This is a genomic window from Mesorhizobium sp. L2C066B000, assembly GCF_000502335.1.
GTDB lineage: Bacteria > Pseudomonadota > Alphaproteobacteria > Rhizobiales > Rhizobiaceae > Mesorhizobium.
Window position 1 is genome coordinate 567,086 of record NZ_AYWZ01000001.1, and the last position, 55,502, is coordinate 622,587.

Genomic DNA, 55,502 nt, shown 5'->3' on the forward strand with positions numbered 1-55,502 from the left:
ACATGCGCCATGGCGCGTGCGCCCAGCATGCCGAACAGCATCGGGTCGAACGGCGACAGATGGCGCGAATGATCCGACGATCCGATCGCCGCGTGCGGGTCGCCCGACTGCGAATGCACGAAGGACAGCGCATAGTGGCCAAGCGCGAAGTTCGGGCTGAGGTCGACGGCTCTTTGCAGTTCGAGCACGGACGCGTCACCCTCGCCGCGCAGCCACAGCGCCCGGCCCATCGCCCAGTGCGCGGCGGGATTATGATCGTCGACCAAAACGCTCTGGCCGGCCGCCTCAAAGGCAAGCGCGCTGTCCTGGTCGCGGTCGCCCCAGCGCTGGAAGGCGCTCTGCCAATGGGTGAAGGACAGGCCGGCATAGGCGCGGGTAAAGGTCGGATCCTGCTGCAGTGCGATGCCGAAGAAATGCCTGGCCTGCTCGTTTTCGCTGCGGGTGAAGCGATACATATGCCAGAGTCCTCGATGGTAGGCCTCCCAGGCATTGAGCGAATTGGGCGCCTTCAGCATGGCGCGGTTGCGCTCGACCATCTCTATCTCGGATGAGATAGAGGCCACGATGCTGTTGCCGATATCGTCGAGGACAATGAAGATGTCCTCGGCCTTGCGCTCGAAGGTCTCGGCCCAGACGATCCTGGCCGTGCGAACCTCGACAAGCTCGACAGTGACGATCAGGCGACCCGTTGCGCTGCGCACCGTGCCGGTGGCGACATAGTCGACATTCAGCCTTCGGCCGGCATCTTCCGGCGCGATGTTCCTTTCCGCCAGGGCAAAGACCGAGCCCCGGGCGATGACAAAGAAGTCCCTGAGCTTGGCGAGGCGGGTAATGATGTCGTGGGTCAAGCCATCGGCCAGCCCGCCACGAACGCCGCTACCGGCGTCTTCGGCAAATGGCATCACGGCCAGCGAAGCCTTGTGCGGCGTCGCGGCTTCTGAACCGGCAAGCATGACTGACGCCTGGTTCGGCCCGGGCGGAGCTGCCGGTTGTGCCGGCAAAATCGCGCAGGGCCGTTCGCTACGGATGGACAGCCACGCCTCGCGCACCGGGCCGAAATCCAGATCTTCCGACTGGAACAACTGCGCCGCAGCGGCAAGATGGTCTTCGCAGGCGCCGAACTGGCCGCGCCGCGCCAGCCTCACCAGGAGTGCGACATGGGCGCTGCTGTCGAACGGGGTCAGTTCCAGCCATTTTTCGAGATGGGCGGAGACGGCTTCGAAATCGGCCGGCAGCGTCTTGACCAAATGTTCCAGTATAGCAGCTTGGCAGGAACCGAAACGGCGGCGCTGCGCGGTCAGCCAGCTGTTGAAGAGAGGGCTGCGGTCGATCTCCAGCCCTTCGAGGAAGTCGCCGACGAACAGGTCGGAGAGCAACTGCAGTCGCGTCGGCTCGAGCGTTTCGATGCCTGCGGCAGCCGCCGCCGCGACATCCAGAACGTCGACTGAGATGCCGTCGAGGTCGAGCGCGATCGTATCGCCCGATGTTTCGATCCTGCGGCGGCCCGGTTCGTCGAGCGCGGCCCGCAGCTTGCTCAGGCACCAGCGAAGCTCACCCCTGGGATCATTTGGAACATCCCACAGCAACTCGCAGAGCTTGCCACGTCTGACCGGATGGGGCGCCAGCGCCAGATAGGCCAGCAGCGCGCGCAGCTTGCGCGATGCCTGCAAGACCACCGGGACGCCGTCGCGCGCAATCGTCGGCGGCCCAAACAGGCGCACGACAACACCTTGATGGCTGCTCGCCAGGCTCGATTCCACGCCAGATACCACGCCTGCTCCCACGCTGACCTGCCGGCCCCTGCTTTACCACCGAGCACGACAAAGTGCACCCGGCTCGCAAAATTTGTGCGCCGAATGTGGTGTTTGCCACACTGCCGCACGTCAAGGACCTGTAGTGCGGCAAGGTGTCGAAATCTCGCCGCCCAAACCGCCGGTGTGTAACCGGCCCGTGAGCAAGAACCAGGAGTCTACCATGTTGCATCAGCAGAAAATCAGAACCACGGCCGGCCGCGGCCGCCTGTTCGACAGCATCCTCGACACCATCGGCGACACGCCGGTCATCCGCGTCAATAATCTCGGACCGGCGCACGCCACCATCTACGTCAAGGCCGAGTTCTTCAATCCGGCGGCGTCGGTGAAGGACCGGCTGGCGCTCAACATCATCGAGGAAGGTGAACGCACCGGCGCGCTCAAGCCGGGACAGACCATCGTCGAGGCGACCAGCGGCAACACGGGCATCGGTCTTGCCATGGTCTGTGCGCAGAAGGGCTACAAGCTGGTGGTGACGATGGCCGACAGTTTCTCGGTCGAGCGCCGCAAGCTGATGCGGATGCTGGGCGCCAAGGTGGTGCTGACGCCGCGCGCCGAGAAAGGCTTCGGCATGTACAAGAAGGCGGTGGAACTGGCCGAAGCCAATGGCTGGTTCCTGGCCCGCCAGTTCGAGACCAAGGCCAACGCCGACATCCATGAAGCAACCACGGGACGCGAGATCGTCAACGATTTCGCCGGCTCGCGGCTCGACTATTTCGTCACCGGCTACGGCACCGGCGGCACCGTCGCCGGCGTGGCGCGGGTGCTGCGCCGCGAGCGGCCTGAGACTCGGATCGTGCTCACCGAACCGGTTAATGCGCAGCTTGTCGGCAGCGGCAAGCCGCAGATGCGTGGCGCCGGCGGAGCGCCGGCCGCCAGCCATCCGGCCTTCGAACCGCACCCGATCCAGGGCTGGACGCCGGATTTCATTCCCAGCGTCCTGCAGGAGGCCATCGATGGCAACTTCTATGACGAGGTGATGCCGATCGCCGGGCCGGAGGGCATGAAATGGGCCAAGGCGCTGGCGCAGCAGGAAGGCATCTTCACCGGCATCTCCGGCGGTTCGGCTTTTGCCGTGGCGCGCCAGATCGCCGGCACGGCGCCGGCCGGATCGGTGATCCTGTGCATGCTTCCCGATACCGGTGAACGCTACATGACCACGCCTTTGTTCGACGCCATCGAGGCCGAGATGAATGCGGAAGAGCTCGCTCTGTCGCGCTCCACGCCCGGCTGCCAGTTCCCGGCATGATGACGCGGGAGCAATCTGCATGGACGCGATGCCTGGACACTCGGCTGCCAGTACCGAGGAAACGCTTGACCCCTCGGACTGGGCCGGTGTGCAAAGCCTGTCGCATCGGATCGTTGACGATGCCGTCGCTTACCTGCGCGATGTCAGGCAACGGCCTGTGTGGCAGGAGATGCCTGGCGATGTGAGGGACTTCTTCACCGCGTCTCTGCCGCAATCGCCAACGCCGCTTGTCGAGATCTATGGCGATGTCGTGGACAAGGTGATGCCCTATCCGATGGGCAACATCCATCCGCGCTTCTGGTCCTGGTATATGGGGTCGAGCAATTTTACCGGCGCGATCGGCGATTTCCTGGCGGCAATCCAGGGCTCCAATCTCGGAGGCGGCAATCATGCCGCCGCCCTGATGGACGGCCAGGTGGTCGACTGGTGCAAGCAGATGACCGGCATGCCGGCTTCGGCCAGCGGCACGCTGGTCAGCGGCGGTTCGATGGCCAACATCATCGGGCTGACCGTGGCGCGCAACACCAAGGGCGGCATCGACGTGCGCGAGCACGGCGTTGCCGCCATCGAAAAGCCGTTGCGTTTCTATGGCTCGGACCAGGTCCATTCCTGTCACCGCAAGGGGATGGAAGCGCTCGGCCTCGGCAACAAGGCGCTGCGGCGCATTGCCAGCGACGCCGGACTTCGCATCGACATCGAAGCTTTGCGGGCGGCGATATCGGAAGATCGCGCGGCCGGGTTCAAGCCGGCCTGCATCATCGGCAATGCCGGCACTGTCAACACCGGCGCCATCGACGATCTGCAGGCGCTGGCCAAGCTGGCGCATGAGGAGGACCTCTGGTTCCATGTCGACGGCTGCATCGGCGCGCTGATCGCGATCGCGCCCGAGAATGCGTATCGCGTCGCCGGCATCGAATGGGCCGATTCCATCGCGCTCGATCCGCACAAATGGCTGCATGCGCCGTTCGAGGCAGGCTGCGCGTTGGTCAGGGATGCCTCGGCGCATCGCAAGACCTTCGCGGTGACGCCGGAATATCTGGAATCGACACCGCGCGGGTTGGCCTCCGGCCAATGGCTGCACGACTATGGCCTGCAGACGACACGTGGCTTCAAGGCACTCAAAGTGTGGATGGCGTTGCGAGAACACGGCGTCGAAAAATTCGGCCGCCTGATCGACCAGAACATTGCGCAGGGGCAGTATCTCTCAGGGCTGATCGCGGCCGAACTAGCGCTCGAACTGACGGCGCCGACCAGCATCAACATCGTCTGCTTCCGCTATCGCGCGGATGGTCTCGATGGCGAGCGCGCGAAAGCGCTCAACACCGAGATCATGCTGAGGCTGCAGGAAGACGGAACCGCCGCCATTTCCGATACCACGGTGCAAGGCCGGCATTGCCTCAGGGTGGCGATCAACAACCACCGGACCCGGCGCGAGGATCTCGACCTTCTCGTCGCCGAAACGGTCCGCCTGGGCAACGAGATCGCTTCTGCCTGACCGGCCATGGGGTAGTTCTCAGCCGCTGGCGGCCTCCTTTAAATCGCCCTCCGTAGCGGGAAACGTCAGGCCGGGAAGGTAAAATGTGATCGGCCGGATTTCGTAGACTGCCGAGGGATTCACGCGGCGCAAGTCGCGCGCAGCCGCAATCGCCGCCTCCTGCGTGGCGCAGTCGAGGACATAAAGACCCAGCAATTGTTCCTTGGTCTCGGCAAACGGCCCGTCGATGACGATGCCTTCGCCCGGACCGCGCAGCGTGACGGCGTCGGCGGTCGCGCCCAGTCTTGCCGCCGGCCCAAGCTTGCCTTCGCGGGTCAGCCTGGCGTTGACTTCGAGCAGGTCGTGCATCAGCGCCGCATCCTGCTGCGGCGTCAGGGACTGGATGGTCTGTTCGACGTGATAGGCCAGGATGGCGTAAAACATGCGGCGATCTCCTCCTGCTCGAGCGGCCGCACTATTGCAAGGTTGGGTTGGCTGATCCAGCCCGGAAGCCCATCGAGACGCTAGTCTGCTGCCTTATGCCGCCAGCGGCAGGCTGAGCTCCGTCAGCAGGCCGCCGCGGGGATGGTTGGACAGGTTGACATCGCCGCCGGCGGCACGCGCAATGTTGCGGGCAATGGTCAGGCCGAGGCCGAGGCCGCCGGTCTGGCGGTTGCGCGATTGCTCCAGCCGCACGAAGGAACCGAACACCTGGTCGAGCTGCGCCTGCGGTATGCCCGGCCCCTCGTCGCGGATAACCAGCGTGACCGTGCCGTCCGACTGCCGCAGGCTGACATGGGCTTTCTTGCCGTAGGTCACGGCATTCTGGACCAGATTGTTGACGCAGCGCTTGAGCGCCACCGGCCGCGCCATGCAGATCATGCCACGCGGCCTGGCGCCGTCATGGTCGAACGTGACGTCCTCGAAACTGTCGGCGATCGATTCCACTAGCGACCAGAAATCGATCCGCTCGCGCTTCTCCTCGGTGACTTCGAAGGTGGCGAAGTCGATGACGGAGCTGGCGATGCTCTCGATGTCGGCGAGGTCGTGGGCGAGCGCCTCGCGCGCCGTCGATCTGCGCAACAGTTCGAGGCGCAGCCGCATGCGGGTCAGCGGCGTGCGCAGATCGTGGGCGAGCGCGGCGGCCAGATGTTCGCGGTCCTCGACATAGTCGCGCAGCCGGACCTGCATGGCGTTCACGGCTTTGGCCGCGGCGCGGATTTCGCGGCTGCCGGTCTCGGCGATCGGCGGGCTCTTCAGATCCGTGCCGATCCGGTTGACCGCCGTTTCCATCATCCGATAGGGCGCCGTCAGCCGGCGTAGCGACCAGATCGACATGATCACCACCAGGGCCGCGATCAGCGAATAGAGCGGCAGGCTGTCGAAACTCAATATCGGTCCGACCGGCGTGTTGGGCTCGGTGAAATTCAGCCATTGGCCGTCGGCGAAGCGGACAGATGCCGTCAGCTTGTCGCTCTGGGCGAAGCTGGCCGCCAGCGATAACAGGTCACGCTCCACCGCGCCGACATCCTTGGTCACGGCCACACCGCCAGGCGCGTTGGCTGCCTGGGTTGCCGGATCGCGCCGGACGCGGGCGTCGGTGATGCCGAATTTCGACAGCCGCCCGACCAGGATGTCCTCGAGTTCGGCCAGTTCGTCGTCGCCGGCGATCGACGAGGTGACCGCGGGCGTGTCCGACACGGTCAGCGCATAGGTGGCGTTGAACAGACCGGAGGCCGTCAGCTTGCGCTGCTCCGGCGTGTCGTCATGCATCAGCTGCACCAGCGAATAGGCGCGATCGTTCAGCCGGTAGAGATCGACCTCGTCATTGGCGACGGCACGGTCGCGCGAGACGATATAGAGCGTGGCGACCTGGCTGATCAGCAGGCCGGCAATGACAATGAGCAAGACCCAGACCGGCAGGGTTTGCGGCAGGAAACGTCTCATTCGGAGGTGGTCTCGGGCAGGAACTGGTAGCCGCCGCTGCGCACGGTCAGGATCAGTTTCGGCGTCTTGGGGTCGTCTTCCATCTTGCGCCTGAGACGGCTGACCAGGATGTCGATGCTGCGATCGAAGGAATAGTCGCTGTCCCCGCCGGAAAGCTCGATGAGCTGGTCGCGGGTGAGCACTCGCTGCGCGCTTTTGACGAAGGTCTGCAACAGGTTGAACTCCGCCATCGTCAGCTCGACCCTGACATCGCCCGGCGCCATCAGCCGGCGGCGCGAGCAGTCCATCGTCCAGCCGGCGAAATGATAGATCTGCTTGGTGGTGGCGCGCTTCGGCTCGGCAGCACCATTGCGCCTCAAAACGGCGCGGATACGGGCCAGCAGCTCGCGCGGATCGAAGGGTTTGGGCACATAGTCGTCGGCGCCCATCTCCAGGCCGACGACGCGGTCGGTGGTCTCGGTCACCGCCGTCAGCATGATGATCGGCGTCGAGTAGCTGGCGCGCAGGTCGCGGCAGAGCTCCAGCCCGCTCTTTCCCGGCAGCATCACATCGAGCACGATCAGGTCTACCTGCGTGCGGCGCAGTATGTCTTCCATCTCGACGCCGTCGGCGGCAACCGTGGTGCGCAGGCCGCGCTTCTGGAAGAATTCCTGAAGCAGGTCGCGAATGCCCTTGTCGTCGTCGACGATCAGTATGTGCGCATCGGATTTCACGGCGATCCTGTCATTGCTGGCGGCCGGTCGGCGGCTGCCTTCTGAGTCTGCTTCTGTGACGTCACCCACACGATAGAATTCTGGCCACATGTTGGCCAGCGGCGATGATCGCCCGCAAAGCCGATTTGCCAGAAACAATCCAGAAACAAAATTCTATAGTCCGGAAAAACTCCCGAAAAAAATCAAGGGCATAAAGGGTGCCGTGGCGGTCAGGACATCGGCTGCGACGCGAAGACTCCGGAGTAACGGACATTACCGATGCACAGGTTCACGACCAGCTTGATGGGTGCGCTGCTCAGCATTTCGCTCGTCACAGCCGCGGTCGGAGCCACAACCGCAAAGGTGACGCCGATCACAAGGAGCGAGCGCTGCATCGATCTCAATCGCCAGGTAGACGAAGCCCTCGAAACCCATGCCGCGGCAACGCAGGTCACCGCGGCGAAAGCACTGCAAAGAAAGGGAAACCGGTTCTGCGCCAACAAGAAACAGGCACAGGGTATCCGGATGCTCGCGAACGCTTTGAAGCTGCTTGGAGTGACACCGATCGACCCGGTTCAGTGACACTCGAAACTCGACCCGCACAAAGAAGGAAATGAAGCCATGAAAAAGTCCATCCTCTCCGCCACCGGTCTCGCCGTCGCTCTCGCTTTCGCGATGCCGGCTCTGGGCAATGCCGCTGCCACCACGACCGCTGCTCCGGCTGCTTCCACCACCACCGCTCCGGCGACCACGACCGCCAAGCCCCCGGTGAAGAAGGTCGTCGCCAAGAAGCCGGTCAAGAAGCACAAGAAGGCAAAGAAGGTCGTCAAGACGGACGCCCCGAAGGCCTGATCCAGACAGCCAACAGGTTTGTCTGTAACAAGGCCGCTCCAGCACCCCCCGGCTGGAGCGGCCTTGTCGTGTGAGAGCATGATTACCCGTTAATGGGTGCCGGCCACCCAGGACTTTAACCCGTTTGCAATGCCGGTCCGGTAGGATAGCCCGCATGAAGAAGCGGCTTTCATCCATTCTGCGCTCGATGGCCATCGGCGGCCTTGTGGCCTCGGCCATGGTCAGGGTGCTGATCCAGTTCACCGCCAGCCCGGTGCCCGATCCGGTGAGCGGGCGCACGGAGCCGTCGCTGTTTGCACCGGCAATCTCCAGCAGCTGGCAATACATCACACCATGGCAAAGCCTGCTGCTGACCGTGATCACCGGCGCGGCGCTGGCCTGCTTCTTCGGCTGGCTCGCGGTCGCCTGGGTCGAATACAAGGCGGCCGGATCAAGGCCCGATGCGGCATCCAGCGCACGGCAATTCCAGGCTCGTCGCGTCGCCGACCGCCAGGGCCGTTGAACCGCAGCGTACAGTTCCTAAATTTGTGAACGGCAGCACTTCCGGGAAGCCGGTTTGGCGCGCCGATCAAAATGGACGACGGCTTTCCCCCATGACAAAGTGAGAGCGACCCCTCGCGCGATACCGGTTCCCGATGCCTGAAATCAGTTCCAAACCCCGCACCAAGACCAAGCCGCGGACCGAGCGGCCGAAGCTCTACAAGGTCATCCTCATCAATGACGATTTTACGCCGCGCGAATTCGTGGTGACGGTGCTGAAGGGCGAGTTCAAGCTCAGCGAAGACCAGGCTAACCGGGTGATGATCACCGCGCACCGGCTCGGCGTTTGCGTCGTTGCCGTCTTCACCAGGGATGTCGCCGAGACCAAGGCGACACGGGCCGTCGACGCGGCCAAGGCCAAGGGGTACCCGCTGCTGTTTACGACGGAGCCGGAGGAGTAGGTTGAGCGTCTTTCTCCCCGTATAGTGACGGAGAAGGGATCCTTACCTTCCCTCTCTGTACCACATCGCGCCCATGGCCAGCAGCAGCAGGCAAAGGCCCAGGAAGCCGCCGAACAGGGGTACGCGCGAGACGGCTTTGAGCACGCTGTCGTCGGTGCTGCGCAGGCCGATCCAGTCTGCGCCCGAGGCCGCACCGGAGGCGCGGACCGGGACGATGGAGGGCAGGGCGACGCTGCCGGTGAGCTGGCCAAGGGTGGAGGAGGCCGCCAGCCGGCGCACGCTGCCGCCGGTGGCCTCAGTCGGAGCCTTCAAGCGGTCCTCGGTAGAGACGACGTCGGAGAATTCCGGCGCGTTGACCGGGCCGACATGGGCGAGTGCGGTCAGGTCACCATTGCCGATCTGGTAGAGGCCGATCTCCTTGGTCTCGATGCTGCCCAGGAAAACGCCGGGTTCGGACTTCTCCAGCTTGACGATCAGCGCCTTGCCCGAAGGGGTGATCACCTGCGCCGGGCCGGGATCGTCGCTCATCGTCTGGCGGCGGATTTCCAGCATCATGCCGCGGCCGTCGGCGGTCAGCCGCTCTTCCTCGAGTTCAGGTTCCTTCATCAGCCAGTGGGCGATGCGGCGGTAAAGCTGGACATGCGGCCCGCCACCCTCGAAGCCGCGCGCCCATAGCCAGCCCTGATCGGACAGAAGCATGCCGACGCGGCCTTCGCCCTTATGATCGAGCAGAAGCAGCGGGCGGTTGTCGGCGCCCTTCATCACCACTTCGCCTTCGGGGTTCTGCACGCCGATGGTGCGGAACCAGCGGCTCCAGCGCGGCGGCTCGGTCGCCGAGCCGTCGAGGCCGCGCGTCACCGGATGGCGCTGGCCGAGATCGGTGAGGCGCGGATAGAAGGCCTTGTCGATGACTTCGCCGGTCGGCATTGCCGGCAGCGACGACATTAGCGGGGTGCGGGCAATCGAGGAGTCGCCGGCATATTCCGGCCCGGCGGCGATCAGCAGCGCGCCGCCCTTTTCGACGTATTCGGAGATGTAGTCGTAATAGAGGATCGGCAGCACGTCGCGGTGCTGGTAGCGGTCGAAGATGATGAGATCGAAATCCTTGATCTTCTCGACGAACAACTCGCGGGTCGGGAAGGCGATCAGCGACAGTTCGTTGATCGGCGTGCCGTCCTGCTTTTCCGGCGGCCGCAAAATAGTGAAATGGACGAGATCGACCGAGGCGTCGGATTTCAGCAGATTGCGCCACGTGCGCTCGCCGGCATGCGGTTCGCCGGAAACCAAAAGCACGCGCAAGTTCTCGCGGATGCCGTCGATCAGCGCGATGGCGCGGTTGTTGGCGTCGGTCAGTTCACCCGGCTCGCGGTCGATGGAGAGTTCGACGATGTTGCGGCCGGCGCCGGGGATGGTCACCTGCAGCGGCATCGCCTGGCCGATGGTCGCCTCTTCGACCGCGACCTGCTCACCATTGACCGAGACGCGGACATCGACCGGGCCGGCTTCGCCGTCGGTGGCGATGACGCGGTAGGTCATGTCGAGCGGCTTGCCGACGAGGCCGAAGCGCGGCGCGTTCTCGAAGCGGATGCGGCGGTCCTTCTCGTGCTCGTTGCCGGTGATCAGCGCGTGCAGCGGCGCATTGAAGTCGGGGGCGGCCGGTGCGTCATGCACCTCGCCATCGGTGATCATGATGGCGCCACCGATGCGCGAGGGCGGCACGTCGCGGAAGGCGCCTTCAAGCGCTGCAAAAAGCTTGGTCTCGNATGATGGCGCCACCGATGCGCGAGGGCGGCACGTCGCGGAAGGCGCCTTCAAGCGCTGCAAAAAGCTTGGTCTCGGTGCGCTCGTCGGCGGCTTCCGACTTGCCGGCCTCGACGACGCGGACGTCGAACTGCTTGAAGCGGCCAAGGCGCTGCTGCAAACCGGCAAGCGCTTCGTTGGTCTGTTTGGTCCGGTCGCCGATATCCTGGCTCTGGCTGCGGTCGACGATGACGGCAACGACGCTCTTCAGCGCCTCGCGCTCCTCATCGAGGAAGACCGGATTGAGGAGTGCTGCGCCCAGCGCAATCAGCGCCGCGAAGCGGAAGATCGCGCCGCGCTGGCGAAACCACAAGCCGACAGCCGCCAGCACCAGCAGCGGTGCGAGCACCAAAGCCAGCAAGGGCCAGGACAGCAGCGGTTCGAAGGAAATCGACCAGTTCATAGGCTCACTGCCCCAGCCGTTCGAGCAGGATCGGCACGTGCACCTGGTCGGATTTGTAGTTGCCGGTCAGCATGTACATCATGATGTTGACGCCGGCGCGCAGCGCATAGATGCGCTGCATCGGATCCGATGGCACGGTCGGCAAAAGCGGGTCACCATTCTCGTCGACGGCCCAGGCGCCGGCAAAATCATTGGCGGTGATCAGGATCGGCGAGACGCCGTCGCCGACGCGTACCGGCCGATTCTCGGCATTGCTGGCCTCGAGCGAGGCTTCCACCCAGAGCGGGCTGCCGGAGAAGCGGCCGGGAAATTCGGGCAGGATGAAGAAGGATTTGGTCAGCACATGGTCGGCGGGCACCGGCTCCAGCGGCGGCACGTTGAGATTGCCGAGAATGTCGCGCAACCGTTCCGTCGCCGGGCTCGCCGAATCCGCACCGATGCCGTTGGCGAACTGGTCGCGCGTGTCGAACAGCACCGTGCCGCCCTGCTGCATATAGGCGTCGATGCGGGCGATCGCGGCTTGGCTCGGCATCGGCGCGGAAGGATCGATCGGCCAGTAGATCAGCGGATAGAAGGAAAGCTCGTCCTTCGAGATATCGACGCCCGCCGGCGCGCCCGGCTCGAGCGCGGTCTTCTCGATCAGGAAGCGGGTCAGGCCTTCGAGCCCGGCGCGGCTGATCGAATCGTCACCGGGCACACCGGTCAGCACATAGGCGATGCGGGTCTTGGCAATATCCTCGATTGCCGCGGCATCGCCGGGCTTGGCGTCGTCGGCGTGGGCGAGGTCGGCATGGCCAAACAGCATGCCGAGGCCAAGCAGCAGCGCAGCCGTCGTTGCCGCGGCCGATCGGCCGCGGCGCGGTCGGCGCGACATCAGCCCGCCCATCCAGAACACCGCCAGCGTGTCGAGCAGCATAAGCGCAAGTGCCGCTGTGACCAGCGATCCCTTGAGGTCGCGCGATTCATCGAAAGCGTACTGGATATTGGTCACCGGCACTGTGAATTGCGGGCGCACCAGCGGCGCGAAGGCGGTGGCCGGTTCGAGCAGATTGTGGGCGAAAACGCCGGTTTCCGAGCCGTAGAGGCCGGGCGGGTTCTCGAACGTCACCGGCAGCGTGCCGGCGCCGGGGACCAGCGGTCGCGCGTCCGGCGTCGGCGGCACCAAAGTGCCGTCGGCGGCTATCATGCGATAAGGTGCCAGCGACGTAGCAGCGGCTTCGGCGTTGGCAACCGCCGCACCCTGGTTGCGCGACAGCTGCACGATGCGCCGCAGCATCTCGACGAAGCTGCCGGAGATCGGCAGCGTCGACCATGTCGCTTCCGGGGTGATGTGGAACAGAACCAGCGTGCCCTTGCCCTTCTTCAACCCGGTCACCAGCGGGGTGCCATCGGCAAGGGTTGCCCAGGTGCGTTCGACGATGTCCGGCGTCGGTTCGGCCAGCACCTGCCGGCTCACCGTGACCTCGGCCGGCGGTGCGAGGTCGGCGAACGGGCCGTTCTTCGGGAATTCGGTCACCGCCTGCGGCGTCGTCCATGACAGCGCGCCGCCAAGCGAGCGCTCGCCGGTGCGCAGCCTGACCGGCAACAGATCATCGTCATTGCCGGCGGCGGCCAGCCGCGAACCGGCAAAGCGCACCAGCGTGCCGCCATTGTCGACCCAGTCGACCAGCCGCTGATGGACCTGCGGCGGAATGGTACCGATATCGGCCATGACGATCATCGCCGGCTTCTGGTCGAGAAGCTGCGGGATGGCGTCGGCGAGATCGACGCTCGACGGTTCGACCAGATCGGCGAAAGGCTGCAGCGCGCGCCTGATGTAATAGAGCGGCGACAGAAGCGGCTGCGCCTGGTCGGCCTCGGCCTGCGATAAAAGTCCGACGCGGCGGCGCTTGGAGCTTTCGTCGAGCACGCGCACCGCACCTGCCTGGCGTTCGCCGTCGAGCGCGATCGAGGCGAAGTCGTTGCGCAGTTCGAACGGCACCGCCATCGTGCCGCTGGCGGTAGTCTCACCCGGCGCGAAGGTCAGCGTCGCGTCGGCGATGCGGCGGCCCTTGTCGTCGAAGGCGCCGGCGGTGACTTGTGCCGGCGCCGGGTCGCCGGGCGCGCGGATGGCGGTCAGGGCGAAGCCGTCGACCTGATTTTCGGCGCCAGTGAGCCCAGTCAGCGCCAGCCGGTCGGAATTGGCCCAGACGACACGGGCGGCATTTTTCGACAGCAGTGTGTTGAAGGCGGCCTCGTCGCCCTTTGCCGCAAGGCCCTCGGCGAGAACGGCAACGCTGGCGCCGGGCAAGGTTTCCAGCACGCCGGCGACGCGGGCATAGACGGCGGGTCGGTCGGTTGGGATCGGCCTCGGCTTGGCGGCGCGCAGCCGGTCGAGGGCAGCCGCGGCATCGAAGGGGCCGATCTCGGCGTTCGGCTTTTCGGCGGTGAAGGCGATGACGACCGGTACGCCGTTCGAACCGGCATCGGCGATCAGCCGCTGGGCGGTGGCGACGCGCTTGCCCCAGTCGGCGGCACTCGCCCAGTCATTGTCGATGACGAGCGCCAGGGCGGCGCCCTCGGCCGGCAATTTTTCGCGCGGATTGAAAACGGGTTCGGCTAATGCCGCGACGACAAGGGCTGCCATCAACAGCCGCAGCAGCGTCAGCCACCACGGGCTCTGCTGCGGCGTTTCCTCGCGCTTCAGCACGCGAGCGAGGATCTTCAGCGGCGGAAACATTTCGGACTGCGGCTTGGGCGGTGTGAGCCTGAGCAGCCACCAGATCACCGGCAGCGCGAGCAGGCCCCACAACACCATGGGAGCGCCAAAGGAGAGCGGCAGCCAGCTCATGCGCCGGCCCTTCCCACGAATGCGCCATCGGCGGTCATCGCCATGTGGATGCGCACCAGCGCCTCGGAAGCGAGGCGATCGGTGTGGTTGACGGTGTAGCTCCAGCCGAGGCGCTTGCACCAGCTGGCCATCTCCTGGCGGCGGGCGGTGTAGAGCAGGCGGTATTCGTCGCCGAGCATTTCGGCGCGGCCGGCGGTCAACTTGTCGCCGGTCTCGGGATCGGTGAATTCGGTGCGGCCGGCATAAGGAAAGGTCTCCTCCGCCGGATCGGCAACCTCGATCAGATGCGCACGCACGCCATGCCGCGCCAGCACATCGAGCCATTCCATGGTCTCCTCGACCGGGTCGAGGAAATCGCTCACGACGACGATGTCGCAGAAGCGGCGGATGGCGGACAGGTCAGGCTTTGCTGGCAGGTCCGCGGCGTGCATCAATTGCGCTGCGATGCGCTCGGCGCCGTTGCGGGCGGTGAACGGATCTGTCAGGCCGGGCCATGCGATGCGCTCGCCGCTGCGAGATAGCAATTCGGCCATGGCCAGTGCCAGCACCAGCGCGCGCGATTCCTTGGAAACGCTGGCGCCAGTCGATTTGTAGAGCATGGAGGGCGATGGGTCGGCCCAAAGCCACACCGTGTGGGCTGCTTCCCATTCGCGGTCGCGCACATAGGTGTGGTCGTCCCGGGCCGAACGGCGCCAGTCGATGCGCGAGGAATCGCCTTCGACATAGGGGCGGAACTGCCAGAAATTCTCGCCGATGCCGCGCTTGCGGCGGCCATGCCAGCCGGCAATTACCGTATTGACGATACGGCGTGCCTCGACCAGCAGGTCCGGCACCAGCGAAGCCCGCAACCGGCCCCTGGCGAGCGCGTCGCGCGTCGCTGCCGGTGCCTGGACTTCGCCGATACGTGCCATCAGATTCCTTTGGCCAGTTTCGCCACCACGTCGCGCACAGTCGTGCCCTCGGCGCGGGCGGCAAAGGTCAGCGCCATGCGGTGCTGCAGCACCGGTTCGGCCAGCGCGCGGATGTCGTCCACCGACGGCGCCAGCCGCCCGTCATAAAGCGCGCGCGCACGGGCGCACAGCGTCAGCGCCTGGCTGGCGCGCGGGCCGGGACCCCAGGCGACATGCTTGTCGGTCTCGGCATTGCCCTGGCCGGGACGCGCCGAACGCACCAGTTTGAGGATGGCGTCGACGACGCTTTCGGGCACCGGCATACGGCGGATCAGCGTCTGGATTTCCCTCAGCCGCGCCGGCTGCAGCACGTTTTGCGCCTTGGCGTCCTCGATGCCGGTGGTTTCGAGCAGGATGCGCCGCTCGGCCTCGATTTCGGGATAAAGGATGTCGACCTGCATCAGGAAGCGGTCGAGCTGCGCTTCGGGCAGGGGATAGGTGCCTTCCTGCTCCAGCGGGTTTTGCGTCGCCAGTACATGGAAGGGCGCGGGCAGGTCGTGGCGAATGCCGGCGATGGTGACGTGATATTCCTGCATCGCCTGCAGCAGCGCCGACTGGGTGCGCGGCGAGGCGCGGTTGATCTCGTCGGCCATCAGCAATTGCGCGAAGATCGGGCCGGAGATGAAGCGGAAGGAGCGCTTGCCGGCCTCGTCCTGTTCCATCACCTCTGAGCCGAGAATGTCCGACGGCATCAGGTCGGGTGTGAACTGGATGCGGCGCGAATCGAGGCCGAGCACGACACCGAGCGTTTCGACCAGCTTGGTCTTAGCAAGGCCGGGCACGCCGACCAGCAGCGCATGGCCGCCGGCAAGCAGCGCCACCAGCGTGCGCTCGACCACCACTTCCTGGCCGAAAATGACGCGGCCGACGCCGTCGCGCACCCTGGAAATATCGGCCAGCGCCGTCTCGGCCTGGGCGATCATGTCCTTTTCGCTGATTGGGCTTTCCTTGACCATTACGCTCATGCCGCATCGATCCTTGTGCTGGAAGTACCGGCTTGCACTGTAGAGCCTTAGAATGCCGCGATTCGGCTTCGCCTGGCGCCTACGAATGAATTTAAATCACAGACTTAGGCTGACAAGCGGAACAACAGTGACTATTTCGTGACCATGACGGAACGCTCCGAACATCGCGAACACAGCCTTGCTGCCGCAACCGAGGCGCGCGGTCTCGAAGCGTTGATCTCGCGTGCGGCTCGCGCCGGCAAGGGCGCGGCGCCGGTGGAGCGCTGGAATCCCGACTTTTGCGGCGATCTCGACATGGAGATCAAACAAGACGGAACGTGGTTCTATCTCGGCACGCCGATCGGCCGCATGCCGCTGGTGCAGCTGTTTTCCAGCGTGCTGCGCAAGGACGAGGATGGCAGGACCTATCTGGTGACGCCGGTCGAACGGGTCGGCATCCGCGTCGTGGACGCGCCTTTCATCGCGGTTGAAATGGATGTTTCCGGCGCCGGCGCCGAGCAGACCATCACTTTCCGCACCAATGTCGGCGATGTCGTCGAGGCCGGACCTGGCCATCCGCTGCGCTTCGTCGACGAGAACGAGACCGGCGGCCTGAAGCCCTATGTGCTGGTGCGCGGGAGGCTGGAAGCGCTGGTGGCGCGGCCGGTGATGTACGAACTGGTCGAGCATGGCGAGGAGATCGATATCGGCGGCAAGACGATGTTTGCCGTGCGCTCGAAAGGCGAAATCTATCCGATCATGCCGGCGGAAAAACTGAAGCGGCTGAGCGCATGATGGATCAGGTGAGGCCGCCGCCGTTTTCCACAGCGGATTTTCGCGCGCGGGTCGCCGCGCAAGCTGAAGCCCATGCCGGCGACGATTATGGCGATCATCGCTTCAACCCCGGCCATCCACGGTTGACGCAGCTCAAAGCGCTGCGCGACGCCGCGGTGCTGATCCCGGTCGTCGATCATGGACGCGATGCGACCGTGCTTTTGACCAAGCGGGCGGAAAAACTGCGCAGCCATTCCGGGCAGGTGGCTTTTCCTGGCGGCACCATTGATCCCACCGATGCGACCCCGGAAGCAGCGGCCTTGCGCGAGACCTTCGAGGAGATCGGCCTCGGCCATGACCGCATCGAGATCATCGGCCGCATGCCCGATTATGTCGCCGGCAGCGGCTATCGCATCGCGCCGGTGCTGGCGATCGTCGAGCCCGGTTTTACGCTGTCGCTCAATTCCGACGAGGTCGACGCCGCCTTCGAAGTGCCGCTTTCGTTCCTGATGGATCCGGCCAACCACACCAGGGACAGCCGCATGTGGAACGACCTGGAATGGTTCTTCTACGATATGCCCTATGGCGGCCAGCGCATCTGGGGCGTCACCGCCGGCATCATCCGCACGCTCTATGAAAGGCTCTATGCTTGAGTGATCCGATATCGCTGGCGGGCAGAGCCGACTGGCTGGGTGAAAAGCATCTGCAGCGGCTGCTTGCCGTGCTGGCGCAGGGCGGCGAGGAAGCCCGCATCGCGGGCGGCGCGGTGCGCAATGCGCTGATTGGGCAGCTGGTCGCCGATATCGACGTTGCTACCACTTGCCTGCCCGAGGAAACCGTTCGCCGCGCCGAGGCGGCGGGCTTCAAGGCGGTGCCGACCGGCATCGAGCACGGCACGATCACGGTGATTGCCGGCGGCGCGCCCTATGAGGTCACCACGCTGCGCGCCGACATCGAGACCGATGGCCGCCGCGCCAAAGTGTCGTTCGGCCGCGACTGGAAGGCCGACGCCGAACGGCGCGATTTCACCATCAACGCGCTCTATGCGGAGGCTGACGGGACGGTCGTGGACCTGGTCGGCGGCGTCGGCGATATCGAGGCACGAAGGCTGCGCTTCATTGGCGATGCCGAGCAGCGGATCCGCGAAGACTATCTGCGCATCCTGCGTTTCTTCCGCTTTTTCGCCTGGTATGGCGAGGGTCGGCCCGATGCCGAGGGATTGAAGGCCTGCGCCCGGCTCAAGGACGGTCTCGCCCATCTCTCGGCCGAACGCATCTGGTCCGAGCTGAAGAAGTTGTTATCGGCCCCAGATCCGTCGCGCGCCTTGCTGTGGATGCGCCAGGCCGGCGTGCTCACCAGCGCCCTGCCGGAAAGCGAGAAATGGGGCATCGATGCCATTCATGAGCTGACCAAGACAGAAAAGGATCTGGGCTGGGCGCCGGACCCGCTGCTCAGGCTGGAGGCGATCGTGCCGCCCGATGCGGAGAGGATGAAGACACTGGCCAAGCGGCTGAAACTTTCGACCACTGAGGCGGAGCGCCTGCGCCACTGGGCGCTGACGGCTGCCGTCGAGCCCAAGACAAGCGAAGCGGAACTGGCCAAGAAACTCTATTCCGGGGAGCGCCAGGGTTTTCTCGATCGCCTGCGGCTGTCGCTGGCGTCGGCGCGAGCGCGGGCTCTCGAGGACAATGACGCGCTGGTTCAGGCCGGCGGGTTTTCGCGCCTGCTCGCTTTTGCGCTGAAATGGGAAAAACCGGTGTTCCCAGTCAAGGGCGGCGATCTGACGGCGCTTGGCGCATCGCCGGGGCCAATACTCGGTGCGATCCTGAAAAACCTGGAAAAGGAATGGATCTGGTCCGGCTTTGCGCTCGATCGCGACGCGCTGCTGGAGCGCGCCGCAGAAGCCTTGAAGGCCAGATAGGACTGCTCAGGCCGCGTCGCGAACTTTCTCGATGCGCGAGCGGATCGCCTCGATCATCGTCTCGCGAATGACCGTTTCGCCATGTGTCTCGCGCATATGGTCGACGGCGCGGCGCATGACCTCGGCTTCCTCACCGGCACGCGTGTGCCACTCACAGCCGGGAACCAGCGAGCCGCAATGGAATTCCTTCATGGGATTTTCTCCTTTTCCTCCTTGGAGCCTGTGCCTCTCATGGGCACACGAAGCTCCGCCATCTCTGTTCCGCGCCCTGTCACAGCAGTCGGTTTCGGGGGCGCGCACCGGGGAGTTAGCATAACACGGTTCCACGAGTTTGGTTGCCGTGGGGGCGAAAAAGGCGGAGCAGCGCTGCTCCGCCCCCTCTTGCCAGGCTAAGCCAAGGCGAGAACGTTCGGTCTTGTCCCGGTCACTTCTCGATCTTGACGGACTCGGCAACCTTGTTCTTGCCGCTCATGTCCCAGGAAACGCGGACCTTTTCGCCGGCCTTCAAGCCTGGATCCTTGAAGGTCTGGGGCAGCGTGAAGGTGGATCCATCGTCCAGAACAAGGCTCATGGCCGTGCCATCATAGGTCTTGACCGTGCCCGTGGTGTGCTTGACCGCGGCAAAGGCAATCGAGCCGGAAGCGAGAAGGGCAGCGGCGGCTGCCGAAACAATGAGCTTTCGCATGTAATACTCCTGGAAATGCGGGCATCCGTTTGGAAAATGCTCCGCCTTGTTCAGGGCCGTCCGGTAGCGTCGTGTCGCGGTTCGGGACTGAACCGCCGGCGCTTCCCGGCCCGAAACGACAAATAGCCGTTTTCTTTCAATCGCCTATTAGACGAAAAAGATAATGGCGATGCCACATTGGCTGCCCAGATTCGGCGAATGGGACGTCAATGCGGCTCACGTTTCGCTCACCGATTTTTTACGGCCACCTGACCTCCGGCGGCAGGCTGGACAGGATCGAAGCGACATTGCCGCCGGTCTTCAGGCCGAAGATGGTGCCGCGATCGTGAAGAAGGTTGAATTCGACGTAGCGGCCGCGGCGAATGAGCTGCTCGTCGCGGTCGTCGTCGGTCCAGTTCTCGTTGAAATGGGCGCGAACCAGGTGTCCGTAGACGACAAGGAAAGAACGCCCGACATCCTGGACGAAGTTCAAATCGGCATTCCAGCCGCCTTTCTCCTCCCCCGAATGCAGCCAGTCGAAAAAGATGCCGCCGACGCCGCGCGGCTCGTGGCGGTGCGGCAGATAGAAATACTCGTCGCACCAGGCCTTGAATTTGGGGTGGTCGGCGATCGCAGCGTTCTTCTCGCAGGCGAACTGCATGGCTCGATGGAAGGCGACCGTGTCGGGGTGATCTTCCGTGCGGTTGCGGTCGAGCACCGGCGTCAGATCGGCGCCGCCGCCAAACCAGTGGCGCGACGTCACGACCATGCGGGTGTTCATGTGCACGGCCGGCACGTTGGGGTTCCAGGGATGCGCGATCAACGAAATGCCTGATGCCCAGAAGCTCGGGTCTTCCTCGGCGCCGGGCATCTGCTTCCTGAATTCGGGCGAGAATTCGCCATAGACGGTCGAAGTATGGACGCCGACCTTCTCGAAGACGCGGCCGCGCATCATCGCCATGGCGCCGCCGCCGCCCTTTCCATTGTCGCGTTCCCACGGCGTCTTCTCGAAGCTGCCGGGCGACCATTCGGCCAGTGGTCCCTGCAGTTCCTGTTCGATCTGCTCGAAGGTTGTGCAAATGCGCTCGCGCAGCGTCTCGAACCAGAGCCTAGCCTTCATTTTCTTCTGTTCGATGTCGGGTGGCAGGCCTGCCGGTATTTCTGGTCGTTCCAAAATGCTGTCTCCGGTCGCGGCCGACAAAGGACCTAGTGGAGTGAATTTGACATTTGCACACAGCGTGGCGCAGGGCACGATGCAAATGTCAAATTCGAAAACTCCACCAGAAACATAAACTTGCTAGTGGTCCTTGTGATTCCAACATTCGCAACGGCGCCTGGGGATTAGGGAGGCGAATGTTGGAATCGGACCACTAGCCTTTTCCGGGCGCGATCCCTAATCTCTTAGGGGCAAGGGTCAAGTGTCATCTGGTTCGGCCCAGGAGTTCTTTCATGCGCACGCCGGCAAGACCGCCGCTGCATGGCCTGAAGAAAAGGCTCGATCGTTCACGCGCCGAGCGCGAGCGCATGCCGCGTGACGGGTTTTTGCGCGAGACCTTCGTCCTGCCGCGCCCGGATGCGCGGCTCAAGGCCAAGGAATGGTTCGAGCGTTTTCCCAAGCAGGCCTACTGGACCGAGATCGAAAGCTGGTTCGAGCGGCCGGGCGACGTAATCGAATTCACCATACGGCGGCTGCCCGCGGCGGATTAGGATTCCACAAGCAGTCGCCTTGCGCCCGGCCCTTGCGCACTCAAGCGATCTTCCCTGTTTCGCAGCGGGCATTTGTCGATCGACATGCAGCCGCAGCCGATGCAGTCGGTAAGGCCGTCGCGCAGCTTCTTTAGCTGAGTGATCTTGCGATCGAGGTCGTCGCGCCAGCCGGTCGACAACAGGTTCCAGTCCTCGCGCGTCGGGGTACGGCCTTCTGGCAGCGATTCAAGTGCGGCGCCGATCTCGGCCAGCGAGATGCCGACCTCCTGGGCGATCCGGATGATCGCCACCCGCCGCAGCACGTCGCGGCCATAGCGCCGCTGGTTGCCCGACGTGCGGTGGCTGCGGATCAGCCCGCGCGCCTCGTAGAAATGCAGCGCCGACACCGCCACGCCGCTGCGCATGGCCAACTGGCCGACCGTCAATTCCTTTACCGGAGCCATCTCGATTTTCCGCTTGACCTCAACTTAAGTTGAGCTTGTAGCCAGGAAATGTCGATAGGGCAATTGAGGAGAAGGCGATGTGCGCCTGGGTGAGAATGATGCAAGACGCAAGGGCCGTTGGCGATGACGACAACGCGTTGAAGGTTCTAGCCGAGTTGCCGGATGGCTTCACCGGCGACCATGGCGACGGACAGCGCGACGTTGATGCTGCGCGTGCCCGGCTGCATCGGGATCGTCAGCCGCGCATCCGCCGCCTGATGGACAGGATCCGGCACGCCGGCGGATTCGCGGCCGAACAGCAGGATGTCGCCTTGGGCGAAGCTGAAGCCCGTATAGGGGGTCGCGGCTTTGGTGGTGAGCAGCACCAGCCGGCAGGCTTGGCCCTTGCGCCAATCCTCGAAGGCGTTCCAGTCGACATGCCGGGTCAGGGCAGCCATTTCGAGGTAGTCCATCCCGGCGCGCTTGAGCGCTTTGTCGGAGAGCGGAAAGCCGGCTGGTTCGATAATGTCGACGCCAAGGCCGAGGCAGGCGGCGAAGCGCAGGATTGTTCCGGTGTTGCCGGCGATGTCAGGCTGGTAGAGGGCGATGCGGAGACGGTGGTTCATTTCCGCGTCTTTCTAATAAGTGGCAGATCGGCCACAGCGGGTGGCTGGTTTTGGAAATTGCTGGACCTGCGGGTGGCCATTTTCTGCGAAGTCGATTATACCGCACGCATTGTCAACCCGAACCGATGGAGGGGTATTTCATGATGACCATGCACATCCAGCGCCCCTCCCGTGGGCTTACCTGCCTGCTGGCGGTTTCGGTACGACGATTTACCTGATCTCTTAGATCTGATCGCACCGATTCCCGCCGAACCCAATTTTCGGCTCTCGAAGGAATCCTGCGATGTTTTTCAAACGGTCAAAGGGGCCAAGCGCCCCAGCTGAGCATGTCGCGACCGAGGCCTATCCTCGTGTCCCGACGGATGCAATCCGTGCCTCCGGCCGAAGGCCGGCGCACGACATTGCTTCGCCTTTTTATGTCTATTTTCACACGGAGGACGGACCGATGTTCGATCCCTATAAGATACCTGGTTCAAGAAGCCTGCACGAACGCAAGACGGCGACCTGGGCGTTGCTAGTCGGCGAGACCTATTCGTCGGCGGTTCATGCCGAGACGCGCCGGCGTCCGCATCGCGGCATGTTGCCGGATGTCGATTTCTCGCGTGCGGTTCCCGACCACAGCCGGCCGTCGCTGGTGCGCCGGATCATCCGGCTGATCCGGCCGGGCGCGAAAAACCGGACTGGCGGCGGCGTGCCGTCAGCTCAGTCGAAGGCTTCTGTCGGTGAAAAGCCCGCAAGTCCCTATATTGCGCGAAGCAGGACCGATGGCCCGGGTGATTCCGGGCCGTCAGTCCCCGCCGACGTACGGTCTGGGGACGCGGAGCGCCCCGGGGATTTTTCCCGCGCCGCATGAGCGGACAACAGTTTTGTGAGCATCACTATGTTTAGCTGGTTTGAAAGAAGGCTCGATCCGTTCCCCGCAGCGGAACCGGTCGAGCCGCCGAAGACGCTGGTTGCCTTCTGCGTGCATTATACGCGCGGCGCCTGGCCATACATCATCGTCGACGCGGTGCTGGTGACGGCGATTGCCATCGCGGAAGTGTGGATGTTCGGCTTCATGGGCCACATCGTCGACTGGCTGTCCGGGCAGAACCGCGAAACCTTCCTGCAGACCGAGAGCTGGAAGCTTGCCGGCATGGCCTTCGTCGTGCTGTTCGCGCTGCCGGGTACGGTATGGCTGCATTCTTTGCTCAACCAGCAGACGCTGATGGGCAACTACCCCATGCGCATCCGATGGCAGGTGCATCGTTATCTCTTGAAGCAGTCGATGAGCTTCTACCAGGACGAATTTGCCGGCCGCATCGCCACCAAGCTGATGCAGACGGCACTCGCCGTGCGCGAATGCGTCATCAAGGTGATCGAGGTGCTCAATTACGTCATCGTCTATTTCCTCGGCATGCTGTTCATCGTCGGCTCGGCCGACTTGCGGCTGGCGGCACCTCTCGGCGTCTGGCTGCTCGGCTATATCGGGTTGTTGCGCTATATCATCCCGAAGCTGGGCAAGGTCGGCGAGGCGCAGGCCAATGCGCGCTCGACGATGACCGGCCGCGTCGTCGACAGCTACACCAACATCCAGACGGTCAAGTTGTTTTCCCATGCACGGCGCGAAGCAACGTTCGCCAAAGAAGGCATGGCAGGCTTCCTCGACACGGTCTACCGGTCGATGCGGCTGGTGACGGTGCTTTACGGGCTGCTCTATATCCTCAACGCGCTGCTCCTGTTTTCGGTGACGGCGCTGGCGCTGTGGCTGTGGCTCGGCCAGGCGGTGACGATCGGCGCCGTCGCCGTGGTCATCGGCCTCGTGCTCCGTATGTGGGGCATGTCGCAGTGGATCATGTGGGAAATGTCGAGCCTGTTCGAGAACATCGGCACGGTGCAAGACGGCATCGCCTCGATCTCGCTGCCGCGCCTGGTCGAAGACCGGCCGGGGGGGAAGGACATTGCCGTCACCAAGGGCGAGATCCGCTTCGACGACATTCGTTTCCACTATGGCAAGCAGAAGGGCGTCATCGAGAACCTGTCGCTGACGGTGAAGCCCGGCGAGAAAGTCGGCATTGTCGGGCGCTCGGGTGCGGGCAAGTCGACGCTGGTCAATCTCCTGTTGCGGTTCTACGACCTCGAGAACGGCCGGATCCTGATCGACGGCCAGGAGATCGCTTCGGTGACGCAGGATTCGCTGCGCGCGCAGATCGGCATGGTGACGCAGGACACTTCGCTGCTGCATCGTTCGGTGCGCGACAACATCCTTTACGGGCGGCCCGATGCGACGGAGGAAATGCTTGTCGAGGCAGCCGGGCGGGCCGAGGCGCTGGAGTTTATCGGCAGGCTTTCGGATCACACCGGACGTAAAGGGCTCGATGCTCATGTCGGCGACCGCGGCGTCAAATTGTCCGGCGGCCAGCGGCAACGCATCGCCATTGCTCGCGTTATGTTGAAGGACGCACCGATACTTATCCTTGACGAAGCGACGTCGGCGCTGGATTCCGAAGCCGAGGCCGCCATCCAGGAGAATCTCTACAAGCTCATGCAAGGCAAGACCGTCATCGCCATTGCGCACCGGCTGTCGACCATCGCGGCGATGGACAGGCTCGTCGTCCTCGACAAGGGCCGTGTCATCGAGGAAGGGTCGCACGAGGAACTCGTTGCCAGCGGCGGGCTCTACGCGCAGCTCTGGCAGCGCCAGTCGGGCGGGTTCCTGCTCGACGACGGTCCGGTCGATGCCGCCAATGACGCCGTTGCCAACGACATCGGCGTGAAGGGTGAAGCCGCAGAGTGATGACGTCAGCATGATGACAGCCGTCTATCGCTGGTTCGAGGACTGGGTCTATCCGTTCAGGGAGCCGGCGGACCTTCGGCCACCGCCAAGCGTCGGCGGCTTCCTCTGGCACTATGTCGGCCAGGCGAAGTTCGCCTTCTTCGCCATGCTGGTCATCGGCGGCATCGCGCCGCTGATCGAGGCCGGGCTTTTCTACTTCGTCGGGCGGCTGGTCGATATTCTCGACCAGCTTCCCGGTGAACGCAGCTGGGACGCGCTGTGGACCGCCGCCGGGCCTGAGCTTGTTTTCATGATCGCAGTGGTGCTGGTCATCCGCACCGTCGTCGTCGGCCTGTCGGCGCTGGTCAACGAACAGACGATCACGCCGGGCTTCTACAATCTGGTGCGCTGGCAGGCACACCGGCATGTGTCGCGGCAGTCCTACACTTTCTTCCAGAACGATTTCGCCGGCCGTATCGCGACAAAAGTCTGGCAGGCGGGGCAGGCGACCGGCGACCTGATGGAGAGCTTCATCGAGGTCATCTGGTTCATGCTCATCTATACGGTGACGACCTTGGCGCTGGTCGCCGGGCTGGATCTGCGCCTGGCCGTGCTGGTGGTGATCTGGATCCTCGCTTTCGCCTGGCTGGCCAAGCTCTATCTGCCCTCGATCCGCAGGCATGCCGAGGCGACGGCTGAAGCGGGCTCGATGATCAATGGGCGCATCATCGATTCCTATTCCAACGTGCAGACGCTGAAGCTGTTCTCGGCCGACGGCGACGACCGCTACATCAAGAACGGCTTCGACATCTATCTCGATGCACTACGGCCCTTCACCCGCCGGCTGACCGGCGTGCGAATGGCGCTGACGACGCTGTCGGGCATCATGATCACCGCGATTGGCTGCTTTGCCGTCTATCTCTGGGTCGAAGGGTCGATCACTGTCGGCGCCGTCGCCTTCACGCTGTCCCTGGTGCTGCGGCTCAACATGCTGCTCGGGCGCGTGATGATGCAGCTCAACGGCATTTTGCGAAACCTCGGCGTGCTGGAAAACTCCAAGGCGCTGATCTCGCAGCCGCTTGGCCTTGTCGATGCGCCGGATGCGAAAGAGCTTGTCGTCGCCGGAGGCCGCATCGAGGTGAAGAATGTCGAGTTCCACTACGGCAAGGGTTTTGGCGTGCTGAATGGCATCGACCTTGTGGTCAAGCCTGGCGAGAAGGTCGGGCTGGTCGGGCCGTCGGGCGCGGGCAAGACGACGCTCGCCAACCTCATCTTGCGCCTCTACGACCTCGAGAGCGGCAAAGTCCTGATCGACGGGCAAGGCGTCGCCGAGGTGACGCAGAACTCGCTGCGCGCCAATATCGGTGTGGTCAGCCAGGACACGGCGCTGTTCCACCGCTCGCTGCGCGACAACATCAAGCTCGGCATGCCGGACGCGACCGAGGCCGAGGTGATCGCGGCGGCAAAGAAGGCCGAGGCGCACGAGTTCATATTGGGCCTGCGCGACAACCGGGACCGTACCGGCTACGACGCTTTTGTCGGCGAGCGCGGCGTGAAACTGTCGGGCGGCCAGCGCCAGCGCGTCGCGATCGCCCGCGTCTTCCTCAAGGATGCGCCGATCCTGATCCTCGACGAGGCGACCTCGGCGCTCGATTCCGACATCGAGGCGGCGATCCAGGAGAATCTGGCCAGGCTGATGGAGAACAAGACGGTCATCGCCATAGCGCACCGGCTGTCGACCATCGCCGCGCTCGACCGTCTTGTGGTGCTGGACGGAGGCCGCATCGTCGAACAGGGCACGCATGACGAGCTGGTGGCGCTCGAGGGGCTCTATGCGCGGCTGTGGAAGCGGCAGTCCGGCGGTTTCCTCTACCACGAGGAAAGCGTGCTGGAAGAGACACGGCCGGCGGAGTAGGGCATGGCAGGGTCGCCTGATGTCGGTTACGTCCTCAAGCGGCTGCGGCCAACCGCGCCGGCCTTCGACGCGCTGAAGGAGGAGAGCCGGCTGGAGGGCTACTGGATGCTGGTGCGTCTGGCGGATGGCTGGGCAGGCGGCCGCAACAAGTTCCTGAAACGAGGCGAGGCGCTGTTTGGCGCATGGCATGGCCGAGAACTCGCTGGTGTGTGCGGGTTGAACATCGATCCTTATTTCGAAGGCCGGGACCACGGCCGGGTCAGGCACCTGTTCGTCAGCGCGCGTCACCGCCGCAGCGGCCTTGGGCGCATGCTGGTCGAGACCGTCATTGACAGGGCACGTCACCATTTTGCCGTGCTGAACACCCGCGCGCCACAAGAAGCCTTTGGTTTCTATGAACGGCTTGGCTTCCAGCCGGTGGTGGGCGAAGAATTCGTCACGCACCGCATGATGCTCTCTCAAGACAGAAAAGGAGGCTGAGATGCCACTGCGTCCGCCATCCCTAGGCGCCTCGGCTGCCGAAGCCGCGTTCGACGCGCTTGGCCATGAGATACTGGCTGAAAAGGCCGCAGCGCTCGGCCGTGCCGGCCAACGGGTCGAGGAAACGCTGGCCAAGCTCCGTCAGAACAACGGCGACGAGGAGCAGCGACCGCGGCTGCTCAAGGAGGCTGCCGCAGCGGTGCACGCCTATTTCATCCAGCGTGAACTCTGCGGCCTGCGCCGGCATGAGTCGGTCATCCGCGAATACGATATCCCAAGGGCCGTGCTGGTCAGGCTCGGTGCAAGCTAGAGGTCATCAGCCGGCAACATTCATTCCAGCCATTCGGTGATGAAGCTGCCGTTTTCGTGGATGTCGGTCGTTTCGAGCGGGCCTGGGCCAAGATTGGTGAATTTGTGCGGCGTATCGGGCGGCACGATCAGGATCTGGCCGGCCGTGGCCTCGATCTGCTGGTCGCCGATCGTGAACAGGCCGGTGCCTTGCCGGATGATGAAGATTTCACAATAGGGATGCGTGTGCAGGCGCGGGCCGCCGCCAATCTCTTCCTGATAGTTGAAAATCAGGCAGGAGTTGGAGCCGTAGGCGCCGCATTGCAGTTCGCCCTGCCAGCGGCCGGGCGTCCTGGTCCAGGTCTCGCGGTCGATGATGTGTGCCATAGCCTCTAACCCTTCGTCGGTATCCAGGGGTTGAAAAGCTTCACGCCGGTGCCTTCAAAATCCTTGGTGTTGCGGGTCACGACTGTCAAGTTTTTGACGAGCGCGGTAGCGGCTATGAGGGCGTCGCGCTCCGGCTTTGGATCGGGAACGTGGAGGTTTGCGCAACGCACGACAACAGCCGTGTCTATGCTCAAAATCCGGTCGTCAAACTGTGGAATGAGTGTCTGATCCAACCACTCACGGTACATGGTGGCCTGGCGAGTATCCTTCCTCGACAAGAGCAATGTTCCGATTTCGAGTTCCAGGATCGAAATGACCGACATGAAAAAGCTGGCGATGTCGTGGGTCTCTGACCAGGCCAAAACGTTGCGATCGGCCTTGTCCCGACGACGCAGATTCGAAACGACATTGGTGTCAAGAATGAACATCAGTCGAGTTCGGGAATCTTGAAAAACGGTCCTTCCAGGCGAGGTGGTTCCCAGTCGAAATCTGCTTCGGGGCGATCATCGGCAATCGCGTCCGCGAGGCTTCTCGGCTTCTTCTCTAAACGCTGATATTCCTCCATCGACATCAGCACATGGGAGGGCTTGCCGCGGTCGGTAATGATGACCGGCCCGTTCTTGGCTGCCCGTTTGGCATGCGCCGTGTCCTGGTTGAATTCACGGCTCGACATGATGGTTATCGTCTTCGTCGAGATATTCATATCAACACCTCCATCCGGAAGATGTAGACATATTGCTACATTCGGCCAAGCTCGTCAAATTTCTCTTCGTGCGGAACGCCCGCGACAATCTGCCCTTGTGGCCTCAGCCCGCTGGACAAAAACGGGCTTCACGCATAAACCGAAATCCAAATGCCGGAGGAATTCGCTAGCTTGTTCGCCATGCGCTGTCGGGCCGGCGCGATGGAGCGGGGACAAAGCTCGGCCGCCGGCTCGGAAGAGGCGAAAGGATCAGGCACCCGTGAGCGCAACCGACACCCAGGATCCCAACCGTCGTGATTTTCTCTACGTCGCCACCGGCATGGCCGCAGTGGTTGGCGCAGGCGCCGTTGCCTGGCCCTTCATCGACCAGATGCGCCCCGATGCCTCGACGCTGGCGCTGGCCTCGGTCGAGGTCGACGTCGCCTCGCTGACGCCTGGCATGTCGCTGATCGTCAAATGGCGCGGCAAGCCGGTCGTGGTGCGCAACCGCACCGAGCAGGAGATGAAGGACGGCGAGGCCGTGAACCTTGCCGACCTCAAGGATCCTATTGCCCGCAACGCCAATCTGCCCGCCGATGCGCCGGCGACCGACGCCAACCGCACCACGCCCGGCAAGGAAGCCTGGATGGTGATGGTGCAGGTCTGCACGCATCTGGGGTGCATTCCGCTTGGCCAGGAAGGCGATTTCGGCGGCTGGTTCTGCCCGTGCCACGGTTCGGTGTACGATACCGCCGGCCGCATCCGCAAAGGCCCGGCGCCGGAAAACATGGCCGTGCCGGTATTCAAGTTCATTTCCGATACCAAAATCCTTATCGGTTGAGGCAGGGGATAATTCGATGAGCGAGGGACACTCGACCTATACGCCCAAGACCGGTATCGAACGCTGGTTCGACGCCCGCATGCCGCTGCCGCGCATGGTCTATGACAGCTTCATCGCCTATCCGGTGCCGCGCAACCTTAACTATGCGTGGACCTTCGGCGGCATCCTCACGATCATGCTGGTGGCGCAGATCCTGACCGGTATCGTGCTGGCCATGCACTATACCGCCGACACCAACCTCGCCTTCAATTCGGTCGAGAAGATCATGCGCGACGTCAATTCGGGCTGGCTGTTGCGCTACATGCATTCCAACGGCGCCTCGTTCTTCTTCGTCGCCGTCTACATCCACATCTTCCGCGGGCTTTATTACGGCTCCTACAAGGCGCCGCGCGAGCTGCTGTGGATCCTCGGCTGCATCATCTATCTGCTGATGATGGCGACCGGCTTCATGGGCTATGTGCTGCCTTGGGGTCAGATGAGCTTCTGGGGCGCCACCGTCATCACCGGCTTCTTCAGCGCCATTCCGCTGGTCGGCAACTGGATCCAGGAACTGCTGCTCGGCGGTTTCGCCGTCGACAACCCGACGCTCAACCGCTTCTTTGCGCTGCACTATTTGCTGCCGTTCATGATCGCCGGCGTCGTCGTGCTGCACGTCTGGGCGCTGCACGTGGTCGGCCAGTCGAACCCGACCGGCATCGAGGTGAAATCGAAGACCGACACCGTTGCCTTTACGCCCTATGCGACCATCAAGGATGCATTCGGCATGATCGTGTTCCTGTTCTTCTTCGCCTATTTCGTCTTCTACCTGCCGAACTTTCTCGGCCATCCGGACAATTACACGATCGCCAACCCGCTGAAGACGCCGGCCCACATCGTGCCGGAATGGTACTTCCTGCCGTTCTACGCGATCCTGCGCGCGATCACCTTCAACATCGGGCCGATCAACTCCAAGCTCGGTGGCGTGCTGTGCATGTTCGGCGCCATCGTCATGCTGTTCCTGGTGCCGTGGCTCGACACCTCCAAGGTGCGCTCGGCGGTCTACCGGCCCTGGTACAAGCTGTTCTTCTGGCTGTTCGTCGCAGACGCTGTCCTGCTTGGCTGGCTTGGCTCGCAGCCGGCGGAAGGCGGCGGTCTGTTGACCCTCCTGATAGGTGAGGTCTCGGGCAACTACGTTGGCTACGCTCAAGCGGCGACACTGTTCTACTTCGCCTTCTTCCTCGTCATCCTGCCGGTGCTTGGCCTGATCGAGACGCCACGCAGACTGCCGAATTCGATCACCGAGGCGGTGCTGGAGAAGAACAAGGGTGCCGGAGGGGGACATCCGGCCGGTGCGACCGCGGCGCCGGAAACCAAAGGCTGAGTGAGAATCTAAGGGGATTTGGCATGAAAAAGATTCTCACCTCGCTCGCCCTGCTAGGCGTGTTTGCCGCTGGCATCGGAGCCGTCGGCAGTGTGGCGATCGCCGCTGAAGAGGCGCACAACGCGGCGGCACCGACGCATTTCCCGATCCACGAGCCGAAGGAGATGGACTGGACTTTTGCCGGTCCGTTCGGCACCTACGACAAGGCGCAGCTGCAGCGTGGCTTGAAGGTCTACAAGGAAGTCTGCTCGGCCTGCCACTCGATGAATCTGGTGGCGTTCCGCACGCTGGAGGACCTCGGCTATTCGGAAGCGCAGATCAAGTCGCTGTCGGCCGAGTACACCATCCATGATGGACCCAACGATGCCGGCGACATGTTCGACCGGCCGGGCAAGCCGTCAGACCATTTCCCGGCGCCGTTCGCCAATGAAGAGGCGGCTGCCGCTTCCAACGGCGGCGCTGCCCCACCGGATATGTCGCTGCTGGCCAAGGCGCGCGGCGTCGAGCGCGGCTTCCCGCGCTTCGTCTTCGACATCTTCACGCAATATGCGCAGGGCGGCCCGGACTACATCCATTCGCTGCTGACCGGCTACGACGAGACGCCACCTGCCGGCATGGTGATCCCCGAAGGCACCCACTACAATCCATACTTCATGTCCGGCGTGTCGCTGAAGATGCCCAAGCCGCTGTCCGACGGCCAGGTCACCTATGATGACGGTTCGCCGCAGACGATCGACCAGTATTCGCGCGACGTCTCGGCGTTCCTGATGTGGGCGGCCGAGCCGCATATGGAAGACCGCAAGAAGACCGGCTTCCGCGTGCTGGTGTTTCTGCTTCTGTTCGGGGCGCTGATGTATCTGACCAAGCGCAAGGTGTGGGAAGGCGTGGCGCACTAAGCCGCATCTTATTCCTCGGAAATGGAAAGGGCGTCTTCGGACGCCCTTTTTGCTTGCCAAACCGGACATGGTTCGCATCTTGGCGCAGCAGCCGTCCAGTAAGAAGTCCGTTGGCACGCCGCCATGCGATTGGTATTGCACGCGCGCCCGGCGGATCGCCGGCTAAAGGGGCATTTGGGATCGATGATGCGGCTACGCGACTGTCACAACTTTTCCGATTTCCGGCGCATGGCCCAGCAGCGGTTGCCGGGGCCAATCTTCAACTACATCGATGGCGCGGCCGACGATGAGGTCACCTACCGCCGCAACACCGAGAGCTTCGAGCGCTGCGACCTCGTTCCCAACGTGCTGCGCGGGGTAAGCGAGATCGACATGTCGGTGACGGTGATGGGCCAGAAGCTGGCCATGCCCGTCTATTGCTCGCCGACCGCCTTGCAGCGGCTGTTCCATCATCAAGGCGAGCGCGCGGTGGCCAAGGCTTCGGCCAAATTCGGCACGATGTTCGGCGTGTCCTCGCTCGGCACTGTCAGTCTTGAGGAAGCGCGCAAGATCAGCAGCAGCCCGCAGGTCTACCAGTTCTATTTCCACCGGGATCGCGGCCTCAACCGGGCGATGATGCAGCGGGCGAAAGCGGTTGGAGTCGAAGTGATGATGCTGACCGTCGACAGCATCACCGGAGGCAACCGCGAGCGCGACAAGCGCACCGGCTTTGCCATCCCCTTCAAGCTCAACCTTGCCGGCATGCTGCAGTTCGCGCTGAAGCCGGGCTGGGCGATCAACTATTTCACCCATGAGGGGTTCAAGCTGCCGCAGCTCGACGAGCATGTCGACATGGGCGGCGGCACGATGTCGATCAGCCGCTACTTCACCGAGATGCTCGATCCGTCGATGACCTGGGACGATGTTGCCGAGATGGTCAGACTGTGGGGAGGTCCGTTCTGTCTCAAGGGCGTCATGTCGGTGGAGGATGCCAAGCGCGCCGTCGAGATCGGCTGCAGCGGCATTGTGCTGTCCAACCATGGCGGCCGGCAGCTGGACGGCTCGCGGGCGGCGTTCGACCAACTGGCCGAGATCGTCGATGCCGTCGGCGACAGAATAGACGTCATCATGGATGGCGGCGTGCAGCGCGGCACCCATGTGCTGAAGGCGCTGTCGCTCGGCGCCAAGGCTGTTGGCGTCGGCCGCTACTATCTGTTCCCCTTGGCGGCGGCCGGACAGCCGGGCGTCGAGCGGGCGCTGGAGCAGATGCGGATCGAGATCGAGCGCGGCATGAAGCTGATGGGCTGCAGTTCGATCGAACAATTGTCGCGCAACAACCTCCGTTTCAGGTAATCTCGACCCATGAAATCCTCGCTCGAAGACACGCTGCTCGCCGCGATCCGCACCATTCCGGACTACCCCAAGCCCGGCATCCTGTTTCGCGACATCACCACTTTGCTCGGCAATGCGCGCGCCTTCCGCCGCGCCATCGACGAGCTGGTGCATCCCTATGCCGGCCAGAAGATCGACAAGATCGCCGGCATCGAGGCACGCGGCTTCATCCTCGGCGGTGCGGTCGCGCACCAGCTTTCGGCCGGTTTCGTGCCGATCCGCAAGAAGGGCAAATTGCCTTACGAGACGGTGCGCGTCGCCTACAGCCTGGAGTACGGGCTCGACGAGATGGAGATGCACAAGGACGGCGTTGCGCCGGGCGAGAAGGTGATCCTGGTTGACGACCTGATCGCGACCGGCGGCACGGCGGAGGCGGCGGTCAAGCTGCTAAGGCAGATCGGCGCCGATATTCTTGCCGCGTGCTTCGTCATCGACCTGCCGGATCTCGGCGGACGGGCGAAGCTCGAAGCGCTGGGCGTGCCGGTGCGGACGTTGATCGGGTTTGAGGGGCATTAGTGAATAGTGAATAGTGAATGTCAGCGTTCAATGACAGGCGCTAGGCTTACTCACACACTCTGATATTGAATACTCACTACTCACTACTCACTACTCACTATTCACTATTCACTACCCAGCCTTCACCAGCACGGCGCTGTCGAACTCCAGCACCTTGTCGCCTGCCGAATCGGAACCTTCCGAGCGCAGCGCCAGCAGGCGCCAGCCGGGGCGGGTGGCAAGCGGGCGGTGGGACAGGGCCGTGCGCATGAAGGTGACGGTTTCTCCGGCATAGACCGGCTTTGGCCATTTCAGGTTCCTGAAGCCGGGGGAGGGGCCGAATTCTGGTACCGGGCCGGGTCCGGTCCATTGAGAAGCGTCCATAGGATTTTTGAGATTGAGCTTCATCCAGGTGGCCGCGGTGTGCCAGCCTGAGGCGCAGAGGCGGCCGAACACGCTTTTCTTCGCCGCCTCCTCGTCGACATGAAAGACCTGTGGATCGTATTTGCAGGCGAACGCCTTGATCGCCTCGGTTTCGAATTTGTGCGAACCGAGGTTGATGGTTTCGCCGATGCGGAAGAACGCGTCGAGGCTCATGCGCCGGCCTCGCGGGTCAAGAACATGACAGTGTTCTCAAGTTCGAAGACGCTTTCACCGCGCTGGTTGAACAGTTCGCTGCGCAAGGTGACGAGGCCGAGCTGAGGCCTGGATTTCGACAGGCGCCTGGCAAGCACGCTGGTGCTGCCGGCCAGTGTGTCGCCGGCCAGCACCGGCTTCTTCCATTTGACCTGGTCGATGCCGGGCGCGCCTTGCGCGGTCGAGTCGAGCAGGAAGGCGTCGCACAGCATGCGCATGAAGATCGCGCAGGTGTGCCAGCCGGAGGCGGCCAAGCCGCCAAGGATGCTGGCCTTGCCGGCGGCTTCGTCGAGATGCATCGGCTGCGGGTCGAATTCGGTGGCGAATTCGATGATTTCGGCCGCACTCACCTGCTTGGCGCCGAGGTCGATCGATGCGCCCTCGGTGAAATCCTCGTAGGCCCAGCTTTTCGCGGTCATGATCCCAATCCGGTTGTACGATCACCGGGCATCCGGATGCCGTCCGGGCGGCGTTTGGTCAAGCGAATTCTATTGGGCCTAAAGCGCCTCGCGTTTGAACGGATTCAGGCGACGCGCTTTAGGTTTTTGTTTTTATGCATGTCGTTCTCTCAAAACCGGGGCCACTTTTGAGCGACATGCATTAGAGCCAGCCGCGGCGGCGGAAATACCAGAAGGGCAGGATTGCCGACAGGATCATCAGGCCGATGGCGAAGGGATAGCCGAGCTCCCATTTCAGCTCCGGGATGACGTCGAAATTCATGCCGTAGATCGAAGCCACCAGCGTCGGCGGCAGGAAGATGACGGCGGCGACCGAGAAGATCTTGATTATGGCGTTCTGCTCGATCGAGATCATGCCGAGCGTCGCGTCGAGCAGGAACGAGATCTTCTGCGACAGGAAGGTGGCGTGGTCGGCGAGCGACAGCACGTCGCGCGATACTGTCTTGATGCGGGCGCGGACGTCCTTGCTCATCTTGATCTGGGTCGCGACATGGGCAAGGAAGCCGGTGAGGCGCTGCAGCGAGATCAGGCTGTCGCGGATCGAGGAGGCAATGTCCTCCTTGCGGCCGATGGCCTTGAGCAGTTCCTGGAAGTCGCGATTGCGCTTGTTCACCTTGGTCGACCGCGCTTCGAAGATATCGCGCGAGATCGTCTCGATGTCACGGCCGGCGCGTTCGAGAATATCGGCTAGGCGATCGACGATCGCCTCCAGCAGGCCGATCAGGATGGTGTTGCCGGTGGTGCAGCCTGTCGCCACCTTCTCGGCGCGCAGGGGAAAGGTCTTGAACGCCTTCGGCTCATGATAGCGGATGGTGACCAGTCTCGGGCCGGCAAGCACAAAGGTAACCGGTGACATCAAGGGATCATCGATTTCGGTCTGCGCCGGCAAGGTGGCGGTCATGAAGTAGGCGCCGTCCTCGATGTAGAGGCGGCTCGAAATCTCGATCTCCTCCATCTCCTCGCGCGTCGGGATGGCAACGCCGAGCCAGGTCTCGATCGCTGTTTCTTCTTCCTTGGTCGGGTTGAGAAGGTCGGCCCAGACGACCTGATCGCCATTGGCCACGAGATCGTCGGCGAGGCGCAGGCGATCATTGTCGACGACGAAGGCCTTGATCATCGCCGGTCTCCGTTGGTTGAGCCCAAGGTTTCGTTTAATAGCGATGGGTCTTGCACGCGCCGCCGTTCCCACGGGGACGGCCAAGTCGCATGCAAACGGCCATAGACCCGGTGCCAAGGGCAGTCAAGCGAAGCGGCATGCCGGCTCCTCCACTTGACGAAGCCGTGATCGGTCGCCGTCAGCGCGCCAGCCGCGGCGCCTCAGGTGTTGAACTTGAACAGCAGGACATCGCCATCCTGGACGACATATTCCTTGCCTTCGTCGCGCGCCTTGCCGGCTTCCTTGGCCGCCACTTCGCCGCCCAGCGTGACGTAGTCGTTATAGGCGATGGTCTGGGCGCGGATGAAGCCGCGCTCGAAATCGGTGTGGATGACGCCGGCCGCCTGCGGGGCCTTGTCGCCCTTGTGGATCGTCCAGGCGCGCGTCTCCTTCGGCCCGGCGGTGAAATAGGTAATGAGATGCAACAGATCGTAGCCGGCGCGGATGACCTTGTTGAGGCCAGGTTCGTCGAGGCCGAGCGAGGACAGGAACTCCATCTCTTCCTCGTCGGAGAGCTGGGCGACTTCGGCCTCGATCGCGGCTGAGATCACCACGGTGCCGGCGCCCTGCGCGGCCGCCATCTTTTCCACAGCCCTGGTGTGCTCGTTGCCGGTGGCGGCGTCGGCTTCGGCGACGTTGCATACATAGAGAACGGGGTGCGAGGTCAAGAGGTTCAACCCCTGCAGGATGCGCAGGTCCTCTGCTGAAATGCCCTTGAGCAGGATGCGGGTCGGTTTGCCGGCCTGCAGCAGCTCGAGTGCCGCCTCCATCATCGGCAAGACTGTGGTGGCTTCCTTGTCCTTGGTAGAGGCGCGCTTGCGGATCTGCACGATGCGGCGCTCGAGGCTGTCGAGGTCGGCGAGCATCAGCTCGGTCTCGACCGTATCGGCGTCGGCGACAGGGTCGATCTTGCCCTCGACATGGGTGATGTCGTCATCTTCGAAACAGCGCAGCACATGCACGATGGCGTCGACCTCGCGGATGTTGGCGAGGAACTGGTTGCCCAGCCCTTCGCCCTTGGAGGCGCCACGCACCAGGCCGGCGATGTCGACGAAGGAGATGCGGGTCGGGATGATCTCTTTTGACTTGGCAACCGCGGCGATCTTCTGCAGCCGCGGATCGGGCACCGCCACCTCGCCGGTGTTCGGTTCGATGGTGCAGAAAGGATAGTTGGCGGCCTGCGCCGCCGCCGTTCTGGTCAACGCGTTGAAAAGCGTCGACTTGCCGACGTTGGGCAAGCCAACGATGCCGCATTTGAAACCCATTTTGTCCGGTCCTATCGGGAAACTAGAAATTTGATGAGGGCTATGGGCGATAGGGGTGAGCAACGTCAAGCCCCGCAGTCCCGATCCTATCGACGCTCAGTCCTTCTTGCCGAACAGTTTCTTCAGCATGGCGGCCATAGGGCCGCTTTCCGGCAGCTTGGCCGGCGCCTGCTGTGGCCGTGCCTGGCGGATGTGGCTTTGAGCCTTTGGACCTTCAGCCTTCGGCGCCTTGGGCGGCGGCCGGTCGTCGTCGCTGGTCGGCACCAGCTTGTCACGCAGGGCCAGAGTAATGCGGTTCATGAAGGAACTGTCGTCGCCCTTGGCCAGCAGCCCGGCATCGTCGGCGATGGTGTCGAGCAGCACGTCCAGCCACTCGCGATCGGCCTTGGCGAAGTCGCCGAGAACATGGGACTGCACCATTTCCCGGACGCCGGGGTGTCCGACGCCGATGCGCACGCGTCGAAAATTCTTGCCGACATGCTGGTCGAGCGAGCGGATGCCGTTGTGGCCGCCGGCGCCGCCGCCGACTTTGACCCGCAATTTGCCGGCCGGCAGGTCGATCTCGTCGTAGAAGACGGTCAGCGCCTCGGGGCCGAGCTTGTAGAAGCGCAGGGCTTCGCCGACCGGCTGTCCCGACAGGTTCATGAAGGTCTGCGGCTTGATCAGAAGAATCTTTTCGCCGGCAATCGTGCCTTCGGCGATCAGGCCCTGGAACTTCTTCGACCAGGGCGAAAACGAATGGCGGCGGGCAATTGCGTCCGCCGCCATGAAGCCGACATTGTGCCGGTTATCGGCGTATTTCGCGCCCGGATTGCCGAGGCCTGCAAAAACAAGCATCGTCTGCTCCGGGCTCGAAAATTACTTCTCTTCGGCAGCAGGAGCCGCCGCTTCGGGGGCTGCCGCTTCCGCCGTCTCTTCCGTCTCCGGCTTCATCGCCGAGGAGCCGGCAATGGTCGCGATGGTGAAGTCGCGATCGGAGATCACCGGCTTGACGCCGGCCGGCAATGTAACCGCCGAGATGTGGATCGAATCGCCAATGTCGGCGCCGGTGAGATCGACGGTGATGAATTCCGGGATCGCATTGGCCGGGCAGTGGAACTCGACTTCGTGACGCACGATGTTGAGCACGCCGCCGCGTTTGATGCCGGGCGACTTGTCTTCATTGATGAAGTGCACGGGCACGTCGACGTTGACCTCGGTGTCCTTGCCGATGCGCAGGAAGTCGACATGGACCGGGAAATCCTTGACCGGGTCGAGCTGGAAATCCTTGGGCAGAACCTGGATTTTCTTGCCGTCGACATCGATCGTGGCGATCGTGGTCAAAAACCCGCCGCCATGGATTTTGTAGAAGACGTCCTTGTAGTTCAGCGCAATCGCCAGGGGAGGCTGTCTGTCGCCGTAAATAACTGCAGGCACTTTACCGTTGCGGCGAACTGCACGGGCGGACCCCTTACCGACCTGTTCGCGCGCTTCGGCCTTGAGCTCGTAAGTATCGTGGCTCATGGCACTTCCTTTCGCGTTTTATGGAGCGTTTGCGGTGGCAGTGTGCCTGGACCGTAAACGTCGAAAGCCGCCAGGCCTGGATGTCCGAATGCCAGAAACCGCATACGCGGAGCTTTGTTCGGGATCACAAGGGAAGGCAGCCTTCCGCCGCGTTGCCTCCAAGGGTGTCTACGCGGGTGGCGGCTCTATAGCGGAAGGCGGGCAGGCGTGCAAGCCATGGCGGGCAAGGGCGGCCGATGCCTGCGTTGGGCGCGCCGCATTGCGCTCAGGCCGGCAGGTCGGTGGGCGGATTTGATCCGTTTCCCTTGGCGCCACCCAGCGTGGACAGCGCGCTCAGCAGTTTAGTCCGGTCCTTGCCGATCATCAGCACGCCGCTGTCGGGCGCCAGCAGCGCCGAGAACGGCAGCATGGCAGCGCCGATCGAGGAGGCCTCAGGGCCGAATTGCCCCGACACGATCTCCGGCGCGACGATGCCGATTGCGCTGGCCTGGTTGAACTGGGTCTGCACCCTTGCCAGCAGTTCGAGATGGATCAGCCTGGGCAGGATCGAGTCGAGAACGATGGCCTCGATGTCGATGATGGAGGTGATGGCGATGATCGCCTCGACCAGCGCGCTCGCACAATCGTCGATCCATTCGAACAGCGGCACGCGCGCTTCGGCTGGCAACGGATCGAGTTCCCGCACACGATTGATCACCACGCCGCGCGACCTCAGGTGATTGACCAGCACATAGATCGAGGCGCGATGCAGCAGGCTCTGGTAGCGCGCAGGCTTCGCCGCCACCGAATCGAGGCTTGAGGGCGAGACCGGCAAGGGTCCGAGGGCAGCGCTGTTGCCATGCGGCCCGGTATGGACCCTGCCGCCTTGCACCAGGCCGCCGCCGACAAAAGTGTCGATCGAGATGTGCATGAAATCGCGAAAGCGGGCGCCGGCGCCCTGGACAAGTTCGGCCAGCGCCGCCGACGTGGCGTCGTTTTCCACGAACACCGGCGTCTTCGCCGGCGTGGCAAAGCATGTCGTCAGGTCGATCGCCTCCCAGCGGCTGCCGAGATCGTCGGGAAAGCCGAGTTCCTCGCTCCAGCCGCCGAGGAAATAGGGTGAGGCAATGCCGACGCCGACGATGCTGGCATCGCCAAGCCCATCCACCAGCTTTTCGAAGGTGGCCAGCGCCATGTTGCCGGCCTTCAGCACCAAATCAGGATCGGGGAAGCGGTATTCGTGCGACTCTCTTGCGCGGATTTCACCGGCGAAGTCGACCAGAACGGCTTCAAGCGCACGCCGGCCGATCTTGATGCCGACGCTGTAGATGCGCTCCGGCGTCAGCCGGTACAGCGTGGAGGGCGAACCGCGCTGCCCGAACCTTTTTCCCACTTGCTTTACGAATCCGGAAGATTCCAGGCCGTCGACGATGGCAGCGACGGCCGCCGGCGTCAGGCTTGCCGCGCGCGCCAGATCGGACTTGGAGGCTTCCTTGAGGCGACGGATGGCGTCGAGCACGAAACGCTCATTATAGTGCCGAACTTTGACAGAATTGCTGCCTTTCCCTGACAAAACCCGCACACTCCCCAAATGTCCCGTTCCCGGCGCGAAGCCCGCAAACCACCTGCGGCCGAGCGCACCCTGCGGTGCCTATGTTGGCGGCGACAGTGCGCGTCGGAACCATGGAAGTCAATTTTGCCGTTGCGCCTTTGGGCTATTTAATATAGCAAATTGAAAAAATAACTAGTCAGGGAGGAGACGTGCTGCACTCGGGCACACAAAGCGAAGCCGACGCTGCGGTGGTGCGGGCTGTTCCTGTTGCCCTGGTTCAGGCGACGAAGGCTTTCGGCGGCACCATTGCGCTCAAGGACGCCTCCTTCGAATTGCGCTCCGGCGAGGTGCTGGCGCTGCTTGGCGAAAACGGCGCCGGCAAGAGCACCTGCGTGAAGCTTCTGGCCGGTGTGCATTCTCCCACCAGCGGTCATGTCGAGGTTGACGGCAAATCAGCCGTCTTCCATTCGCCGCATGACGCGCAGGCGGCCGGCATTGCGGTCATGCACCAGCATCCTGGCCTGTTTCCCGATCTGTCGGTGGCGGAGAACATCTATCTCGGCCACATGCCGCGCGACCGCTTTGGCGGCATCGACAATGCCGCCATGCTGGCCGGCGCCCGCAAGGTGCTGGCTTCCGTCGGGCTCGACGTGCCGGCGGCAACGCGGCTGGGAACACTGCGTACCTCTGAACAACAACTGGTCGAGATCGCCCGCGCGCTGTCGCTGGATGCCCGCGTGCTGATCATGGACGAGCCCACGGCGGCGCTGTCACAGCGCGAGGTCGAGCGGCTGTTTTCCGTCGTTGCCGATCTCAGGCTGCATGGCGTGGCGATGATGTTCGTCGGCCACCGCATGGATGAAATCTTCCGCATCGCCGACCGTATCGCCGTGCTGCGCGACGGGCGCCTGATCGGCGTCAAGCCGAAAGCCGAGCTTGGCCGCGCTGCCGCCATCAGCATGATGGTCGGGCGTGAAGTCACCGACCTCTATCCCGAACGGCGCCATGCCTCAGGCGCGCTGGTGCTGGAGGCGAAGGGACTTTCGCGCGCCGGCGGGTTTGCCGGTATCGACCTCAAGCTTCACGCCGGCGAGGTGCTGGGGCTTGGCGGCCTGGTCGGCAGCGGACGCACCGAGATTGCGCGCGTGCTGTTCGGTATCGACCGGCCCGACGCCGGCGAAATCCTGATCGACGGCAAGCCCGTGCAGTTCGCCTCGGCGCGCGACGCCATGGATGCGCGCATCGCCTATGTGTCGGAAGATCGCATGGGCCAGAGCCTAGTGATGGATTTCTCCATCCTCGACAATGCGGTGCTACCTGTTCTCGACAAGGCCGCACAACGCGGTCTCTACGGCACCGACCGCGCCATCGGTCTGGTGGCGGACTGGCTGAAGCGCATGAAGCTGCGCTTTTCCGGTTATGGGCAGCCGGTGAAAGAGTTATCCGGCGGCAACCAGCAGAAGGTGGTGCTGGCCAAATGGCTGCGCACCGAGCCGCGCGTGCTCATCCTCGACGAGCCGACGCAAGGCATCGATGTCGGTACCAAGGCGGAAGTGCATGCAATGATCGCTGACCTTGCCGCGCAAGGCATGGCGATCCTGCTGATCTCGTCAGAGATGCCCGAGCTGATCGGCATGTGCGACCGCATTATCGTGCTGCGCGAAGGCCGCCAGACTGCTGAGTTTTCGCGCGGACAAGCCACGCAGGAAAAGGTACTGGAAGCGGCGACCAGGACCGATGAACGTGCCGGCCAGCCAGCGCAGATAGAACGCGCCGCCGAGGAGGAAAAGGCAAAAGGACCGTTCGATTTTCTGAAGCGGCGGGAATTCGGCCTGCTTGCGGCGATGCTCGCCGTCGCCATTCCGGTCACCATCATCAACCCGCGCATGGTGAGCGCGGCGAACCTCACCGCTGTGTCGATGGACGCGGCCTTGCTGATTGTCGCTGCACTGGCGCAGATGCTGGTGCTGATCACCCGCAACATCGACCTGTCGATCGCAGCTGTGATCGGCCTCTCCGCCTATATGGCGGCCAGCATGGTTCAGGCCTATCCCGGATTGGACATCGGCATCGGCCTGATCACCGCCTGCGCGGTCGGCGGCTTTGCCGGACTGCTCAACGGCCTTGTCGTTACCAGGGGAAAGATCCCGGCCATCGTCGTTACGCTGGCTTCGATGTCGATCTTCCGCGGTTTCAACTCGATCTGGGCCGCGGGCGACCAGGTCAGCGCCGACGAAGTCACGCAAGCCTGGCTCGACATGACCGGGCTGAAGATCGCAGGCGTGCCGCTGATCGTCATCATCGCTATTGTCATCCTGTGCGCCGGCTATGTGCTGCTCTATCGCACCGCAACCGGGCGCGAGCTGTTTGCCACCGGCTCCAATCCCGACGGCGCACGGCTGATCGGCATCGCGGTCGACCGGCGCATCCTGCTGGCCTTCGGCATGGCCGGCCTGCTCGGCGGCCTGTGCGGGGCGCTGTGGGCATCGCGCTATGCCACCATCGATGCCCGCGTCGCGCTCGGCTTCGAGCTCACCGTGATCGCCTCCGCCGTGGTCGGCGGCGTCGCCATCCGTGGCGGTTCGGGCACGCTGCTCGGCATCATTCTCGGCGCGCTCACGCTCTTGGTCATCAAGAACGGGCTGACGCTGGTGCGTGTCGACCCGCTCTGGTTGCAGGGCGTCTATGGCCTGGTGATCCTGGTTGCCATCGGCATCGACACCTTCATCGTGCGGCGTGCCGAACAGGCAAGACAGGCGAGGGCGAGATGAGAAAGTTTATCCGCTCGATCGACTTCTGGGATCTGCTGCTGGCGACCGCCTGCCTCGCCGTCTTTATCTATGCGGCGGTCTTCGTGCCGAATTTCGTTTCCGGCTTTAACCTTTCTCAACTGGCGGCGAGCGCCTCGGAAAAGGCGTTGCTGATCCTGCCGATGACGCTGCTCATCATCACCCGCGAGATCGATCTGTCGATCGCCTCTGTGCTGGCGCTGACATCCGTGGTGTTTGGCCTGCTCGTCCAGGGCGGCGTGCCGACGCTGGCGGCCATTCCGCTGACGCTGGTCTTCGGCGGCCTGCTCGGCGCCTTCAATGGCTATCTGGTTTCAGGGCTGGGGCTGCAGTCGCTGGTGGTGACGCTCGGCACCATGGCGCTGTATCGGGGCATTGGCTACATCCTGCTCGGCACCGGTTCGGTCAACATATTGCCGCCGGCGGTTGTCGATTTCGGCATCAGCAATCTGCCGGGCACACAAATCCCGTGGACCATCGTGCCGTTCCTGCTGCTGGCGCCGATCTTCGCGGTGGTGCTGCAGAAGACGCCGACCGGCAAGCGCATCTATGCGCTCGGCGGCAGCCCCGAAGTGGCGCGTTATTCCGGCATCGATACGCGCAAAATGGTGCTGAAGCTGTTCGTCGTTTCGGGCATGGTCGCAGCCATCGCCGGCATCGTCTATACCGCGCGCCTTTCCAATGCCCGCGCCAACAATGCGCTCGGCATGGAGCTCGATGTCATCACCATCGTGCTGCTCGGCGGCGTCAGCGTCTTCGGTGGTAAGGGGCGGCTCACGGGGGTCATGCTGGCGCTGCTGTTGATCGCCATCATCCGAAATGTGCTGGCGCTCAACCAGATCGGCGGCGACGCTCAAGGCATGATCATCGGCCTGCTTCTGATCGGCTCGCTGCTGGTCGGCAATTACTGGCGCTCCCTGGAGGAGCGGCTGTCAAGATCGCGCGTCCTGCGCGAAACCAAGGGGTGATCTCGGGCCCCTTTCTTCAAGCCCGAATTCTGACGGAGGAGACACAATGAAAGCGTTTAGAATAGCCCTGCTCGCATCCGCGGTTCTGCTTGCGCCGGCCTCGCTGGCCTACAGCCAGGAATGCGCCAAGGAACCGGTGATCGTCGGCTTCCTGCCCAAGCTCGACACCGATCCCTACTTCAAGGTGGCTTTCGGCGGCGCCGAGGAGGCTGCGAAGGAAATTGGCGGCACCGCCACCCAGGTCGCCCCGTCGCAGGCGACGGCCGAGGCACAGATCGAATTCATCAACAGCCTTGTGTCGCAGAAGGTCGGCGTCATCGCTATCGCCGGCAACGACGCCAATGCCGTTGCGCCTGCGCTGAAGCGCGCCGTTCAGCAAGGCGTCCGGGTGATCTCGTACGATTCCGACGTCGCGGCCGATGCGCGCGCGGTGTTCGTGAACCAGGTGAAGGGCGACAGTCTGGCCGAAATGATGCTGGAAAGCGCATTCAACCTCAGCGGCGGCGAAGGCGAGTTCGCCATCCTGTCGTCGACGCCGACGGCGACCAACCAGAACGCCTGGATCGACTTCATGAAGGCGAAGATGGCGGCAGAGCCGAAATACGCCAAGATGAAACTGGTGCAGGTCGCCTATGGCGAAGAGAGCGAGCAGGTCAACCAGCAGCAGGCCTTGGCGCTGGTGCAGGCGTTTCCGGATCTCAAGGTGATCATCGTGCCGGCAGGCATAGGCCTTCCGGCGGCCGCGCGCGCACTCGAGGAAGCCGGCATGATCGGCAAGGTCAAGCTGACCGGCCTTGCGCCGGCCACTTTGATTTCGAAATACATCAAGGATGGCGCTGCCCAGGATATCTGGTGGAATGTCACCGATCTCGGCTACCTGACCTATCAGGCGGCCCAGGCGCTGGCGCAGTGCAAGATCACCGGCAAGGAAGGTGAGAAGTTCACGGCAGGCAGGCTCGGCGAGTACACGATCGGCGCCAGCGGCGAACTGATCCTTGGCCCGGCCAAGATCGTGACGCCGGAAAACCTGGCCGAGTTTAAGTTCTAAGCCTCCCAAGGCCCGGCGGGCGCCGGTTCAAGCCGGCGCCCGCTCGTTCAATTGTCAGTCGAAAAGCGTGAGGGCGACGATGAAACTCTTGCTGGCAGGCGAGACCTTCGCGGCGACGACGTCGGTCGCTGCCGGCGGCGACGTTCTGACAAGTGCGACATGGGTGAATGGCGCGACGGCCTTCAATGCCGCCCTTGCCGCAGAGCGCATAGCGGTGACGCAGATCGGTGGCGATCGCTGTGCGGCCGAATTTCCGTATGACCTCGACGCGCTGGCCGAATACCAGGCGGTGGTGATCTCCGATGTCGGCGCGCTGACCTTGCTGGTCACGCCGGAGGCCCGCGCCGGGCGCATCGGCGTCAACCGCCTCGACGTCCTCAAGGCCTATGTCGAAGGCGGCGGCGGGCTGATGCTGGCCGGCGGCTATATGGGGTTCCAAGGCCTGTTCGGCACGGCGCGTTTCCACGACACCCCGGTCGAGGACGTGCTGCCCGTGCGCTGCCTGCCATTCTCGGACGGGCTGGAAGTGCCGCAAGGCCTGCAGCCGTCGATCCTTCAGGCGTCGCATCCGATCCTTGCCGGTGTCGCGGGTCCGTTGCCGCCGATCCTCGGCATGAACAAACTCGATTTCAGGCGCGACGGCTCGTCCCAGCTTCTGGCGACCTGCCAGTATCGCGGCACGGACTGGCCGCTGCTTGCTGCTCGCAGCGTTGGCCACGGCCGCACTGTCGCCTGGGCGACGGATATCGGCCCGCACTGGCTGTCGCAGGACTTTCTCGGCTGGCCGCTCTACGGCAAGCTGATGGGCAACGTCGTGCGCTGGCTGGCCGGCAAGGATTAAGCCTGGCGTGTTTGTAGGGCAGCTAGTCCGGCTTGCTGCTCAACGCTTCGCGCAGCGCCTGGATCCGCCGATTCAAGGCATCGAGATCAGCCATCGTCATGCCCGAGCGTTCGATCAGGGTTTCGTTGAGGCAGTTGCACTGGACGAGCAGCGCGCGGCCGGCAGGCGTCAGGTCGACCTGCACTTGGCGCTCGTCCGTCTGGCTGCGCTGGCGGGTGACGAGACCGGCCTGTTCCATGCGCTTCACCAGCGGCGTGATGGTGCTCGATTCCAAAGCGAGCCTGTGCGCAATCGAGCCGACCGACATCCCGCCGGCTTCGGCAAGTGCGTTCAGCACGAGATATTGCGGATAGGTGATGCCCATCTCGTCCAGCATGGGCTTGTAGGTGCGATTGATTGCCATGCTGGTGGCGTAAAGCGTGAAGCAGAGCTGGTTGTCCAACGGGAGAGGCACGAGGCATTCCTTTGCCGACTGAGCACATCAATATGTACCACGAAAAATGATATCGCGATACATATTTTCTGTAGACAAGGATTTGGACCTGCGCTAGTCGTATGGTTATCGCGATATTGATTATCGCGGAAGCAATCAATGGAGAGCGAGATGACCAAGCCCGGCAGCAGCACGATCACCACCAAGGACGGCACCGAAATTTTCTACAAGGATTGGGGAACGGGACAACCCATCGTCTTCCATCACGGCTGGCCGCTGAGCAGCGACGACTGGGACGCCCAGATGCTGTTCTTCCTGTCCAAGGGCTATCGCGTCATTGCCCATGACCGGCGCGGCCATGGCCGCTCCACCCAGACCGATACCGGCAACGAGATGGACACCTACGCCGCTGATGTCGCGGAGCTTGCGGCGCATCTCGACCTCAAGGACGCGATCCATGTCGGCCATTCCACCGGTGGCGGCGAAGTGGCCCGCTATGTCGCGAAGTACGGTTCCGGTGGCCGTGTCGCCAAGGCCGCACTGCTCGGCGCGGTGCCGCCGATCATGCTGAAGACGGCGGCCAATCCGGGTGGCCTGCCGATCGAGGTGTTCGATGGTTTCCGCTCCGCCCAGGCAGCCAACCGCGCCCAGTTTTTCCACGATATTGCGGCCGGCCCGTTCTACGGCTTCAACCGCCCCGGCGCCCAGGTGTCGCAGGCTGTCGTCGAGAATTGGTGGCGCCAGGGCATGATGGGCGGCACCAAGGCGCATTACGATTGCATCAAGGCGTTCTCGGAAACCGACTTCACCGACGATCTGAAGGCCATCGACGTGCCGGTGCTGGTGATGCATGGCGACGACGACCAGATCGTTCCGATCGCCGACTCCGCGCTGCTGGCTGTCAAGCTGCTCAAAAAGGGCGAGCTCAAGGTCTACAAGGGCTTCCCGCACGGCATGGCGACGACCCATGCCGATGTCATCAATGTCGACCTGCTGGCGTTCTTCAAGGCCTAGAATCGTTCAGTTGAATAGACATCGTCCAGTTGGATAGGCAAGGCACCCGCCGCCGGGCGGGTGCATTTGCTTTCGTCGAAATGTCAGCGGGACAGTGCCTATTTATCGAGAAAACCAGTGATCAGTTTGACGGTGTCGTCGGGGTTTTCCTCCATGATCCAGTGTCCGGAAGCGGGCACGATGCCGCCCGTGACATCGGTCGCAACAAGCCGCAGGAGATCGGCCTGCGTAGTGCCAGCGGATTTTTCACCGCCGACAGCCAGTACCGGCATGGTCAGTTTGCCGCCGGCGGCGAGCATCGCCTGGTTGTCGATCGCGTCCTGGTCAAACGCCTTGAACTGCTCGAAGGCGTCATGCATCGCATGCGGGCGGGCATAGAGTTTGGCGTAGTGCCTGCGCGTCGCCTCGTCGATCTTCTTGGGGTCAGCCGACAACTCGTTGTAGAAGCGGTCGAGATAGATGCGCTCGCGCCCCGCGACCAGCCGCTCCATATCAGGGCCGCGGAAGTTGAAGTGCCAAAGCAGCGGGCTTTGCTTGATCTTTTCCCAGTCGCCTATGCCGGGCAGCGGCGCGTCGATGATAACCCATTTGGTGATGCGCTTGGGATACTGAGCGGCGAGCGCATAGCCGACCATGTTGCCGATGTCGTGGGTGACGAGATCTGCCTTGTCGATCTTCAGGGCATCCAACACGCCGGCGATGTCGACGGCCTGGTTCTTCTTGGCGTAGCCCGCTTCCGGGTGGGCCGACAGACCCATGCCGCGCAGGTCCGGCACGATGACGGTGTGGTCCTTTGCGAGGGCGATGGCCGCGGCGCCCCACATGTCTCCGGTATCGGCAAAGCCGTGCAGCAGCACGACGGCGGGACCCTTGCCGCCAACGCGCACATAGAGTTTGGTGCCGTTGGTTTCGACGGACTGCGTCTTGAAACCCGGCGGAAAGGGAACGATGCGTGCCGTCGCCGGCAAGGTAACAAGAAGCACACCCAATACGGCCAATACGATCTTGCGCATGTCATCCCCCAGAGACGTCGAAGGCCCCAAGCCTTCGTTGATGACTATCTCTAGCAGGCTTTTCAACCAGCGCATGGTGAAAGAATCACAGAGGGCGCAGCAATGCCGCGCCCTGCGTCAAATCCGCAAAATCGACCGGTTTTATCTGGCCGCCGCTTGCGCCTTCCTGGCTTCCTTCATGTTGGGCAGGAACACCGTCAGCAGGCCGAGCAGCGGCAGATACGAGCAGATCTGGAAGACGAAATCGATGCCCTTCATGTCGGCGACGACGCCGAGCACGGCGGCTGCAATGCCGCCCATGCCGAAGGCGAAGCCGAAGAAGATCCCGGCGATGGTGCCGACACGTCCCGGCACCAACTCCTGCGCAAACACGACGATGTTGGAGAAGGCCGAGGACAGGATCAGGCCGATCAGCACCGTCAGCACCATCGTCCATTCGAAATTGGCGTAGGGCAGCGCCAGCGTGAACGGCAGCACGCCGACGATCGAGAACCAGATCATCGCCTTCTGGCCGTAGCGGTCGCCGAACGGTCCGCCGAGCAGGATGCCCAGCGCCGAGGCGCCGAGGAACAGGAACAGCATGACCTGGCTCATCTGCACCGACACGCCGAACTTATGGATGGAATAGAAGGTGTAGTAGCTGGAGAGCGAGGCGATGTAGGCATTCTTGGTCAGCACCAGCAACGTCAGGACGATGAGCGCACCCATCACTTTCTTGCGCGGGAAGGGGGAGACGAAGTTTGCCGCCTTGCGATTGCCCTGCGCGGCGCGCATCCGGCTGTACCAGCCGCCGACCCGCGACAAAACGATGATGCCGATCAGAGACCCGACAGCGAACCATGAAATGCTGGTCTGGCCGAAGGGCACAACGATGAAGGCAGCGAGCAGCGGCCCCATCGACTGGCCGAAATTGCCGCCGACCTGGAACAAAGATTGCGCCAGGCCAAAGCGGCCGCCGGAGGCAAAGCGGGCAATGCGCGAGGATTCCGGATGGAAGATCGCCGAGCCGATGCCGATCAGCGAGGCGCCGACCAGAAGCAGCGCATAGTGGCCGGCATAGGCCAGAACGATCAGGCCAATCAGCGAGGACGCCATGCCGTAGGGCAGCGAATAGGGCATTGGCCGCTTGTCGGTGATCATGCCGATGACCGGCTGCAGCAGCGACGCCGTGACCTGGAAGGTGAAGGTCAGAAGACCGATCTGCCAGAAATCGAGACCGTAATTCTCTTTCAGCAGCGGATAGATCGCCGGCAGCAGCGATTGCATGATGTCGTTGATGCCGTGGCAAAAGCTCACCGCCAGAATGACGGTGAAGGCGGTCGCCTGGGCTGAAGGGAGGCTGGCGCTTGGCTGCGGTGCAATGCTGGTGGCTGTCGTATCGGTCAAGGCAGGCTCCGAGGTCTTTTTGGCGGGTGTTTGCCCGCGGGCAGGCTTGGCGGCCGCTCCCGCAGACCGCCTTAAGGACGCTCGTCTGAAGCGCTTGGGCGACGCCCCTGCGGAGCGCCTTGGGGATGGCTGCCTTATAAGCCGCTTGCGAGGCGACTTCTTTCGTGGTTTGGTCCAATAGTTTCGCAAGTGGGCCATAGCCGATGCCACATGGCAGGGACATCTTCCGCGCCGGCAATGCCGATCTCGGCCGATTGCACGAAAGCCGCTGGCAGTGGCTGGAGGAGGTTTCCGGGCCGGCGGTGGCTTTGCCGACCGAATATCCCGACGGTTACCTCGTGCCGCAACACCGCCACAGCCGCAGCCAGCTGCTGCATGCGCTGGTCGGTGTCGTGCTGGTGACGACCAGGTACGGGCGCTGGATGGTGCCGCCCGACCACGCAATGTGGATACCGGCCGGCACCGAGCATTCTGTCGAAATGCTGGGCGATGTCTCGATGCGCTCGGTCTATGTCATGCCGGGCGCTATCCCCGGCCTGCCGGAAGGTTTGCGCGTCGTCGGCATCACCGAGCTGATGCACAGCCTGATCGTCGAATCGGAAAAGCTGCCGCAAGGCGGCGAACTGGAAGGCCGCGGCGGGCTGATCATGAACCTGTTGCTGCACGAGATCCCGACCTTGCCGGAACGGCCGCTCGGGCTGCCGTTCCCGTCCGACCCGAAGCTGGCGGCGCTCTGCCGACGCTTTGTCGCGGCACCTTCGCCGCACGCCACGATCGACGAGTGGGCGGATGCCGCAGGCATGAGCCGCCGTTCGTTCACCCGCGCCTTCCAGCGCCAGACCGGACTGTCCTTGTCGACTTGGCGCCAGCAGGCCTGCCTGTTTGCGGCCCTGCCCAGGCTCGCCGATGGCGAGCCGATCACCAGGGTGGCGCTCGACCTCGGTTATGACAGCGTGCCGGCATTCATAACCATGTTCAAGCGCATGCTCGGCGCCTCGCCGCGCGGCTATATGCGCGGCGCCCGCGACGAAGGCATTCGGCGGGCTCAGCCTCGACTTGAGGCCCCGGCGCCGTAGCGCCAGGAAAAGCCCGCAGTACTTTGCCGTAGGCCCTAGTCCAGCTGAACGCCGCTGGCCTTGACGATCGGTTCCCATTTGGCGAGTTCGGCCTTCACATGCACTCCAAGCTCTTCCGGGGTGGAGGCCACGATCGAGGCGCTGAACTGGGCCATGCGGGCGATCACATCAGGGTCTTTCAGGGCTTCAACTGCCGCCTTCTGAAGAACGGCGACGACCTCCGGCGGCGTGCCTGCGGGCGCGAACAGAGCGTTCCAGCTGTAGGTTTCATAGCCGGGAATGGTTTCGGCAATGGCCGGTATGTCGGGGAAGGAGGGAACGCGCTCCTTGGTGGTGACGCCAAGCGCTCTCAGCGTCCCGCTCTTGATATGGCCCGATGAAGAGGGGAGGTTGTCGAACATCATCGGCACCTGATTGCCGATAACGTCGTTCAAGGCCGGTCCGGCGCCCTTGTAGGGAATGTGCTGCATACTGACGCCGGCCATCGTCTTGAAAAGCTCGCCGGAGAGATGCAGCGGGGTGCCATTGCCTGATGAGGCGTAGGCATATTTGTCCGGGTCCTTCTTCAGCATCTCGATCAGTTCCTTGACGTCCTTGGCGGGGAATTCAGGGTTTACGACCAGGACGTTTGGCACCAGCACGAGCAACGATATCGGCGCAAAATCCTTCTCCGCGTCGTAGGGCTTTGTCTTCAGGATCAGCGGGTTGAGCGCGTGGGTTGCGACCGTGCCCATCAGGATCGTGTAGCCGTCCGGTTCGGCTCGGGCGACCTGGGCAGCGCCGATGCTGCCCCCGGCGCCGCCGACATTTTCGACGACAATCTGCTGGCCCAGCTTTTCGGACATCTTGTTGGCGACCAGGCGCGCGACCAGATCCGTCGAGCCACCGGCGGAAAAGGGGACAACCATGGTGATGGTCCGGTCCGGAAAATCGGCGGCCCAGGCCGCTGGTGCTGAAAGGGTGGCTGCGATGGAAACCGCGAGCCCGAGCAAAGTCCTACGCCGCATCTGCTACTCCTCCGTTGATTGGAGGGGCAGTATGGCCATGGTGAACTCCTCGCACAATGCAACCATGGACTGACTGCCCGCCTCAGGAGATCGGGCTTGACACCGATGCTTCGGTTGGCGTGCGCGAGAACGCCTCACCCCTCAGTTCAATCAGCCTTGGTCCAGCTGAAAACAAGCCATTTGTATCGTGACGTCTCTTCAGGCTCGGCCGTGTAGGTCATCTGCATGTCGCCGCCCTCGGCGTAGATGTCGAGCCTGGGCGCCGTGTCCAGTTCGAGCCACAGGGAATCGTTCTTGAACGACCATGTCCCGCACCAGACGCAAGGCCCCGATGCCGGGTCACCCGGTTGGTGAAAATTGTAGCGGCCGTCCGCCGTGATCTCCAGATAGTCGAAGGCGCCATAAAAGGCGGTCACAGTCTGCTGAAATTCGGTCGCAGACGCTTCCTGGTCGGGCTTCGCCGGCTCTTTCAGATCACGCGGTGGCCGGATTGCGGACCCTGCGATGCTCCATTTGCCGATGAAATCCTTTTCGGTGGGAAGATATTCCGTTTGCGCCTGCGCGGTCGAAACCGGAGCGATTGTCGGCGCATAGGCCGCGCTGGCGATGCCGATTGCGAGAAGCATTCCTGCGATGCCTGCAGCCTTGATTCGATTGCGCATCAGCTGGCTCCTTTCACGACGGTTTGGGGCAGATTCCAAAAAGGAGATTACCCCCGAGCCAGGCCCGTGGGCACGCTTTTGGGCAACATGGATTAATCGAACAGGCTCGACACGGACTCTTCGGTCGCTGTGCGCGAAATCGCCTCGCCCATCAGGTCGGCGATGGAGATGACGCGGATATTCGGGGCGTCGAGCACGCCTTGCGTCGGCTGGATGGAATCGGTGATCACCAGTTCCTGCAGCTTCGAGCCGCTGATCCGGGCGACCGCACCGCCCGACAGCACGCCGTGGGTGATATAGGCGGTGACGCTGGTAGCGCCGTTGGCGAGCAGCGCATCGGCGGCGTTGCACAGCGTGCCGCCGGAATCGACGATGTCGTCGATCAGCAGGCAATCCTTGCCGGCGACCGCGCCGATGATGTTCATCACTTCGGATTCACCGGGACGTTCGCGGCGCTTGTCGACGATGGCCAGTTGTGCGTCGAAGCGTTTGGCGAGCGCGCGGGCGCGCACCACGCCGCCAATATCGGGCGAGACGACGACGACATTGGCAAGCTGTTTGTATTTTGCCTTCACGTCGCGGGCCATCACCGGCACCGAGAACAGATTGTCGGTCGGAATGTCGAAAAAACCCTGGATCTGGCCGGCATGGAGGTCGAGCGTCAAAACGCGGTCGACGCCAGCGCGGGTGATCATGTTGGCGACCAGCTTGGCCGAGATCGGTGTGCGGCCCGAGGCCCGGCGATCCTGCCTGGCGTAACCGAAATAGGGGATGACCGCGGTGATGCGCTTGGCCGAGGAGCGCATGAAGGCATCGATCATGATGAGCAGTTCCATCAGATGATCGTTGGTCGGGAACGAGGTCGACTGCAGGATGAAGACATCCTCGCCGCGCACGTTTTCCTGGATTTCGACGAAGATTTCCTGATCGGCGAAGCGTCTGACGCTGGCCTTGCCCAGCGGGACATTGAGATAGCGGGCGACCGCTTCGGCCAGCACCCGGTTGGAATTGCCCGCGAAAAGCTTCATGCACCGTTCCTGGCGAAGGATGGGGAGGTCCTCTTAATCGGGCTTGTAGCGAGCCGTGCCGGTATTGCAAGCCTCGTTGACGGGAATCCGCCGGCTAATCTCAAAAACGTCAACAGTGAACGGAAGCCGGTAACAGGCGGATCAGCCGGCGCTGCCGCCGAGCCAGGCCGCGAACTGGTCGATCGTCTGGTCGGCGATCGCCTGCATGGTAGCGGGTGCAACCGCGGGCCAGCCTTCGGCGGCATTGACCGAGGGCGCCTTCTGCTGGCCATTGATGCGGTGTAGCCGGTTGCCAGCGGGGTCATAGACGTCCCAGACATAGATAACGGTGGTATCCTTGCCTTCCGTCATCGTCGAGAAGTAGCCCTTCAGCACATGGGTGGCGGCCTGGTCGGCGCTGCCGGCAAGGGTGATGCCGCGCTGCTTGGCGCGTGTCTGCAGTTCGGCCGTCAGCGGCGTTGCCGCTTCCACGGAGGCGCCGACGATCGGTGCGATCTGCAGCCGGGTCTTCGACCAAGCGGCGGCGCTCTGCGCGGGGTTGGCGGGTGTCGTGGCGCCGACGGCCGGCGCTGGTGTGGCGGCGGGCGCGATGCCCGGGGCAGCCAAGGGCTGAGCCGGTTGGGCCGAGGCTGCCGGCGGCGTGATGGCGGACGGCTCAAGGACGTCCTTGGCATTGGTGCAAGCGGCCAGCACAAGCGCTGCGAGCAATGACACGGTCGTCACATGCGATCGTCTCATCTGCCCGAAAACTCCTTAGTCGCGAACGCCCCCGCGTGGACCAACCATTATGGATTCACTGTACGATCAAGTCGAGATCATGGCGTGAAAGCGGCTTCGGCTGGGATTCGGTGGTCAGGTAGGTGCGGCCAAGCGTCATCGCCGTCTCGGTTTCGGAGTCCATGATGATCATGTGCGCGAACAATGTCATGTTGGGCGCGATCGGCTCGGGATTGCCCTGGTAGAACATCGGCATATCCATCCAGGACGGGGTGAAGCGGGCGCCGACGGAATAGCCGCAGGCGTTCAACCGATGCTTGGTCAGGCTGTGCGCCTCCAGCGTGCGGGCATGCGCGTCGAAGACGTCGCCGAAGGTGTTGCCGGGCGTCATCGCCTTCTCGACCGCCAGAAGAGCCGCGCGGGCGGCGTCGAACAGCTCCTGATGGCGCTTCGACGCCTTGCCGGTCAGCACGGTGCGCATCATCGGCGCGTGATAGTGATGGAACACGCCGGCCCATTCGAGCGTCAGCTGATCGTTCTTGGTCAGCTTGCGGCGCCCGGCCTTGTAGCGGCAGAGCAGCGCGTCGATGCCCGAGCCGATGATGAATTCATTGGCCGGATAGTCGCCGCCGCCGGCAAACACCGCGCCCTGCATGGCGGCAAGGATCAGCGCTTCGTCGCCGCCCTGCTTGATCAGCGGCAGGGCCGCGTCGAGCGCGTCGTCGGAAAGGTTGGCGGCCTTTTCGGCCTTGGCGATTTCAGCCGGGCTCTTGAACAGGCGCAGACGGCCGACAATACCGGAGGCGTCGGCGATCTGGCCGAAGGTCTGCAGCTGCTCGTCGACGCGGCGGCCATTGAAGGCGGTCAGGCCATGGGTGTCGTATTCGACGCCGATGCGGGCGCCGAGGAGATTGAGGTCGTTGAGCAGGTTGCGCAGGTCGACCGCCGGGTTGGCGCCGTCGCGGTCGGTCCACAGCACGATGTTGTCGATGATCGATGTGTGGCGCGCCTGGCGCAAATCGGCCGAGCGGGTGAGCAGCACCATCGAGCCGTCAGCCTTCACAACCAGGCACTGGAAGAAACAGAAGCCGAACGTGTCGTAGCCGGTTAGCCAGTACATGCTCTCCTGGGCGAAAAGCAGTACGGCATCGAGCTTCTTTTCCGTCATCTCGATCATCAACCGGTCACGCCGGGCGTCAAATTCCGACCGTTCGAAATGCAGCGCCATTATCCGTTCTCCAAAACAATTGCCGAAACCTGCCGACCGTAGTCCGGTTCCTTGCGATGCGTCGCGCGCCGGTAGGAAAAGAAGAGATCCTCCTCGGCATAGGTGCAGCGGCCAAGCCCCTGCGCGGTCACGCCAGCCTTCTTCAGCCGGTCGACCGTATAGAGGTTGAGATCGAACATTGCATGCGCCGGATTGGCCGAAGGCGCGAAATAGCCGATGTTTTCGGCATCGGCTTCGACGAAACGGGCGACGAATTCCGGCCCGAC

Annotated in this window: 57 protein-coding genes and 1 pseudogene (2 of these 58 running past the window's edge); 26 read left to right on the plus strand and 32 right to left on the minus strand. The window is 63.3% G+C overall.

What is annotated here, in order from left to right; translation table 11 throughout:
• Positions 1–1,772 carry the 5' portion of a transcriptional regulator gene (locus X733_RS163130; RefSeq protein WP_050588628.1) on the minus strand. The gene continues 259 nt to the left of window position 1, outside the view, so only the first 1,772 of its 2,031 coding nucleotides appear in the window; the start codon lies at positions 1,770–1,772; the stop codon falls past the left edge of the window.
• Positions 1,773–1,974: 202 nt separating this feature from the next.
• On the opposite strand from X733_RS163130, the gene X733_RS163125 reads away from it, so the two are divergent.
• Together X733_RS163125 and X733_RS163120 are read left to right on the plus strand one after the other, a co-directional pair.
• Positions 1,975–3,060 (plus strand): pyridoxal-phosphate dependent enzyme, encoded by a 1,086-nt coding sequence (locus X733_RS163125; RefSeq protein WP_023817406.1) that lies wholly within the window; start codon positions 1,975–1,977, stop codon positions 3,058–3,060.
• 19 nt (positions 3,061–3,079) lie between these two features.
• Positions 3,080–4,555 (plus strand): aspartate aminotransferase family protein, encoded by a 1,476-nt coding sequence (locus X733_RS163120; protein ID WP_023817408.1) that lies wholly within the window; start codon positions 3,080–3,082, stop codon positions 4,553–4,555.
• Positions 4,556–4,573: 18 nt separating this feature from the next.
• On the opposite strand, the gene X733_RS163115 is transcribed toward X733_RS163120, so the two are convergent.
• From X733_RS163115 to X733_RS163105, 3 genes are all read right to left on the minus strand, one after another.
• A complete protein-coding gene (locus X733_RS163115) occupies positions 4,574–4,978 on the minus strand; it encodes a YciI family protein (protein WP_023817410.1) in 405 nt (134 codons plus the stop codon).
• A gap of 93 nt (positions 4,979–5,071) precedes the next feature.
• A complete protein-coding gene (locus tag X733_RS163110; RefSeq protein ID WP_023817412.1) occupies positions 5,072–6,481 on the minus strand; it encodes an ATP-binding protein in 1,410 nt (469 codons plus the stop codon).
• Positions 6,478–7,194, minus strand: coding sequence for a response regulator transcription factor (locus X733_RS163105; RefSeq protein ID WP_023670002.1), 717 nt, complete (start codon positions 7,192–7,194; stop codon positions 6,478–6,480). The genes X733_RS163110 and X733_RS163105 overlap by 4 nt, the downstream gene beginning before the upstream one ends.
• Before the next feature lie 258 nt (positions 7,195–7,452).
• On the opposite strand from X733_RS163105, the gene X733_RS163100 reads away from it, so the two are divergent.
• The 4 genes from X733_RS163100 to clpS all read left to right on the plus strand — a co-directional run bounded on the left by X733_RS163100 (position 7,453) and on the right by clpS (position 8,966).
• Entirely contained in the window at positions 7,453–7,755 is a 303-nt protein-coding gene (locus X733_RS163100; protein ID WP_023817415.1) for a hypothetical protein, read from the plus strand.
• A gap of 39 nt (positions 7,756–7,794) precedes the next feature.
• Positions 7,795–8,025, plus strand: a complete 231-nt coding sequence (locus X733_RS163095) for a hypothetical protein (RefSeq protein ID WP_023670004.1) — start codon at positions 7,795–7,797, stop codon at positions 8,023–8,025.
• A 154-nt stretch (positions 8,026–8,179) separates the two neighbouring features.
• Positions 8,180–8,527: a hypothetical protein gene (locus X733_RS163090; protein ID WP_023705924.1), complete on the plus strand. Its 348-nt coding sequence runs from the start codon at positions 8,180–8,182 to the stop codon at positions 8,525–8,527.
• Positions 8,528–8,660: 133 nt separating this feature from the next.
• Positions 8,661–8,966 (plus strand): ATP-dependent Clp protease adapter ClpS, encoded by a 306-nt coding sequence (gene clpS / locus X733_RS163085; protein WP_023670006.1) that lies wholly within the window; start codon positions 8,661–8,663, stop codon positions 8,964–8,966.
• Between the two features lie 42 nt (positions 8,967–9,008).
• Here the strand turns inward: clpS and X733_RS01000000165795 are convergent.
• The 4 genes and pseudogenes from X733_RS01000000165795 to X733_RS163070 all read right to left on the minus strand — a co-directional run bounded on the left by X733_RS01000000165795 (position 9,009) and on the right by X733_RS163070 (position 15,914).
• Positions 9,009–11,169 (minus strand): annotated as a pseudogene (locus tag X733_RS01000000165795) (hypothetical protein).
• Positions 11,170–11,173: 4 nt separating this feature from the next.
• Complete coding sequence (locus X733_RS163080) at positions 11,174–13,999, minus strand: DUF4159 domain-containing protein (protein ID WP_023817418.1); 2,826 nt, start codon at positions 13,997–13,999, stop codon at positions 11,174–11,176.
• Positions 13,996–14,910: a DUF58 domain-containing protein gene (locus X733_RS163075; RefSeq protein WP_023683683.1), complete on the minus strand. Its 915-nt coding sequence runs from the start codon at positions 14,908–14,910 to the stop codon at positions 13,996–13,998. Before X733_RS163075 ends, X733_RS163080 begins: the two co-directional genes overlap by 4 nt.
• Positions 14,910–15,914, minus strand: a complete 1,005-nt coding sequence (locus X733_RS163070; RefSeq protein WP_023670009.1) for a MoxR family ATPase — start codon at positions 15,912–15,914, stop codon at positions 14,910–14,912. The genes X733_RS163075 and X733_RS163070 overlap by 1 nt, the downstream gene beginning before the upstream one ends.
• 144 nt (positions 15,915–16,058) lie before the next feature.
• Between X733_RS163070 and X733_RS163065 the strand changes: the two genes are divergently transcribed.
• The 3 genes from X733_RS163065 to X733_RS163055 are packed head-to-tail and all read left to right on the plus strand — an operon-like array spanning position 16,059 to position 18,588.
• Positions 16,059–16,688, plus strand: coding sequence for a DUF1285 domain-containing protein (locus X733_RS163065; RefSeq protein ID WP_023670010.1), 630 nt, complete (start codon positions 16,059–16,061; stop codon positions 16,686–16,688).
• Positions 16,688–17,320, plus strand: coding sequence for a CoA pyrophosphatase (locus X733_RS163060; RefSeq protein ID WP_023683684.1), 633 nt, complete (start codon positions 16,688–16,690; stop codon positions 17,318–17,320). Before X733_RS163065 ends, X733_RS163060 begins: the two co-directional genes overlap by 1 nt.
• Entirely contained in the window at positions 17,317–18,588 is a 1,272-nt protein-coding gene (locus X733_RS163055; protein ID WP_031192981.1) for a CCA tRNA nucleotidyltransferase, read from the plus strand. Before X733_RS163060 ends, X733_RS163055 begins: the two co-directional genes overlap by 4 nt.
• A gap of 6 nt (positions 18,589–18,594) precedes the next feature.
• Here X733_RS163055 and X733_RS163050 read toward each other — a convergent pair whose 3' ends face one another.
• The 3 genes from X733_RS163050 to hemF all read right to left on the minus strand — a co-directional run bounded on the left by X733_RS163050 (position 18,595) and on the right by hemF (position 20,426).
• The gene (locus X733_RS163050; RefSeq protein ID WP_023670013.1) at positions 18,595–18,780 is read right to left on the minus strand and encodes a DUF1059 domain-containing protein; all 186 of its coding nucleotides are present in this window, start codon (positions 18,778–18,780) and stop codon (positions 18,595–18,597) included.
• Positions 18,781–19,012: 232 nt separating this feature from the next.
• Complete coding sequence (locus X733_RS163045) at positions 19,013–19,273, minus strand: DUF1344 domain-containing protein (RefSeq protein WP_023817423.1); 261 nt, start codon at positions 19,271–19,273, stop codon at positions 19,013–19,015.
• 238 nt (positions 19,274–19,511) lie between these two features.
• Positions 19,512–20,426, minus strand: a complete 915-nt coding sequence (gene hemF / locus X733_RS163040) for an oxygen-dependent coproporphyrinogen oxidase (protein ID WP_023695814.1) — start codon at positions 20,424–20,426, stop codon at positions 19,512–19,514.
• A gap of 275 nt (positions 20,427–20,701) precedes the next feature.
• Here hemF and X733_RS163035 point away from each other — a divergent pair, with 275 nt between their 5' ends.
• On the plus strand, positions 20,702–20,959 hold the full coding sequence (locus tag X733_RS163035) for a hypothetical protein (protein ID WP_023683688.1): 258 nt from the start codon (positions 20,702–20,704) through the stop codon (positions 20,957–20,959).
• Here the strand turns inward: X733_RS163035 and soxR are convergent.
• Positions 20,956–21,402: a redox-sensitive transcriptional activator SoxR gene (gene soxR, locus X733_RS163030; protein ID WP_023691595.1), complete on the minus strand. Its 447-nt coding sequence runs from the start codon at positions 21,400–21,402 to the stop codon at positions 20,956–20,958. The two genes, X733_RS163035 and soxR, sit on opposite strands and share 4 nt — an antisense overlap.
• Positions 21,403–21,548: 146 nt before the next feature.
• Positions 21,549–22,007 carry a tRNA (cytidine(34)-2'-O)-methyltransferase gene (locus tag X733_RS163025; protein WP_023670018.1) on the minus strand — a complete coding sequence of 153 codons (459 nt, stop codon included), beginning with the start codon at positions 22,005–22,007 and terminating at the stop codon, positions 21,549–21,551.
• Between the two features lie 445 nt (positions 22,008–22,452).
• Here X733_RS163025 and X733_RS0133875 point away from each other — a divergent pair, with 445 nt between their 5' ends.
• The 5 genes from X733_RS0133875 to X733_RS163005 are packed head-to-tail and all read left to right on the plus strand — an operon-like array spanning position 22,453 to position 27,467.
• Positions 22,453–22,860 (plus strand): hypothetical protein, encoded by a 408-nt coding sequence (locus tag X733_RS0133875; protein WP_023705916.1) that lies wholly within the window; start codon positions 22,453–22,455, stop codon positions 22,858–22,860.
• 27 nt (positions 22,861–22,887) lie between these two features.
• The gene (locus tag X733_RS163020) at positions 22,888–24,783 is read left to right on the plus strand and encodes an ABC transporter ATP-binding protein (RefSeq protein ID WP_023817428.1); all 1,896 of its coding nucleotides are present in this window, start codon (positions 22,888–22,890) and stop codon (positions 24,781–24,783) included.
• Positions 24,784–24,793: 10 nt separating this feature from the next.
• Positions 24,794–26,677: an ABC transporter ATP-binding protein gene (locus tag X733_RS163015; protein WP_023817430.1), complete on the plus strand. Its 1,884-nt coding sequence runs from the start codon at positions 24,794–24,796 to the stop codon at positions 26,675–26,677.
• Positions 26,678–26,680: 3 nt separating this feature from the next.
• The gene (locus X733_RS163010) at positions 26,681–27,157 is read left to right on the plus strand and encodes a GNAT family N-acetyltransferase (protein WP_023817432.1); all 477 of its coding nucleotides are present in this window, start codon (positions 26,681–26,683) and stop codon (positions 27,155–27,157) included.
• 1 nt (position 27,158) lies between these two features.
• A complete protein-coding gene (locus X733_RS163005; RefSeq protein WP_023817434.1) occupies positions 27,159–27,467 on the plus strand; it encodes a DUF6665 family protein in 309 nt (102 codons plus the stop codon).
• Positions 27,468–27,487: 20 nt separating this feature from the next.
• Here X733_RS163005 and X733_RS163000 read toward each other — a convergent pair whose 3' ends face one another.
• The 3 genes from X733_RS163000 to X733_RS162990 are packed head-to-tail and all read right to left on the minus strand — an operon-like array spanning position 27,488 to position 28,535.
• A complete protein-coding gene (locus X733_RS163000; protein WP_023724965.1) occupies positions 27,488–27,832 on the minus strand; it encodes a cupin domain-containing protein in 345 nt (114 codons plus the stop codon).
• Positions 27,833–27,837: 5 nt separating this feature from the next.
• Entirely contained in the window at positions 27,838–28,260 is a 423-nt protein-coding gene (locus tag X733_RS162995) for a type II toxin-antitoxin system VapC family toxin (protein ID WP_023670025.1), read from the minus strand.
• The gene (locus X733_RS162990) at positions 28,260–28,535 is read right to left on the minus strand and encodes a type II toxin-antitoxin system Phd/YefM family antitoxin (RefSeq protein ID WP_023701566.1); all 276 of its coding nucleotides are present in this window, start codon (positions 28,533–28,535) and stop codon (positions 28,260–28,262) included. Before X733_RS162990 ends, X733_RS162995 begins: the two co-directional genes overlap by 1 nt.
• A gap of 259 nt (positions 28,536–28,794) precedes the next feature.
• On the opposite strand from X733_RS162990, the gene petA reads away from it, so the two are divergent.
• The 5 genes from petA (at position 28,795) to X733_RS162965 (ending at position 33,498) form a co-directional block, all read left to right on the plus strand.
• A complete protein-coding gene (petA, locus tag X733_RS162985; protein ID WP_023670027.1) occupies positions 28,795–29,355 on the plus strand; it encodes a ubiquinol-cytochrome c reductase iron-sulfur subunit in 561 nt (186 codons plus the stop codon).
• Positions 29,356–29,371: 16 nt separating this feature from the next.
• The gene (locus X733_RS162980) at positions 29,372–30,715 is read left to right on the plus strand and encodes a cytochrome b N-terminal domain-containing protein (protein ID WP_023670028.1); all 1,344 of its coding nucleotides are present in this window, start codon (positions 29,372–29,374) and stop codon (positions 30,713–30,715) included.
• A 23-nt stretch (positions 30,716–30,738) separates the two neighbouring features.
• Positions 30,739–31,611, plus strand: a complete 873-nt coding sequence (locus X733_RS162975; RefSeq protein WP_023670029.1) for a cytochrome c1 — start codon at positions 30,739–30,741, stop codon at positions 31,609–31,611.
• A gap of 186 nt (positions 31,612–31,797) precedes the next feature.
• Positions 31,798–32,943 carry an alpha-hydroxy acid oxidase gene (locus tag X733_RS162970; RefSeq protein WP_023670030.1) on the plus strand — a complete coding sequence of 382 codons (1,146 nt, stop codon included), beginning with the start codon at positions 31,798–31,800 and terminating at the stop codon, positions 32,941–32,943.
• 9 nt (positions 32,944–32,952) lie between these two features.
• Positions 32,953–33,498, plus strand: coding sequence for an adenine phosphoribosyltransferase (locus tag X733_RS162965; RefSeq protein WP_013529989.1), 546 nt, complete (start codon positions 32,953–32,955; stop codon positions 33,496–33,498).
• A gap of 111 nt (positions 33,499–33,609) precedes the next feature.
• On the opposite strand, the gene X733_RS162960 is transcribed toward X733_RS162965, so the two are convergent.
• The 7 genes from X733_RS162960 to X733_RS162930 all read right to left on the minus strand — a co-directional run bounded on the left by X733_RS162960 (position 33,610) and on the right by X733_RS162930 (position 39,993).
• Positions 33,610–34,074: a MaoC family dehydratase gene (locus X733_RS162960; protein ID WP_023817439.1), complete on the minus strand. Its 465-nt coding sequence runs from the start codon at positions 34,072–34,074 to the stop codon at positions 33,610–33,612.
• Positions 34,071–34,532: a MaoC family dehydratase gene (locus tag X733_RS162955; RefSeq protein WP_023670033.1), complete on the minus strand. Its 462-nt coding sequence runs from the start codon at positions 34,530–34,532 to the stop codon at positions 34,071–34,073. Before X733_RS162955 ends, X733_RS162960 begins: the two co-directional genes overlap by 4 nt.
• A gap of 181 nt (positions 34,533–34,713) precedes the next feature.
• Positions 34,714–35,688 (minus strand): magnesium/cobalt transporter CorA, encoded by a 975-nt coding sequence (corA, locus tag X733_RS162950; protein WP_023670034.1) that lies wholly within the window; start codon positions 35,686–35,688, stop codon positions 34,714–34,716.
• Positions 35,689–35,888: 200 nt separating this feature from the next.
• A complete protein-coding gene (gene ychF, locus X733_RS162945) occupies positions 35,889–36,992 on the minus strand; it encodes a redox-regulated ATPase YchF (RefSeq protein ID WP_023817441.1) in 1,104 nt (367 codons plus the stop codon).
• Between the two features lie 96 nt (positions 36,993–37,088).
• Positions 37,089–37,829, minus strand: coding sequence for an aminoacyl-tRNA hydrolase (gene pth / locus X733_RS162940; RefSeq protein WP_023711142.1), 741 nt, complete (start codon positions 37,827–37,829; stop codon positions 37,089–37,091).
• 21 nt (positions 37,830–37,850) lie between these two features.
• Complete coding sequence (locus tag X733_RS162935) at positions 37,851–38,495, minus strand: 50S ribosomal protein L25/general stress protein Ctc (protein ID WP_023686131.1); 645 nt, start codon at positions 38,493–38,495, stop codon at positions 37,851–37,853.
• A 265-nt stretch (positions 38,496–38,760) separates the two neighbouring features.
• Positions 38,761–39,993 carry an ROK family transcriptional regulator gene (locus X733_RS162930; RefSeq protein WP_245274371.1) on the minus strand — a complete coding sequence of 411 codons (1,233 nt, stop codon included), beginning with the start codon at positions 39,991–39,993 and terminating at the stop codon, positions 38,761–38,763.
• Positions 39,994–40,235: 242 nt separating this feature from the next.
• On the opposite strand from X733_RS162930, the gene X733_RS1000000167515 reads away from it, so the two are divergent.
• From X733_RS1000000167515 to X733_RS162915, 4 genes are all read left to right on the plus strand, one after another.
• The gene (locus X733_RS1000000167515) at positions 40,236–42,797 is read left to right on the plus strand and encodes an ATP-binding cassette domain-containing protein (RefSeq protein WP_023817446.1); all 2,562 of its coding nucleotides are present in this window, start codon (positions 40,236–40,238) and stop codon (positions 42,795–42,797) included.
• Entirely contained in the window at positions 42,794–43,783 is a 990-nt protein-coding gene (locus X733_RS162925) for an ABC transporter permease (protein WP_023670040.1), read from the plus strand. Before X733_RS1000000167515 ends, X733_RS162925 begins: the two co-directional genes overlap by 4 nt.
• Before the next feature lie 46 nt (positions 43,784–43,829).
• Positions 43,830–44,831: a rhamnose ABC transporter substrate-binding protein gene (locus X733_RS162920; RefSeq protein ID WP_031192988.1), complete on the plus strand. Its 1,002-nt coding sequence runs from the start codon at positions 43,830–43,832 to the stop codon at positions 44,829–44,831.
• A gap of 79 nt (positions 44,832–44,910) precedes the next feature.
• The gene (locus X733_RS162915) at positions 44,911–45,672 is read left to right on the plus strand and encodes a glutamine amidotransferase (RefSeq protein WP_023683709.1); all 762 of its coding nucleotides are present in this window, start codon (positions 44,911–44,913) and stop codon (positions 45,670–45,672) included.
• A gap of 22 nt (positions 45,673–45,694) precedes the next feature.
• Here the strand turns inward: X733_RS162915 and X733_RS162910 are convergent, their stop codons facing one another.
• Entirely contained in the window at positions 45,695–46,126 is a 432-nt protein-coding gene (locus X733_RS162910; RefSeq protein ID WP_023670043.1) for a MarR family transcriptional regulator, read from the minus strand.
• Positions 46,127–46,276: 150 nt separating this feature from the next.
• Here X733_RS162910 and X733_RS162905 point away from each other — a divergent pair, with 150 nt between their 5' ends.
• Positions 46,277–47,119 (plus strand): alpha/beta hydrolase, encoded by an 843-nt coding sequence (locus X733_RS162905; protein ID WP_155924133.1) that lies wholly within the window; start codon positions 46,277–46,279, stop codon positions 47,117–47,119.
• Between the two features lie 98 nt (positions 47,120–47,217).
• On the opposite strand, the gene X733_RS162900 is transcribed toward X733_RS162905, so the two are convergent.
• Both X733_RS162900 and X733_RS162895 read right to left on the minus strand, forming a co-directional pair.
• Positions 47,218–48,132: an alpha/beta hydrolase gene (locus X733_RS162900; protein ID WP_023817450.1), complete on the minus strand. Its 915-nt coding sequence runs from the start codon at positions 48,130–48,132 to the stop codon at positions 47,218–47,220.
• Between the two features lie 141 nt (positions 48,133–48,273).
• The gene (locus X733_RS162895) at positions 48,274–49,518 is read right to left on the minus strand and encodes an MFS transporter (protein ID WP_023817452.1); all 1,245 of its coding nucleotides are present in this window, start codon (positions 49,516–49,518) and stop codon (positions 48,274–48,276) included.
• 203 nt (positions 49,519–49,721) lie between these two features.
• Here X733_RS162895 and X733_RS162890 point away from each other — a divergent pair, with 203 nt between their 5' ends.
• On the plus strand, positions 49,722–50,594 hold the full coding sequence (locus tag X733_RS162890) for a helix-turn-helix transcriptional regulator (protein ID WP_023670047.1): 873 nt from the start codon (positions 49,722–49,724) through the stop codon (positions 50,592–50,594).
• A gap of 35 nt (positions 50,595–50,629) precedes the next feature.
• Here the strand turns inward: X733_RS162890 and X733_RS162885 are convergent, their stop codons facing one another.
• From X733_RS162885 to pgeF, 6 genes are all read right to left on the minus strand, one after another.
• Positions 50,630–51,601, minus strand: coding sequence for a tripartite tricarboxylate transporter substrate binding protein (locus X733_RS162885; RefSeq protein WP_023683714.1), 972 nt, complete (start codon positions 51,599–51,601; stop codon positions 50,630–50,632).
• Positions 51,602–51,747: 146 nt separating this feature from the next.
• On the minus strand, positions 51,748–52,263 hold the full coding sequence (locus X733_RS162880) for a hypothetical protein (RefSeq protein ID WP_023686120.1): 516 nt from the start codon (positions 52,261–52,263) through the stop codon (positions 51,748–51,750).
• Positions 52,264–52,355: 92 nt separating this feature from the next.
• Positions 52,356–53,291, minus strand: a complete 936-nt coding sequence (locus X733_RS162875) for a ribose-phosphate pyrophosphokinase (RefSeq protein ID WP_023686119.1) — start codon at positions 53,289–53,291, stop codon at positions 52,356–52,358.
• A gap of 141 nt (positions 53,292–53,432) precedes the next feature.
• The gene (locus X733_RS162870; RefSeq protein ID WP_023817455.1) at positions 53,433–54,029 is read right to left on the minus strand and encodes a hypothetical protein; all 597 of its coding nucleotides are present in this window, start codon (positions 54,027–54,029) and stop codon (positions 53,433–53,435) included.
• 55 nt (positions 54,030–54,084) lie between these two features.
• A complete protein-coding gene (locus X733_RS162865) occupies positions 54,085–55,236 on the minus strand; it encodes a Xaa-Pro peptidase family protein (RefSeq protein ID WP_023683716.1) in 1,152 nt (383 codons plus the stop codon).
• Positions 55,236–55,502: the 3' portion of a peptidoglycan editing factor PgeF gene (gene pgeF, locus X733_RS162860; RefSeq protein ID WP_023695793.1), read on the minus strand. It continues 528 nt past the right edge of the window; only the last 267 of its 795 coding nucleotides appear in the window; its start codon lies off the right edge, out of view — the gene reads right to left on this strand; the stop codon is at positions 55,236–55,238. The genes X733_RS162865 and pgeF overlap by 1 nt, the downstream gene beginning before the upstream one ends.

Excerpts from the sequence above, each read along its gene's own strand:
- X733_RS163125 (WP_023817406.1), top strand. The coding sequence starts at position 1,975 with ATGTTGCATCAGCAGAAAATCAGAACCACGGCCGGCCGCGGCCGCCTG.
- X733_RS163120 (WP_023817408.1), top strand. The coding sequence starts at position 3,080 with ATGGACGCGATGCCTGGACACTCGGCTGCCAGTACCGAGGAAACGCTT.
- X733_RS163115 (WP_023817410.1), bottom strand. The coding sequence starts at position 4,978 with ATGTTTTACGCCATCCTGGCCTATCACGTCGAACAGACCATCCAGTCC.
- X733_RS163110 (WP_023817412.1), bottom strand. The coding sequence starts at position 6,481 with ATGAGACGTTTCCTGCCGCAAACCCTGCCGGTCTGGGTCTTGCTCATT.
- X733_RS163100 (WP_023817415.1), top strand. The coding sequence starts at position 7,453 with ATGCACAGGTTCACGACCAGCTTGATGGGTGCGCTGCTCAGCATTTCG.
- X733_RS163095 (WP_023670004.1), top strand. The coding sequence starts at position 7,795 with ATGAAAAAGTCCATCCTCTCCGCCACCGGTCTCGCCGTCGCTCTCGCT.
- X733_RS163090 (WP_023705924.1), top strand. The coding sequence starts at position 8,180 with ATGAAGAAGCGGCTTTCATCCATTCTGCGCTCGATGGCCATCGGCGGC.
- clpS (WP_023670006.1), top strand. The coding sequence starts at position 8,661 with ATGCCTGAAATCAGTTCCAAACCCCGCACCAAGACCAAGCCGCGGACC.
- X733_RS163080 (WP_023817418.1), bottom strand. The coding sequence starts at position 13,999 with ATGAGCTGGCTGCCGCTCTCCTTTGGCGCTCCCATGGTGTTGTGGGGC.
- X733_RS163075 (WP_023683683.1), bottom strand. The coding sequence starts at position 14,910 with ATGGCACGTATCGGCGAAGTCCAGGCACCGGCAGCGACGCGCGACGCG.
- X733_RS163070 (WP_023670009.1), bottom strand. The coding sequence starts at position 15,914 with ATGAGCGTAATGGTCAAGGAAAGCCCAATCAGCGAAAAGGACATGATC.
- X733_RS163065 (WP_023670010.1), top strand. The coding sequence starts at position 16,059 with ATGACGGAACGCTCCGAACATCGCGAACACAGCCTTGCTGCCGCAACC.
- X733_RS163060 (WP_023683684.1), top strand. The coding sequence starts at position 16,688 with ATGGATCAGGTGAGGCCGCCGCCGTTTTCCACAGCGGATTTTCGCGCG.
- X733_RS163050 (WP_023670013.1), bottom strand. The coding sequence starts at position 18,780 with ATGAAGGAATTCCATTGCGGCTCGCTGGTTCCCGGCTGTGAGTGGCAC.
- X733_RS163045 (WP_023817423.1), bottom strand. The coding sequence starts at position 19,273 with ATGCGAAAGCTCATTGTTTCGGCAGCCGCCGCTGCCCTTCTCGCTTCC.
- X733_RS163035 (WP_023683688.1), top strand. The coding sequence starts at position 20,702 with ATGCGCACGCCGGCAAGACCGCCGCTGCATGGCCTGAAGAAAAGGCTC.
- soxR (WP_023691595.1), bottom strand. The coding sequence starts at position 21,402 with ATGGCTCCGGTAAAGGAATTGACGGTCGGCCAGTTGGCCATGCGCAGC.
- X733_RS163025 (WP_023670018.1), bottom strand. The coding sequence starts at position 22,007 with ATGAACCACCGTCTCCGCATCGCCCTCTACCAGCCTGACATCGCCGGC.
- X733_RS0133875 (WP_023705916.1), top strand. The coding sequence starts at position 22,453 with ATGTTCGATCCCTATAAGATACCTGGTTCAAGAAGCCTGCACGAACGC.
- X733_RS163020 (WP_023817428.1), top strand. The coding sequence starts at position 22,888 with ATGTTTAGCTGGTTTGAAAGAAGGCTCGATCCGTTCCCCGCAGCGGAA.
- X733_RS163015 (WP_023817430.1), top strand. The coding sequence starts at position 24,794 with ATGATGACAGCCGTCTATCGCTGGTTCGAGGACTGGGTCTATCCGTTC.
- X733_RS163010 (WP_023817432.1), top strand. The coding sequence starts at position 26,681 with ATGGCAGGGTCGCCTGATGTCGGTTACGTCCTCAAGCGGCTGCGGCCA.
- X733_RS163005 (WP_023817434.1), top strand. The coding sequence starts at position 27,159 with ATGCCACTGCGTCCGCCATCCCTAGGCGCCTCGGCTGCCGAAGCCGCG.
- X733_RS163000 (WP_023724965.1), bottom strand. The coding sequence starts at position 27,832 with ATGGCACACATCATCGACCGCGAGACCTGGACCAGGACGCCCGGCCGC.
- X733_RS162995 (WP_023670025.1), bottom strand. The coding sequence starts at position 28,260 with ATGTTCATTCTTGACACCAATGTCGTTTCGAATCTGCGTCGTCGGGAC.
- X733_RS162990 (WP_023701566.1), bottom strand. The coding sequence starts at position 28,535 with ATGAATATCTCGACGAAGACGATAACCATCATGTCGAGCCGTGAATTC.
- X733_RS162980 (WP_023670028.1), top strand. The coding sequence starts at position 29,372 with ATGAGCGAGGGACACTCGACCTATACGCCCAAGACCGGTATCGAACGC.
- X733_RS162975 (WP_023670029.1), top strand. The coding sequence starts at position 30,739 with ATGAAAAAGATTCTCACCTCGCTCGCCCTGCTAGGCGTGTTTGCCGCT.
- X733_RS162970 (WP_023670030.1), top strand. The coding sequence starts at position 31,798 with ATGCGGCTACGCGACTGTCACAACTTTTCCGATTTCCGGCGCATGGCC.
- X733_RS162965 (WP_013529989.1), top strand. The coding sequence starts at position 32,953 with ATGAAATCCTCGCTCGAAGACACGCTGCTCGCCGCGATCCGCACCATT.
- X733_RS162960 (WP_023817439.1), bottom strand. The coding sequence starts at position 34,074 with ATGAGCCTCGACGCGTTCTTCCGCATCGGCGAAACCATCAACCTCGGT.
- X733_RS162955 (WP_023670033.1), bottom strand. The coding sequence starts at position 34,532 with ATGACCGCGAAAAGCTGGGCCTACGAGGATTTCACCGAGGGCGCATCG.
- corA (WP_023670034.1), bottom strand. The coding sequence starts at position 35,688 with ATGATCAAGGCCTTCGTCGTCGACAATGATCGCCTGCGCCTCGCCGAC.
- ychF (WP_023817441.1), bottom strand. The coding sequence starts at position 36,992 with ATGGGTTTCAAATGCGGCATCGTTGGCTTGCCCAACGTCGGCAAGTCG.
- pth (WP_023711142.1), bottom strand. The coding sequence starts at position 37,829 with ATGCTTGTTTTTGCAGGCCTCGGCAATCCGGGCGCGAAATACGCCGAT.
- X733_RS162935 (WP_023686131.1), bottom strand. The coding sequence starts at position 38,495 with ATGAGCCACGATACTTACGAGCTCAAGGCCGAAGCGCGCGAACAGGTC.
- X733_RS162925 (WP_023670040.1), top strand. The coding sequence starts at position 42,794 with ATGAGAAAGTTTATCCGCTCGATCGACTTCTGGGATCTGCTGCTGGCG.
- X733_RS162920 (WP_031192988.1), top strand. The coding sequence starts at position 43,830 with ATGAAAGCGTTTAGAATAGCCCTGCTCGCATCCGCGGTTCTGCTTGCG.
- X733_RS162915 (WP_023683709.1), top strand. The coding sequence starts at position 44,911 with ATGAAACTCTTGCTGGCAGGCGAGACCTTCGCGGCGACGACGTCGGTC.
- X733_RS162905 (WP_155924133.1), top strand. The coding sequence starts at position 46,277 with ATGACCAAGCCCGGCAGCAGCACGATCACCACCAAGGACGGCACCGAA.
- X733_RS162900 (WP_023817450.1), bottom strand. The coding sequence starts at position 48,132 with ATGCGCAAGATCGTATTGGCCGTATTGGGTGTGCTTCTTGTTACCTTG.
- X733_RS162890 (WP_023670047.1), top strand. The coding sequence starts at position 49,722 with ATGCCACATGGCAGGGACATCTTCCGCGCCGGCAATGCCGATCTCGGC.
- X733_RS162885 (WP_023683714.1), bottom strand. The coding sequence starts at position 51,601 with ATGCGGCGTAGGACTTTGCTCGGGCTCGCGGTTTCCATCGCAGCCACC.
- X733_RS162880 (WP_023686120.1), bottom strand. The coding sequence starts at position 52,263 with ATGCGCAATCGAATCAAGGCTGCAGGCATCGCAGGAATGCTTCTCGCA.
- X733_RS162875 (WP_023686119.1), bottom strand. The coding sequence starts at position 53,291 with ATGAAGCTTTTCGCGGGCAATTCCAACCGGGTGCTGGCCGAAGCGGTC.
- X733_RS162870 (WP_023817455.1), bottom strand. The coding sequence starts at position 54,029 with ATGAGACGATCGCATGTGACGACCGTGTCATTGCTCGCAGCGCTTGTG.
- X733_RS162865 (WP_023683716.1), bottom strand. The coding sequence starts at position 55,236 with ATGGCGCTGCATTTCGAACGGTCGGAATTTGACGCCCGGCGTGACCGG.